Below are 52854 nucleotides of genomic sequence, written 5' to 3' on the forward strand. Positions count from 1 at the left end.
CGGTCGTGTGCTCGCCCGGCACGTTCGGCTTGCCCAGGCCGTGGTAGTCGCTCGATCCGGTCACGATGAGGTCGCGCTCAGCGACCAGCGGTTCCAGCTCACGGATGCCGGCAGCAGTGTTGTCGCGGTGGCCGAGCTCGAAGCCGGCGAGACCGGCGTCCAGCATCCGGGTCACCAGCGGCGCCGGGAAGGGGCCCGCGCGCCCGGCAGGGTGGGCGAGGATCGGCACTCCCCCGGCTGCCACGATGAGCCGGACAGCCGTCACCGGGTCGGGCGCGAAGAGGGCGACGTAGTAGGGGCTCCGGGGGCTGAGGATGCCGCGGAAGGCCTCATCACGATCGCGCACGTGCCCCCGAGCGACGAGCGCGTCGGCGATGTGAGGGCGACCAACGGTAGCTCCGTCGGAGGTCTGCTCGAGGATGTCCTCCCACTCGAGGTCGAAGTCTCGGGCGATCCGGTCCGAGATCATCCGGGCCCGGTCGAGGCGAGAGGTCCGCACCCGCTCGGTCATCGCCCGCAGGTTCTCGTCGTCGGGGTCGAACAGGTAGGCGAGCACATGAACGCTGCGCCAGTCATCGCGCGCCGACATCTCCATGCCCGGCACGAACATCATGCCGAGGGACGCGGCTGCCTCGGCGGCCTCACCCCAACCCGCGGCGGTGTCGTGATCGGTCAGGGCGGCGATGCGCAGGCCGTGACGATGCGCTGCCCGCATGACGTCAGCTGGCGCGTCTGTCCCGTCTGACTGCGTCGAATGCAGATGCAGGTCGGCGGGTCCCTCGAAGAGCCGCTCGTCGTCCATCGTTTGAGCCTAGCGCCGCGTGCACAGCTCACCGCGGCGCGGCTCGTACCCTTCTCTCAGAACGCTGTCATAGGCTCGCGGACGTGCGTCGAGCTCTGGGGATCCTCGTTGCGGTGATCTGGGTCGCCGTGGTCGCGGTGCTCACCGCTCCCGACTTCTTCCGGGTGGAACGCCTGGCACCGATCGCCCAGATCATCGCTTTCCGCGGGGTGATCCTCCTCGCCATCGCGGCGGTCGGCATCCTCGCCCTGTTCGCGTCGTTCGCTCGGTCGATTCGACCGCTCGCGATCACCGTCGTGATCGTTGCAGTGATCGGTGTTCTCGCGAACGGGGCTATCGTCCTGGGCCGCGGTATCGGCACCGAGAGCCTTCCCGCAAAGACCGACACCGCCATCCGCGTCATGACCTGGAACACCGCGGGACCGGCGACCTCCGCCGATGAGATCGCGCGCCTGGCCGTCGCGATGGATGCCGACATCGTCGCTCTTCCCGAAACGACCATCGAGACCGGCGAACAGGTCGCGATCGAGATGAGGGAGCTCGGCCATCCGATGTGGGCACACCACGCGAAAGACCCCTCGACGCCCTGGGATGCCGGATCGACGACCCTGCTCATCACCCCCGATCTCGGCGATTATGCGGTGATCGAATCGTCGGTGGAGGGCACGAGCACGACATCCACGGTGCCAAGCGCCGTAGCGATGCCCGTTTCGGGGGTCGGCCCGATCGTCGTGGCAGCTCACGCCGTCGCACCCCGCTCCGGCTACATGGAGGATTGGCGCGCCGATCTGCGTTGGCTCGGCGACCAGTGCGCTGCCGACAACGTCATCATGGCCGGCGACTTCAACGCGACGCTCGACCATTTCGGCGGACTCGGCGTCGATGGGGGCGAACTCGGGCGGTGCGTGGATGCGGCGGCAGCCAGCGGCACGGGATCCGTGGGCACCTGGAGCACGGCCTGGCCCTCGCTACTGGGCACCGCCATCGACCACGTCATGACAACCGACGCGTGGACGGTGACGGGTTCACTCGTTCTGTCATCGGTCGACGGCAGCGGAAGCGATCACCGACCGCTCGTGGTGCAACTGGAACCAGCCCAACCCTGACCCACGAGAACCTCGCGTGCGAGACTGGATGAATGAGCACGACCGGCGACAGCGAAGCCACGACGACGACTGCGGCGACCGAAACCAGCACGACGAACCGCAAGCAGCCGTTCCCGCAGGGCTTCCTCGACACGATCTCGACGGGCTGGGCTGAGCGCCCCGAAACGTTCCCCCCCGCCCGGTCGCGGGCCGCCTTCGCGGCGCGACGCCGCCACGCGCTCTCGGCGGCCTTCCCCGGCGAGCGCCTGGTCTTTCCCGCGGGTGAGCTCAAGCAGCGCTCCAACGACACCGACTACCGGTTCCGGGCTCATTCGGCCTTCGCACACCTGACCGGGTGGGGGTCGGATGCCGAACCCGGCGCGATCCTCGTGATGGACCCGCTTCCCGACGGCGGACACGAGGCAGTCCTGTACTTCCGCGAGCGCGCTGACCGTACGACGGCAGAGTTCTACGCCGATGCGTCCATCGGGGAGTTCTGGATCGGGCCGCGTCCGGCCCTGGCGGGTGTTGCTGCCGACCTCGGCATCCGTACCGACCACATCGCCGCCTTCGCACCAGCCGACGGCGAGCGCGTCGTGGACGTTGACGCCGACCTCACCCGCGCGGTTTCGGAGATGCGACTGATCAAGGATGAGGATGAGATCGCGCAGATGCGCGAAGCCGTCGCCGTGACCGCAGCGGGGTTCGATGACATCGTCGCCGACCTCCCCCGAATCGCCCGACACCCCCGCGGGGAACGGATTGTCGAGGGAGTGTTCCACTTGCGCGCGCGCAGCGACGGCAACGGCGAGGGATACGACACGATTGCCGCATCCGGACCCCACGCCTGCTACCTGCACTGGACCCGCAACGACGGCGCGGTGCTGCCGGGAGATCTCATCCTGATCGATGCCGGCGTCGAGCTCGACAGTCTCTACACCGCCGACATCACCCGAACCCTGCCGGTCAGCGGGACGTTCACCGACGTGCAGCGACGCGTCTACGAGACGGTACGCGAGGCCGCGGATGCCGCGTTCGCTGCAGCCCGCCCCGGGGTGACCTTCCGCTCGATCCACGAAGCCGCCATGCAGGTCATCGCTGCGCGCACTGCGGAGTGGGGCCTTCTGCCGGTGACCGCTGAGGAGGCGCTTGCTGCGGACACCGGTGGCCAGCATCGCCGGTACATGGTCCACGGCACCAGCCACCACCTCGGCATCGACGTTCACGACTGCGCTCAGGCGCGCAGGGAGATGTACTACGACGGCATCCTGCAGCCCGGGATGGTGTTCACGATCGAGCCGGGCCTGTACTTCCAGATCGACGACCTCACGGTTCCCGAAGAACTGCGCGGAATCGGCGTTCGCATCGAGGACGACGTATTGATGACCGTCGAGGGCCCCGTGAACCTGTCAGCAGGCATCCCCCGCACAGCCGACGAGGTCGAAGCCTGGATCGCGCGGCTCGCGCGCTAGCGCACCGAGCGGGCGACTATGCCTTGTCGTCGCCCCGCGGCGCCGCATCCTGGCCGGCTCCGGTGTCGGGAGTGCCCGGCGCAGATGAGGCATCAGTGCCGGATTCCGCCGGCTCCGGCGGCGTCACGTCTTCGATCCGCTGGCCGTAGCGCGGCGGCTCCAGGGGCGCGGCCGGGCGCTCGGGCGGCGGGGTGACCACCTGCGTACGCTGCGGCGCTGGCGCTGCAGCCTGCGGTCCCAGCACCTGGCGTGCCCTTCCCGCGCTGCTGCCGGCAACGGCGATGTCGTAGTGGTCGGCGACGAACTGCATGACCGACGCGAAGTCGCGGCGGCGGCGCACGATGGCGAAGGTCAGCAAGCTGGCGAGCATGCCGATCGCGATACCGACGAACAGCACCCCGACGAAGGCCTGGATCGGCACGTTCGGCATCCCGAGTACGAAGACGGCAGAAAACAGCATGCCCAGGAGTAGTCCGTTGATCGCGCCTGATCGCGCTGCCGTGGCGTAGCCGAGGCGACCGGTGACCCGCTCCATCGAACGCAACCCCTGACCGACGATCGTGATCTCGCGGGCGGGAATGTCTTCGGCGATGAGCTTGGACACCGCCTTCTGGGCGGCTTCGTACTTGTCGAAGGTCGCGACGGTCTGTCCGACGTCCTCGAGGTTGCGGGCGAACTGCCCCCCCATCATGCTCATTCGTCCATCCTCCCATGCCGGGTCTCGCCGTCCGCTGAGTCGACATGAATCGCCGCACGTAACCGCAGGAGGCCATGCCCGGGCGCCGGGCTACGCTGGACGGGTGAACACGCAGCGGGTCTTCGTCGCGCGCCTCTCTGGCTGCGCAGTCTTCGACCCTGCCGGCGATCGGCTCGGACGCGTCCGCGATGTCGTGGTCGTCTACCGTGCCGATGACCCGCCCCGCGTCGTCGGACTCGTGGTCGAGATCCCCGGTCGGCGAAACGTCTTCGTCTCTATCGGGCGTGTCACCTCGATCGCGCCGGGACAGGTCATCACCACCGGCCTCATCAATGTCCGCCGGTTCCAGCAGCGCGGCGGCGAGGTCCGGGTCCTCGCCGAACTTCTCGGTCGTCGGGTCTACTTCCGCGACGGATCAGGGGAAGCGGTCATCGAGGATGCCGCCATCGAGCGCGACCGGCTGGGCGCCTGGGACATCGGACAGCTGTTCCTGCGCCGTCCCCGCACGAGCGCTTCTCCGTTCACGAAGGGCCCGACAACGCTCGCCGGCTGGGATGAGGTCACCGAGCAACTCGATTCGACGCAGGAGCCGTCGGCGGAACAGCTCGTTGCGACCCTCAGCGAGCTGAAACCCGCCGACCTCGCCAATACGCTGCTCGACCTTCCTGACGCACGCCTGCTCGAGGTCGCTGAAGAGCTCCCCGACGACCGCCTCGCCGACGCACTCGAAGAGATGCCCGAGGACGACCAGGCGCACATCCTCGAGCAGCTGGGCGACGAGCGCGCCGCCGACATCCTCGACGCCATGGAACCGGATGACGCGGCCGATCTTCTGGGGCAGCTTCCCGCCCTTCGCTCCGAGCAGCTCCTGGACCTCATGGAGCCCGAGGAAGCTGAGGACGTTCGCGAGCTCCTCAAGTACGGCCCTGACACTGCCGGTGGTCTCATGACGAGCGAGCCGATTGTGCTCTCGGCCGAAGCGACGGTCGCCGAAGCGCTCGCGCTCATCCGCCGCCATGAACTGCATCCGGCACTCGCGGCGTCAGTGTTCATCACCCTTCCCCCGTACGAGACTCCCACGGGGCGGTTCTTGGGTACCGTGCACTTCCAACGGATGCTGCGCTACCCGCCGCACGAGCGGCTCGGTTCCCTCATCGACGACACCATCGAGCCGCTCGCGGCTACCGCGACGGCAGCCGAGGTCGCCCGCATCCTCGCCTCGTACAACCTCGTGTCGGTGCCCGTCGTCGATCAGGTCCACCGCCTCGTCGGTGTTGTCAGCGTCGACGACGTCCTGGACTACCTCCTCCCCGAGGACTGGCGCTCGCACTCCACCGACCAGCGACCGGTGTCCTTTCCCTGGACAGGGCCGGTGAAGCTGTGATGGCGCGCTCGCCTCGGGGGTTGGATGCCCCCCGCGGTCGGTCGAGCATGCCGATTCGCGGGCGCACACCTCAGCCCTCGCGGGATCGGTTCGGCAGGGCCACGGAATGGATCGCCCGAAACATGGGGACCCCGTGGTTCCTCGTGGCCCTCACGCTGTTCTGCGTCGCGTGGATCGCGTGGAACACTGCTGCCCCCGAGAATCTGCGGTTCGATTCCGCGGCCAACGGCTTCACGGCCCTGACGCTCATGCTCTCGCTGCAGGCTTCCTACGCCGCTCCCCTCATCCTGCTCGCCCAGAACCGCCAGGATGACCGCGACCGCGTGCAGATCGAGCAGGACCGCCAGCGCGCGGAACGAAACCTGGCCGACACCGAGTACCTCGCGCGCGAGATCGTGGCCCTCCGCATCGCCCTCACCGAAGTCACCTCCGAGGTCGTCACCCGTGACACGCTGCGCGCCGAGCTGAAATCGCTGCTGAGAAAGCTCGACGAACGCGCGGAGCCGCAGCACACCGAGGGCGCGCCCGCCACGAACGCGTCTCCGGTCCGCGAGGACGGCTCGGCGTGATGAGCGGGGGCGTGCGGTGACAGCCGCAGACGAGGTCACGCGCGCCGTCGGCGCCGTGATGGATCCGGAGTTGCGCCGCCCGATCGGCGAGCTCGGCATGGTTCGCGGCGCTCGCGTCGATGGCGGCACGGCATGGGTCGACATTGCGCTCACCGTCGCCGGATGCCCCGCTGCAGCTCGAATCGAATCCGATGTTCGTGCCGCCGCACTGTCGGTACCGGGCGTGGCTTCCGCCGAGATCGCAGTGGGGGTCATGGATGCACAGGAGCGCGCTCGCCTCACCGAGATGCTGCGCGCCGGGCGCCCGGCCAGGTCGATGCCGTTCGGGCCCGATTCCCTGACCCGCGTGATCGCCGTCACGAGCGGCAAAGGCGGGGTCGGCAAGTCGACACTGACCGCGCTGCTGGCGACGAGCCTGGCAGCGCGGGGCCTGCGCGTCGGGCTCATCGACGCCGACGTCCACGGGTTCTCGATTCCCGGCATCCTGGGTCTTGTCGGACCGGACGGCACGCCCCCGCAACCGACGCGGATCGATGACCTCATGCTGCCTCCCGTCGCGCACGGGGTGAAGGTGATCTCGATCGGAATGTTCCTGCGACGTGGTTCGGGAGAGGAGCCGCTCGGCGCCGTGGCGTGGCGTGGCCCGATGCTCCACCGCACCGTGCAGCAGTTCCTCACCGACGTCCACTTCGGTGACCTCGACATTCTGCTGCTAGACATGCCACCGGGAACCGGCGATGTCGCGATCTCCGTCGGACAACTCCTGCCCCACGCCGAGGTCATCGTGGTGACCACGCCCCAGCGCGCGGCCGCCGACGTCGCGATCCGCTCGGGTCTCGTGGCCCGGCAGACCGGTCAGCGCGTGCTGGGAGTCGTCGAGAACATGGCGCCGCTGACCCTTCCCGACGGCACAGTGCTCGATCTGTTCGGCTCCGGCGGCGGGGAGCTTGTCGCCACCGCGCTGCAGACGGATGCCGAACCCGTCCCGCTCCTCGGCTCCATCCCGCTCAGTCAGGGCGTGCGGGCATCAGGCGACGCCGGCGACGTGCACCTCGTGACGGATGCCGGCGACCCCGCCGCGGCGGCAATCGAGGCCGTCGCGGATGCGGTTCTGGGCTCCGGCCGCGGACTGTCGGGCCGCTCCCTGCCGATGCGCGTCAGGTAGCTTCCGCATCGAACGGCGGAGTCTCGCCGGCGGCCAGCGGCGGTGCCTTCGTCGACGTTGCGCTCTCTGCCGCGGCAGCAGCTGTGCCGGCGGCCGCCATCGTTGCGGATTGCGGCTTGACGGGCGGTGTCGGCGGGTCATCGAGGAGGGCCTCACGGATGATGCGACGGGGGTCGTACTGGCGCGGATCGAGCGTGCGCCAATCCACGTCGTCGAAGTCCTCGCCCATCTCCTCTTTCACGCGCGAGCCTGCGGAGCGGGCGAAGTCGCGAGCTCGACGCACGAACTGTCCGAGTGCTGCCGCATAGCGCGGAAGACGCTGGGGGCCGATGATCATCCCGGCGATCAGACCGATCAGCAAAAGCTTCTCGATCGTGATCCCGTTGAACATGGCTCAAGATTACCCCTCGCGCCTCAGCGAGAATCCGGGCGCGCGCACGTAGGCTTGCCCCTCAGGGAAAGGGCAGTGCATGGGAGATCACGCGGTCAATCGATTCGTCGAAGAGGTCACGGTCGAACCCGACGCGATCGCCCGCGCTCGCGAGGCTGCGCTGGAGTTGGGCGCCGAACCGATCAGCGCGGCAGTCGGCGTGCAGTGTGCGACCATCGCCGCCGTCGGGCGCGCGCTGAACATCGTCGAGATCGGCACGGGCGGCGGAGTCTCCGGCCTGTGGCTGCTGCGCGGTGCGCCGCAGGCGACTCTCACCACGATCGATGTCGAGCCCGAGCATCTCGGGGCAGCGCGTCAGGCTTTCGCGCAGGCGAAGGTGCCGCCCGCTCGCGCCCGGTTCATCACGGGCCGCGCAGCCGAGGTGCTTCCGCGCATGAACGAGGCATCGTACGACATCGTGTTGGTCGACGCCGAGCCCGAGGGCGTCATCGAATACGTCGAACACGGACTGCGACTGGTACGCCCCGGCGGTACCGTCCTCATCCCCCGAGTCCTCGCCGGAGGTGCCGTCGCCGATCCGGTCAAGCGCGACGAGGTGACGACCGCGTACCGCTCGCTCATTCAAGAGGTTGCACAGTCCCCCGCTGTCCTGGGTGCGCTCAACACTGCGCGCGAAGGACTCCTGCAGCTCACGACGCTCCCGTCGGTCTAAAGCGCCACACCGACAACGCGAAAGCGGCCGGTCTACCGACCGGCCGCTTTCGCGTTGAGATGATCGCGTGTTACGCGGCTCCGACAACTCCGCCGAGCACGTCGTACAGTTCCTTGGCCTCGGCGTCGTTCACCGAGACGACAAGGCGGCCACCGCCTTCGAGAGGTACTCGCACGATGATGAGGCGGCCTTCCTTCACGGCCTCCATCGGTCCGTCTCCGGTTCGCGGCTTCATGGCTGCCATGGCGGCTCCCTTTCGTCGTGGTCTACCAATCAAGCTTAGGGGATTTGCCAGAACCGATTGCCGAGGGCATACATGTTGTAGATCCACCACCACTGCCCGGCCAGGCACGCGATGAGGACGCCGACGCGCCACACGAGGGACCGCGGCACCGCAAAGGCGCCCCAGAGGGGCGACAGCGGAACAAGGAGGCGAAAGATGCTCGACTGGGGGAAGAACACCGCCAGCAGGTAGACGAGGTAGCTGACAGCCCAGAGGCGGATCTCGGGTCCCAGCGCCCGAACCTGCGGCGCCCAGAGCAGCGCCGCGGCCGCGCCGGCCAGAATCACCGAGAGCAGGATGACTCCGCCGGCGGCCCCCCACCCCCAGACCTCCCCCCAGAACGCAGCACCGCGCACGAAGGCGTCGAACGGCAGGAAGTGCCCCGCATCGTCCGGGAGCCAGTTGCGCCGCCATGCGAGTTCAGTGGCAAGGTAGGCGCCCGGATCCCCCGTGACGATAGCCGCGATGATCTGCCAGGAAAACCCCACAGCGGTGGCGAGCGCGCCCAGGGCGACGATGTGGATGACCTCGCGCACACGAAGCGGTTCGGCGCGGCGTGAGAAGAAGCGCCAGATTCCGAAGAGCCCGATGAACAGTGCGAACGCGAGAACGCCGGGCCGCGTGTAGCCCATCAGGACCACCAGCGGATACACCCACACGAAGCGGCGGGCGGTGACAGCCCACAGCGCCAAGAAGAGCCACAGCAGGAAGAGCGCCTCCGCGTAGCCCACCTGGAACAGTGCAGCCAACGGACCGGCAGCAAAGAAGGCGGACGCCCAGATGGCAGCCGATCCCCCGATCCGACCCCGCAGCATCCGGTACAGCACGTAGGTTGCGCCGTACCCGGCTGCCAGAGATATCAGAACGGCAGCGACTCCCCACCAACCGCCCACGAGCGGCGCGATGGCGGCAGCGAGGTATGCGTAGATCGGCATGAACGCCCACTGATTTTCGGCGACAGCGCCCGCGTCAGTGAGAGGAAGGTCGGCGGGGTAACCGTTGACCGCCAGGAACCAATACCACTGGGCATCCCACCCCACGACGAGATCCTGGACACTCGCCCCCGCACCGAAGCGTGTTCCCTCGGCCGATAACGCGGCAGCCAGGATCAGGAAGCCGAACGTGACGGCACGCGCAGCGAGATAGATGAGCGCGATCGTCAGCGCCGGCGGTAGCGACCGCCGGGATGGCGGCGCCGGTGCCGTCAGGTCAGCCACGCGCGCAGCCCGCGCTCGACATCCAGAATCTGGGCAACGGCAACGCGCTCTTCGTCGTGATGAGCGAGTTGCGGGTCTCCCGGGCCGTAGTTGACAGCGGGGATGCCGAGAGCCGAGAACCGTGCCACATCCGTCCAGCCGTACTTGGGTTGCGCGGTACCGCCAACGGCAGTGACGAACTCCTGCGCCAGCGGGTCATCGAGCCCCGGCCGCGCGCCCTCGGCCATATCGATGACCTCGACCTCGAACCCGTCGAAGACCTCTCGCACGTGCGCCTCGGCCTCGGCGCCACTGCGTGAGGGAGCAAAGCGGTAGTTCACCTCGACCTCACAGACGTCGGGGATGACGTTTCCTGCCACACCGCCCGTGATGCGAACAGCGTTCAGACCTTCCCGGTAGACGAGCCCGTCAACGGGAACCTCCCGCGCCGTGTAGGCGGCGAGCCGCTCGAGAATTGGTGCCGCCTTGTGGATGGCGTTCTCGCCGATCCATGACCGTGCACTGTGCGAACGCACACCGTGCGTTCTGACGATCGCCCGCATGTGGCCGTTGCAGCCGCCCTCCACCTGGCCGTTGGAGGGCTCCCCGAGAATAGCGAAGTCGGCGGCCAACAGGTCGGCCCGGGTCGCTGCGATGCGGGTGAGCGCGTTGAGGGCAGCAGCCACCTCCTCGTGGTCATACCAGATCCACGTGATGTCAGCCTTCGGCGCGACGAGGTCGGCGGCAAGCTTGAGCTGCACCGCTACTCCGGCCTTCATGTCAACGGTGCCGCGGCCCCAGATGAACTCTTCGCCGTCGATGTCGACCGTTCGCGTGGGAACGTTGCGGTTGATGGGGACGGTGTCGATGTGGCCGGCGATGGCAACCCGGCGATCTCTCCCGAGATTCGTGCGAGCGATGATCGTGTCGCCGTCTCGGATGACCTCGAGGTGTGGCAGGTCGCCCACTGCCTGCTCGATCAGGTCCGCGAGATGTCCTTCGTCTCCCGAGACGCTGGGGATATCGCAGATCGCGCGGGTGAGATCGACAGCATTCGAGGTCAGGTCCAGCACTCCTCGAGTCTAGCCAGGGGTCGAAGCTGTGCGATGGGCGGGGCGTGACAGGCGCAGCGCCCGGGGCGCGACTCGATACCCTGGAACGATGACGGCACAGCGGAAGATCAGCGGTATCGGGGCGGCAACTGTCGCGGCAGACGGCACGGTTCTGGACACCTGGTACCCGTCGCCTCAGGCGGGGGCACTGTCTGATCACCGGGACGCTCACGAGGCCGCACGAGCTCTGGTAGCCGAGGCTGTGGGCACGGATGACACGCGCGGCGTCAGCATCGAGCAGGTCGAGATCGAGATCGATCTCGACGCGGCACCCTCGGGCACACCGGATGCCTACCTCCGCCTCCACGCACTGTCACACCGACTCGTCGCTCCGAACAACCTGAACCTTGACGGCATCTTCGGTGCGCTCCCCAACGTCGCCTGGACCAACGCCGGACCCGTCGACCCGCGCGAGCTCGACCGGCGCCGCGCACGACTGCAACGCGCCGGCATCCAGGTACAGAGCCTCGATAAGTTCCCGCGCCTGACCGACTACGTCGTGCCCACGGGCGTCCGCATCGGCGACGCGTCTCGCGTGCGGCTGGGCGCGTACCTGTCCCCCGGAACCACCGTGATGCACGAAGGCTTCGTGAACTACAACGCCGGAACCCTCGGCCAGAGCATGGTGGAGGGCCGAATCTCACAGGGCGTCATCGTCGGTGACGGCAGCGACATCGGCGGCGGCTCCTCGATCATGGGCACACTCTCGGGAGGCGGCACGCACCGTGTCTCGATCGGGAGTCGTTCCCTCCTCGGCGCAAACGCGGGCATCGGCATCTCTCTGGGGGACGATTGCGTCGTCGAGGCAGGGTTGTACGTCACCGCAGGGTCGAAGATCGTGCTCGCCGACGAGCCTGTCGGCGCTGACGGTACGCGCACGACAGTCAAGGGTGCTGAGCTCTCGGGCCGGGACGGCATCCTGTTCCGCCGCAACTCGCTCACGGGAGCGATCGAGGCAGTCCGCCGCGCTGGCGTCGGGGTGACCCTCAACGAAGCGCTCCACGCCTGAGGCGAGGTCGAATCTGCGCGTCAGCGACGCACGCGCACTGAGAGGCACGTAACGCACCCCTCGAGTTTCTCGAACTCCGTCACGGGTGTCTGGATGACGGTGAGCCCGCGCGAGCGGAGAAGCGCAGCCGTTTGCGGTGCATCGGCCGACATCAGGACTGTCGCCTCGTCGAGGACGACAACGGCGGTGCCGTGCTCTTCGGGCACGGGGAGGAATCGGGGGAACACCGACGGGTCGTCGACGAGCGGCTCGTACCCGATGACGGTTCCATCAGGAAGCGCCGTCACCGCGCTCTTCAGATGCAGGACGCGTGTCACCGGCACCGCGACGACCTTCCATCCCCGAGGGCTCAGCAGGGCCTCCAGTTGGCGGATGCCGTCATCATTGGTCCGCGATGACGCCCCGACGTAGACGGTGCGCCCGATCTTGAGCACGTCGCCGCCGTCGAGGGTGCCCGGCGCTTCGATCTCGTGCACAGGAAAACCGAGCGTCTCTGCTACCGCGCGGGCCGTTGCGATTTCGCCGCGCCGGGATTCGGCGCCGGGCCGACCGATCACCACGATGTCGTCGAATATGACGAGGGCATCCTCGATGAAGACGCCGTCGGGCTGGTCCGGTGCCGCAGGAACATCGATGACCTGCCATCCCCTGTCGCGGTACACCGCGACGTAGTCCCGCCACTGCGACAGGGCGAGGTCCGGATCGGCTTCGACCCGGTCGAGGTGCGTCAGCTCGCCGTCGGCAAGCAGCGGGGAGGGAACGCGGACGAGGAGTTTCGGCATCCGTTCAGAATGCCAGAGTCCCGCCGCGACAGCTGACTCAGACGCCAGGGTAGGTGCGTTCGGGTGCGCCCGTGTACAGCTGCTGCGGGCGGCCGATCTTGGTCTGCGGGTCGGCGTTCATCTCACGCCAGTGCGCGAGCCATCCCGGAAGGCGGCCGATCGCGAACAGCACGGTGAACATGCGCGTGGGGAAGCCCATCGCCTTGTACATGACGCCGGTGTAGAAATCGACGTTCGGGTAAAGGCGACGCTCCTTGAAGTAGTCGTCGTTGAGGGCGATCTCTTCGAGCTGCTTGGCAAGATCCAGGAGCGGGTCATGCACACCGAGCTCCGAGAGCACCTCGTCGGCCGACTCCTTCACGAGCTTTGCGCGCGGGTCGTAGTTCTTGTAGACCCGGTGCCCGAAGCCCATGAGCTTGACGCCGTCCTCCTTGTTCTTGACCCGCTCGACGAAGCGTTCGACGCTCTCGCCCGAGTCTCGGATGCGGGCGAGCATCGAGAGAACCGCCTCGTTCGCACCGCCGTGCAGCGGGCCGTAAAGCGCGTTGATACCCGCCGAGATCGACGAGAACTGGTTGGCGCCGGTCGACCCGACCAGGCGCACCGTCGAGGTCGACGCGTTCTGCTCGTGGTCCTCGTGCAGGATCAGCAACCGTTCGAGCGCCCGGGATACGACGGGGTTGACGTCGTACAGCTCCGATAGGACACCGAAATTGAGCTTGAGGAAGTTGTCGACGAAGCTCATCGAGTTGTCGGGGTACAGGAAAGCCTGGCCGATGCTCTTCTTGTGGGCGTAGGCCGCAATGACCGGGAGCTTCGCGAGAAGCCGGATCGTGTTGACCTCGACGTGCTCGGGATTGTGGGGGTCGGACTCGTCTTCGTAGTAGGTCGACAGAGTGGCCGTCGCCGCCGACAGCACCGACATCGGATGCGCGGTCGGCGGCAGCGAGCCGAAAAAGCGCTTGAGGTCCTCGTGCAGCAGTGTGTGGCGACGGATGCGGTTGTCGAACTCCGCGAGTTCGTCGGCCGTGGGCAGCTCGCCGTAGATGAGCAGCCACGCGACCTCGAGGTACGTGCTGTGAGTCGCGAGCTGCTCGATCGGATAACCGCGGTAGCGCAGGATGCCGGCATCCCCGTCGATATAGGTAATCGCCGACTTGGTGGAGGCGGTGTTGACGAATCCGTAGTCCAGGGCCGTGTACCCCGTCTGCCGCGTAAAGGTTGCGACATCGATGCTCGGTACTCCGTCGGTGCCGTGGAGCACGGGGAACTCCGCGGTCCGATCGCCGACGGTCAGGATGGCCTTTTGCTGCGGGGTCTGCGCGTCGTCCACGGCGCCTCCTTGCATTGTCTGGGGCTGTCGTCGGCACCGGGACGGGTTCGCCGCCTCGCGGAGCCGTCCAAGCACGCGTCGGTGCCCGGGCTGCCTTTACAGCCTAGTAGTCGGCCCGGCCTACTGTGCGCACAGCCAAAGCGGGTGCTCTTTCGATGGAGGAAACCTCGCAGCGCGGTGCCCGAGCGGGCGTGGGGGGGGGTGTCTAGCCCGCGCGGAGGCGATCCGCCGCAGCGGCGATACGTTCATCGGTTGCCGTCAACGAGAGCCGGACGTGGTGCGAGTGCTGCGCGCCATAGAAGACGCCAGGTCCGACCAGGATGCCGCGCTGCGCGAACCACTCCACGGAGGTCCAGGCGTCCTCACCGCGCGTAAGCCACAGGTACAGGCCGGCCTCGCTCCGATCGACCCGGAATCCCGCTTCCTGCACGGCGGGAAGCAGGATCCCGCGCCGGTGCCGGTACAGCTCCCGCTGCTCGGCGACGTGCGTGTCATCGCGCAGGGCGGCAGCCATCGCCGCCTGAACGGGCGCCGGCGGCATCAGCCCCAGGTGCTTACGGGCTGTCAGCATCCGCTGGATGATCGCGGTGTCGCCCGCGACGAAGGCTGCGCGGTAGCCCGCGAGGTTCGACTGCTTGCTCAGCGAGTACACCGACAGGACTCCGGTGTTGTTCCCTCCGGTGACGCGGGGGTCCAGAGCTGACGGAATCTGCTCGCGGTCCCACGGCGCTTCCCACCCGAGCTCGGCGTAGCACTCGTCGCTCGCGAACACCGCTCCGAGCTCGCTCGCGCGTTCCCGGGCGGTACGCAGCGCCGCAGCATCCAGCACGGCGCCGTCGGGGTTGCCCGGCGAGTTCACCCAGACCAGCCGAGTGTTCTCGGGCCACTGCTCCGGATCGTCGGCCGCGATCGGGGTCGCCCCCACGACTCGTGCACCGACCTCGTAGGTCGGGTATGCCGCCACCGGATGGACGACGACATCTCCGGGCCCGAGGCCGAGGAGCAGCGGCAAGAGGGCGACGAGTTCCTTCGACCCGATCGTCGGGACCACATCGTCGATCGTGAGCCCCGGAACCCCTCGACGGCGGGCATACCAGTCGACGATCGCCTCTCGCAAGAGGGGCGTTCCAACCGTCTGCGGGTAGGCGTGAGCGTCGGTCGCTGCGGCAAGAGCTCTCGCAATCACCTCGGGAGTCGGATCGACCGGCGAACCTATCGAAAGATCGACCATCCCGTCGGGGTGGGAGCGCGCCTGCGCAGCGTGGGGCACCATCGCGTCCCACGGGTAATCGGCCAGATCGGCGACGCCCATCCGTCGAAATCCGGGATCAGTGGTTCTGCGGAGGCAGCTCAGCGATGACCGGGTGATCCTTGGGAATCACACCGACCTTTGCTGCTCCCCCGGGCGAGCCGAGGTCATCGAAGAACTCGACATTCGCCTTGTAGTAGTCCTGCCATTCCTCGGGCAGATCGTCTTCGTAATAGATCGCCTCGACGGGGCACACGGGCTCGCAGGCGCCGCAGTCGACACACTCGTCAGGGTGGATGTAGAGGCTACGTTCCCCCTCATAGATGCAGTCGACGGGGCACTCGTCGATGCAGGCGCGATCCTTGACATCGACGCAGGGAAGGGCGATCACATACGTCACGAATGCAAGTCTAGTCGGCTGCCTCGACCGCCCGGCCGCGATCGACCCGCTCGGGCCAGGCGACCACGAAAGCGGTGACAAGGGGAAGCCACAAGGTCCATACGACGCCCAGTACCGACTGCGGCACGATCACTGAACCGCCGGCTCCGGTGCCCGACAGGACGATCGTCACACCCATGGCGCCAAGCCCGGTGGCAAGCGCAGCCCACCGGTCAGCCGTGAGCAGGCGCACCGCGATGATGACTGCCGCGCCGGCGACCATGGCTAGGACGAGTCCCACCGGGATGCCGAATACGCGATATGCGTGACTGACGGTACCTGCGGCCCCATAGATCGCCCCGACAACCAGCGCAACAACCCACGCGGCAAGCCGAAGGAACGAGAAGCGCTGCACCGCATCACTGTATCGCGGTGGCGCTGCACGAAACCTCAGACAGCCAGACCCCACCACCGCAGCGCTGCTGCTACCGCAGCTGCCGCGACCACCACGACAAGAAACGGCGCGCGCAGCAGGAGCAGGCCCGCCGCCACCAGGACGGCGGGGACCCGGGCATCCACCACAATCGCCTCGCCGACCCCGAGCGTCTGCACGGCAACCAGCGCGGCGAGCAACGCGACCGTCAACAGGTCGGCGATCCGCGCGGGCCGCGGCGCCTCGAGGAGGCGCGGCGGAACGAGGTATCCGGTCACCTTGAGAGCCAGACAGATCACCGATGCCAGCGCGATTGCGCTCCACAACGTCACGGCAGCCCCTCCCGCTCTGGAAGATCGTCGGGTTCGTCGAGCCCCTCGCCACCGGCGGTGCGCGTCGCGGCGGACCGCGAGCCCCAGTCGAACCAGCCGACCAGGATAGCGACCACAGCGGCGATCAGCACCGGGAGACCGGGCATGAGCGAAGGCGTCAGCACGGTAGCCACGACGGCGGCCGCAATCCCCACGACGATGGGCTGCCTTCCGCGCAGACGCGGCCACAGCAGGGCGAGGAAAGCGGCTGCGGCCGCGGCGTCGAGTCCGTACGCGCGCGGATCGCCGAGCACGTCGCCCAGGAGAGCACCAATAAGGGTCGAGAGGTTCCAGCCGACATAGATCCCGATGCCGGTGACCCAGAAGCCGACGGTTCGCGCGCGTGGCGTTCGCTGCGCGAGCGCGACTGCCGTGGACTCGTCGATTGTGAACTGCGGCGCGACGATGCGGGTCAAGCGCCCCGGGGGCAGCAGGGTCGACATCCGGATGCCGTACGCGACGTTTCGCACGCCCAAGAGCGCGGCAGACGCGACGGCTGCGGGGATCGCCGCGAGTCCGCCGGCGGAGATCACCCCGACGAAGGCGAACTGCGAACCTCCGGTAAACATGACGAGGCTCAGGATGCAGGTCTGCCAGACATCAAGTCCCGCCGCGACCGACAGCGCCCCGAACGAAACGCCGTACGCGCTTGTCGCCAGCGCGACACTCACGCCCTGGCGCCACGCTCCGCGTGCGGCATCCGTCTCGCCGCCTTCCGGCGGCACGTCGACCGGCTCCATGCTCGCCATCCTGCAGCAGCCATTTCGTTTGGTCAAATAGACAATCGTTCGGCATACTGAACCATATGAGCTTGGGGTCTCGCATCGCGACCGCCGTGCGCCGCGAACGCGAACGCGCGGGGGTCTCTGCCGCAGAGCTTGCTCGACGCTCGGGCGTGTCCAAGGCCACCATCTCGCAAATCGAAGCAGGTTCGGCCAATCCCAACGTCGAGACCCTGTGGGCGATCGCCACCGCTCTCGGCGCGCCCTTCGCCGCACTGGTGGAAGATCGCGAGAGCGAGCCGACGCTCATCCGAGCGCGCGATGGCCACGGAGTGCGAGCCGCGGGCTCTGCGTACGAGGCGCTGCTCCTGTCGGCTGCCGCACCGAACGTCAGGCGTGACCTGTACCTCCTCCGCGCCGAACCAGGCTCGCCGCGACTCTCGGACGCTCATCCGACGGGCACCACTGAGCATGTGGTCCTCCTCTCGGGCAGCGCACGCGTCGGTCCGCGCGACTCACCCTTCGACCTGGAGCCCGGCGATTACCTCTGCTATCCGGGCGATGCAGCGCACGTCTTCGAGGCCCTCGTCGCGGGCACGAGCGCCGTCCTGGTGTCCGAAATGCGCTGAACTCTCGTTCTAGGCTGGAACGATGACCCGCCACACCCGATATCGCGGGCGCATGCTCGCGGGAGCTATCACGGCCGCCACCGTCACAGCACTCGTGTCCGGATGCAGCGCCGCAGCGCCCTCGAACCCGGTAAGCGAGGCTTTCGCCGCAGCGCTCGAATCGGCATCCGTCCCCGGCGGCGCGATCGCTATCCGCCGCGACGGGGCGACCACGGTTTACCCTGCCGGAGTTGCGGATGCCAGTGGCGCGCCAGTGACCGATAACACCCTGTTTGCCTACCGCAGCGTGACCAAGTCGTTCGTCGCGACCGTCGTGCTGCAGCTAGCCGACGACGGCATCCTGGATCTCGATGCGCCGGCGCCCACTGCCGGAACCGGGATCGAGACGGCCGCCACGATCGATGAGCTTGCCACGATGACCTCGGGGGTGCCCAGCTATTCGACGCAAGCGGGCCTTGTCGACCTGCTGGTCGAGGACTGGACGCGTAGCTGGACCGACACGACCCTGTACGGGCTCACGGACGGCGTTCCCGAGGAGTTCGTTCCCGGGACGAGCTACGAGTACTCCAATACCAACACGGTCCTACTCGGGCAGATCATCGACACCTCTTCGGGGCTCAGCTGGCCCGAGGCGGTCGCGTCACGCATCCTGGAGCCGCTCCAGCTCGCGTCAGTCGTGTATCCGGGAAACGTTCTGCCACCGGAGGGGACCGCAGCCCCTTTCCAGGTGGATGCTGACGGCACCGTGGAGGAGCTTCCCGCCGTCCGCGCGAGCGCGTTCTCTGCCGCCGGCGGCCTGTTCGGTACGGCGGGAGACCTTGCCGCGTGGGCCGAGGCGCTGGGCGCGGGAACGCTCGTGTCGGACGCTTCGCAGGAGCGTCGGCTCTCGGAGTGGCGCGACACCTCCCCCGACCCCGCGAGCCCGTTCTACGACGAGTACGGTTTCGGCATCGGTCGCATCGGCGACTGGATCGGGCACACCGGCAATGGCCTCGGCTACCAGGCCCTCGCGATGTACCACCCGGAGTCCCAGACGGCTGTCGCGATCGTACTCAACGCGACAGGACCGGACTCGGACTTGCCCGCGCACATGCTCGAGCAGTTGGAGGAGCTGATCCTCAACGGCTGATCCGTCCGCGGTCGAGTCGACCCGTGGGCGACGCCGGTCAGGCGTTGGCGTCCTGCCGCTTCAGGCGCGATGCAGCGCGACCACGCTCGGTCTGGTCGAGGATCACCTTGCGGATCCGCACCTTTTCGGGGGTCACCTCAACGCACTCGTCTTCGCGCGCGAACTCCAGGCTCTCCTCCAGGGAGAGCAGGCGCGGCGGAGTCATGGACTCGAACGTGTCGGCCGTGGAGGAGCGCATGTTGGTGAGCTTCTTCTCCTTGGTGATGTTGACGTCCATGTCATCGCTTCGTGAGTTCTCACCGATGACCATGCCCTCGTAGACCTCTTCTGTGGGCTGCACGAAGAAGCTCATGCGCTCCTGGAGCGCGATGATCGCGAAGGGGGTCACGACGCCGGAGCGGTCGGCGACGATCGACCCGTTCTGGCGCGTTACGATCTGACCCGCCCACGGTTCGTAGCCGTGCGAGATCGCGTTGGCGATGCCGGTCCCGCGCGTGGTGGTGAGGAATTCGGTACGGAAGCCGATGAGCCCGCGTGAGGGCACGATGAACTCCATGCGCACCCAACCCGTGCCGTGGTTGGTCATGTTGTCCATGCGGCCCTTGCGGGCAGCCAGAAGCTGCGTGATCGCACCGAGGTACTCCTCGGGGGCGTCGATGGTCAGGTGCTCGAAGGGCTCCTGCGTCTGCCCGTTCGGCCCCTTCCGGGTGACGACCTGGGGCTTGCCGACGGTCAGCTCGAAGCCCTCGCGGCGCATGTTCTCGACGAGGATGGCAAGCGCCAGTTCACCGCGTCCCTGCACCTCCCAGGCATCCGGCCGCCCGATGTCGACGACCTTGATGGAGACGTTGCCGATGAGCTCGCGGTCCAGGCGGTCCTTCACCATGCGTGCCGTGACCTTGTGGCCCTTGACCTTGCCGACAAGCGGCGAGGTGTTCGTGCCGATCGTCATCGAGATAGCGGGGTCGTCGACGGTGATCGCCGGCAGCGGTCGGACGTCCTCGGGGTCGGCGATCGTCTCGCCGATCGTGATCTCTTCGATCCCCGCGATCGCGACGATGTCACCGGGTCCTGCTGACTCGGCGGGATAGCGCTCGAGCGCACGGGTCTTGAGCAGCTCGGTGATGCGCGCGTTCGAGTGGGAACCGTCGTGACGCACCCAGGCGACGGTCTGGCCCTTCTTGAGGGTCCCGTTGAAGACCCGCAGCAGCGCCAGACGACCGAGGAACGGGCTCGAGTCGAGGTTCGTCACCCATGCCTGCAGCGGCGCTTCGTCGTCGTACGACGGCGCCGGAACATGCTCGAGGATCGCCTCGAACAGCGGCTCGAGGTCGTCGTTGTCGGGGAGCGACCCGTTCTCGGGGCGGTTCCGCGAGGCAGCGCCGGCGCGACCTGAGGCGTAGACGACCGGCACGTCCAAGAGAGCGTCGACGTCGAGGTCCGGGACGTCCTCGTGCATGTCAGACGCGAGGCCCAGCAGCAGGTCGTGCGACTCTTCCTCGACCTCGGCGATGCGAGCATCCGGCCTATCCGTCTTGTTGACGAGCAGGATGACGGGGAGCTTCGCCTCCAGCGCCTTGCGCAGCACGAACCTCGTCTGCGGAAGCGGCCCCTCGGACGCATCCACCAGCAACACGACGCCGTCGACCATCGACAGCCCGCGCTCGACCTCTCCCCCGAAGTCGGCGTGCCCTGGCGTGTCGATCACGTTGATCGTCACGGGGACCTCGGTGTGGACGCCGTTGTAGGTGATCGCGGTGTTCTTCGCGAGGATCGTGATGCCCTTTTCGCGCTCGAGGTCGTTCGAGTCCATCGCGCGCTCTTCCACGTGCGCGTGCTCGCCGAACGAGCCGGTCTGGCGCAGCATCGCATCCACCAGCGTGGTCTTGCCGTGGTCGACGTGCGCGACGATCGCGACGTTTCGGAGGTCCGAACGGAGGGCATGCGCCATGAGGGAATCCTTGCGGGTGGGGAGGCGGCCGGGATGCCGGCGCATCCCAGGATATCTCAGGAGCGCTTGCGGGCAGCTGAGCGCGGAGTCGTCCTCGTCTCAGGCCGACTTCTGCTCGGCCAGGAGCGCTGCCCGCGCCTCGCGGCGCTGCCGCTGCTCGGCAGGATCCGGAACCGGAACAGCAGCGATGAGGCGCTTGGTGTAGTCATCCTGCGGGTTGCGCAGAATCTGCTCCTTCGTGCCCTGCTCCACGATGCGTCCGTGCTGCATGACGGCGATGCGATCGGCCAGAAGATCGACGACCGCGAGGTCGTGGGTCACGAACAGCGTCGCGAACTGCTTCTCCTTCTGGATGGCCTGCAGCAGCTCGAGCACGCGCGCCTGAACCGAGACATCCAGCGCGCTCGTGGGCTCGTCGGCCACCAGCACAGTGGGGTCGAGGGCCAGAGCGCGGGCGATACCGATGCGCTGACGCTGCCCACCCGAGAGCTCGTGCGGGTACCGGTTGCGGAAATCGCGCGGCAGTTCGACGAGGTCCAGCAGATCCTCGACACGCTTGGAGATCTCTTTGCGCTCACGACCGGCGAGCTCCAGCGGCTCCCCGATCGACTCTCCGACGGGCCAGCGGGGGTTCAGCGAAGAACCGGGGTCCTGGAACACGATCCCGAGCTTGCGGCGCACCGCGCGCAACTCCTTGGGGCCTACCCCGACCATGTCCTGGCCTGCAACGCGAAGGCTTCCCTCCGCGATCGGTACGAGGCCCACGATGGCGCGCGCAATGGTCGTCTTGCCTGACCCTGACTCACCCACGAGGCCCAGCACCTCGCCCGGCTGAATCGACAGCGTGGCATCCGATACGGCCCGGAAGGCGGGTACCCGACCGCGCTTGGGGTACTCGATCGAGACGTTCTCCAGGCGCAGCGCCGCCGTCGAGTCATCCCGATGAGTGGCCTCTTCGGTGCGCGCCTCCCCCAGGCCCAGGTGGGGCACCGAAGCCATCAGCGCCCGCGTGTACGGATGCTCCGCTTCGCCGAACACCTGCGATGCCGGGCCGTACTCGACGACGTCGCCGTCTTTCATCACCATGACGTCGTCGGCCATGTCGGCCACGACGCCCATGTCGTGCGTGATGAGGATGATCGCCGAGTCGAGCTTGGTGTGGAGGTTGCGCAGCAGGTCGAGGATCTCGGCCTGCACTGTCACATCGAGCGCCGTCGTGGGCTCATCGGCGACGAGCACACGCGGCTCCAGGGAGATGGACTGGGCGATCATCGCACGCTGTCGCTGTCCACCGGAGAGCTGGTGAGGGTAGGAGTCGAACGCCTTGAGCGGATCGGGCATCTCGACCAGGCGCAGGAGCTCGAGGGCCCGCTCCTTCGCCTGCTTCCGGGTCATCCCCGGCCGGTGCGTCATGAGCGCCTCGGAGATCTGGAAGCCGACGGTGTAGACGGGGTTCAGGGCGGTCATCGGCTCCTGGAAGATCGCAGCGATCCCCTCACCGCGGACCTTGCGCAGCGCCTCGGGCCGCGCACCGATCAGCTCCTTCCCGGCGAGCTTCGCGCTCCCGGTCACCCGCGCGTTCTTGGGGAGAAGCCCCATGACGGCCATGCTGCTCGTGCTCTTGCCCGAGCCGGACTCCCCGACGATCGCGAGGACCTTGCCGGGCATGAGGTCATAGCTGACGTGCTTGGCGGCCGCGACCCAGGCGCCACCTACGAAGAACTCGACGCCGAGATTCGACACCGACAGCGCCGGGCCGCCGGTGGGGGTGGCGGCGGTGTCGGTACTGCGCGAGCGGCGGCCGAACCCGCCTCGAGCGCGGGACTGGTCAGAGGTCATCGTTCGTTCTCCCGTGTCAGGATGGGCGCATGCCCGAACCGGTCACCTTGCGCCCGCGCGGCGGCATGATCATCGCCGTGGCGGCCCTCGTGATCGCGGTGGCGGCCCTGGTCTTCATCGCCGTGGACGGCGGTCTTCTCGAGCTCGTGCGCTGGGCGTGGCCCGTCGTTCTCCTGGGCTGGGGTGCGTGGCTGGTCTACCTGCGCCCGTTCGTCCGCGTGTCCGAGGGCTTCGTCGAAGTGAGCAACATCGTGCGCACCTACCGCGTGCCGTGGGGGGACATCGCCGAGGTCGATTCGCGCTACGCGCTGACCCTCCGCACGAACGGCGGCCGGGTCATCCGTGCCTGGGCAGCTCCGGCGCCCGGCGCGCGCCAAGCCCTCTCCACCCAGCGCGTGGACGTGGCCCACACGCCCGGGGAGGGCGAAACGCGCCGCCCGTCGGATGCGGAGGGAACCGCCTCGGGAGACGCCGCGGGCCTGGTACGACGCGAGCTCGATCGCCACCGCCGCGAGGGCCTGACGAGCGTCAGCGGCACCGCCGTGACGTGGCATCCGCTGCTGATCGCCGGCACCGCCGCGCTGACGGTCGCCGCGGTGCTGAGCCTCGCGCTGCCTCACGGCTGATCACCCGGCCTGTCGCCGGTGTCTCCCCGGGCATCCGGCGGGGCCGACCGCTCCCCCAGATCGCTGAACTCGTCGATGTAGGGGAGATCGGAATCCGAGGTCGGCGCCTCGACCATCGTCACCGCCTGCACGGAAGGGATCGCGGCGACCGCGCGCGACGCCTTGCGGCGGCTGACCTTGGCCTGCTGACGCGGGTCGAACGCGTCGCGCAGGCCATCTCCGATGAAGTTGATGCACAGCGCAAGCAGGATGATGAACAGGCCCGGCCACCAGAAGAGCCACGGGCGTGTCCGGAACGCCTCGCGGTACTCGGAGATGATCTGTCCGAGGGAGACATCCGGGTAGCTGATGCCGAATCCGAGGAAGCTCAGCGCGGCCTCGGTCAGCACTGCTGCACTCATCAGGAGCGTCGTGTTGACGATGATGACACCCACGGCGTTCGGGAGGATATGGCGGAAGATGATCCGCGCGTTGCTCGCGCCCGCCACGCGTGCGGCATCCACGAACTCGCGTTCTCGCAGCGACAGGAAATCGCCGCGCACCAGCCGTGCGAGACCTGTCCAGCTCAGGATGCCGAGGAAGACGCCGAAGACGATCGCGTTGTTGCCGCCCAGGAGCTTTCCGATGATCGAGCCGAGCACGATGATCGGGATGATGATCACGACGTCGGTGAAGCGCATGATCAGCGAGTCGGACCAGCCCCGGAAGTAACCGGAGATCGCGCCGAGGCTCACGCCGACGATCAGCGACACGATGCCGACGAGGAACATGACGGTGATCGACTGCTGGGTGCCGCGCATCACCTGCGCGAAGATGTCCTTGCCCAGCGTGTCCTGACCGAACGGATGCTCGCCGAAACTGAGTGGCCACAGCGAAAGCGTCGGCTGACCGGCGTTGACCAGCGGGTAGGCGGTCCACCAGTTCAGCGGCCACCACCCCTCGATCCGCCATCCGTTGATGGTGAGCGTCCCGGACGCGTCGGCCTGCAGCGAGCCGGTGCCGCCGATGACCGTTCCAACAGAGGTGAAGGCGAGCAGGATGATGAACACGAGCACCACGAGCGCGGTCATCGCGAGCTTGTGCCGGAAGAACCTGCGGCGCACGAGCGCACCCTGGCTCAGGCCGGCGACCGCCTTCTGCTCGATCGTCTGCTCGGACCCGCGGTCCTCGGGAGCGTCGGTGGGAATCGGAGTCGCCATGGTCAGTTCACCCGGATCCGTGGGTCGAGAGCGGAGTAGAGCAGGTCGGCGATCAAGTTGAAGACCACCGCCAGAAGACCTGTCACGAGGAAGAAGCCCATGACGAGGTTCACGTCGCCGGCGTTGAGGCCGTCGACGAAGAGCGACCCCATACCCTTCCAGGCGAAGATCGTCTCGGTGATGACGGCACCGCCGATGAGCGCGCCGATGTCGAAGGCAATGATCGTCGCGATCGGGATGAGCGCGTTGCGCATCGCGTGGCGGACGACGACGGTGCGCTCGGTGAGGCCCTTGGCCCGTGCGGTGCGCACATAGTCCTGGTTCATGACCTCGAGGAGGCTCGACCGGGTGTAGCGCGTGTACGCGGCGATCGAGACGAGCGCCAACGCGATCGTCGGGAGGATGAGGTGCGAGAAGGCATCCAGCATCTGGAACCACATGTCGCCTTGCAGACCCGGAGTGCGCGAGCCGATCGTCGCGATGACACCGCTCTGCGGGATCCGCTGCACGTAGTCCGGGTAGACGAGCATGACGCGGTCGATCACGACAATGAGGAACAGGATGAAGCTGACGATCGCGGCCGTGCGGGCCGCCTCACGTTTGCCGTCGCCGCCGACGATGACCCCGACCAGGATGCCGATGCCGATCGCCGCGATACCGAGCAGCACCAGCATCCAGCCCTCGGCGACATAGAAGAACAGGTACTGCAACGGGTAGTAGACCGCCGCCCAGATCGCGACCGTGATCAGCGACGCGAGAAGTGAGCGGCGATTGGCCAGCCCCGTGGAGATGGCGGTCACCCCGACGGCGGCGCCGATGCCGGTGATGATCACACCGATTAGTCCAATCGTGGGGGTCGTGAACCATCCGGTGACCCCGAGGAACCAGAGCAGGCCGCCGGCGGCGACGAACGCGGAGCCGAACGTGATGAGCCGGGTCTTCCAGCTGCCACCGAGCAGGCTCATGAACAGGATGCCCGATATGAGGCCGGTGATGAGGATCGCCAGCCACGTGACGTTGGGATCGGCGAGGAACTCGTTGAAGCGGATCGCGCCGTACTCCTTGAGGAGCACCGCGACCCAGAAGATGGGGAGGGAGTACACGATGAAGGTGAGGAAGGTCACCGTGTAGTCGAAGCCGCTGTACTGGCGCAGGGCGGTCAGGATGCCGATCGTGATGCCCACGAGGATCGCGATGATCGTCGCGGCGGTCACCAGCTGGATCGTGGAGCCCGCGGCCGTGGCCAGCGCATCGGTGACCGGCTGGTTGGAGCGGCTGTAGGCGACGCCGAGGTCGCACTGGAAGATGAAGCACTGGGCGGCGCCGCCCAGCCAGGTGAAGTATCGGAGGACCGGCGGCAGGTCGAGGTTCAGGACCTCGATGCGGTAGGCGATCTGCTCGTCGCGGTTGGGGGCGCTGCTGCCGCGCAGGTCGCGGAGCGGATCGCTGCCGATCGCGGTGAGGGTGTAGACGATGAACGATGCGACAAGGAGCACGAGCAGGATCGCGCCCAGTCGCCTGAGCAGGAAGGTCAGCACGTTCGGCCTCGCGGGTTCGCGGACTCAGGTGTCATGGGTGTTCCGTTCGGGGCAGAGCTTTGCCCAAAGGTACTACGGCATGCGGTGTCGCGGCCGGTCGCCGCGACACAGCTGTGGGCGCCGAGGGGTCACCTCGGCGCCCACGCTATTGGTGTCGACGTCAGGGAAGCGGCCGGGCCGCTTCCCTGACGGAGGGATCAACCCTCAGCGTCGACCGGGGCCCACTCCCAGAAGTTCCAGAAGTAGTCCGGGCTCAGCGGCATGGCCTTCACTCCGGTCACGCGGTCGCTCGAGACGAGCAGGCCGGGGAACTGGAAGATCGGGATGGTGACGGCATCCGACCAGATACCCATTTCGGCCTCGTTGAGGAGGTCGGTCTGAGCGTCGTAGTCCGAGGTGACGTTCAGGGTCTGCAGTGCAGCCGTCACGTCCTCGTTGCAGTAACCGTTGTAGTTGCCACCCTTTGCCTCAGGCGTCTCGTAGCACGCGTAGATCTGGTCCGAGCCACCCACCGCGAGGCTGGTCTGCGACCAGGCGAAGATCACGGCGTCGTGGGGGTTGATCGGGTTGATCGACGGGTCGGTGAACTCCCAGTTCGGCTCGCTCTGGTCGACGAGCTGGAAGCCCGCCTGAGCAGCCGACGAAGAGATGAGCTCGAACTCCTGGCCACGACGGACGTTGCCCTCGGGGTACCAGAAGCCGACCTCGATCGGCGTGGTCACTCCCGCGTCGGCGAGGAGCTGGATGGCGCCCTCGATGTCGACGTCGGCGTAGTCGGCCGAACCATTGTCACCGGTGAGGATCGGGTAGCGCACCGTGTCCGCCGGGCCAACGAGGTTGGCGTTGCGCACCTCGGCGTCGGGGTTGAGCGGGACGATGATCTTGTCGACGATCTCCTGGCGCGGGATCGTCTTCAGGAACGCCTGGCGAACCGCGAGCGCGGTCGCCTCGTCGCCACCGTAGGTGGCCGGGTCGAACGGGCCGCCGTTGTTGACGGTGAGGTCGACGTGCTCGTGCGATGCCTGCGTGCCGGTCTGCACCTCGGCGGTCGCGATACCCTCGGCCAGCTGGAGGATGTCAGCGGTGGGCTGACCGGTCCAGATGTCGAGCTCGCCGGCCTCGAGAGCCTGGAGCGCGGTGGTGGAGTCGGCGATCGTGCGAACGGTGATCCGCTCGAACTTCGGCGACGGGCCCCACGTGTAGAGCGGGTTCGCGACGAGGGTCGTGTACTGGTCCTCGACGGTCTCCTCGATCGTGTAGGCACCGCTGGTCAGCGCCGCAGCCGGGCTGTCGGGCAGCGAGGTGTAGGCGTAGCCGTTGCTCCACGCGTCGCCGAGGGCAGCGAGGACTTCCTCGTCACCGTTGGTGATCGCGTCGACGACAGCCTGCTTCGCGGTCTCGGCGAAGGACTTGGCGGCGCTGCTGTAGGCATCCCAGTCACCCTGCTCACCCGAGGCGGCGTAGGTGTCCCAGGCGGCCTGCACGTCCGCGTACTCGTCGGGGAACGCGAGGGCGTAGGTGCCGTGTGCCGAGACACCGATCGGGCCGACCAGCTCCCAGTCCACGTAGGGCTCGTCGTAGACGAACGTGATCTTCTTGTCCTCGGTAGCGGGGATCTGCGTCACCAGGTTGTAGCCGGTGGTGGCAGCGGGTGAGAACGCGTCGTTGACATTGCCCGAGATCGCAGCCCACTGCAGGAGCATGTCCGCCTCATCGACCGGCACTCCGTCAGACCACACCGCGTCGGCGGTGATCGTGTACTCTACGGTCAGCGGGTCGTCGCTGGTCTTCTCGTAGGTTCCGAAGTCCGTGTTACGCACGAGCTCCGGGGTGTTGTTGTAGTACGAGAACGACGTGTCGGTCATGTACTTGATGTTGCCGTTGGCGGTGTTGTTGCCGGCAGAGCTGTCGTCGTTGAAGTGGAAGAAGCCCGAGTTGTACGCAACCGTAATCTCAGAGTTCTCCACGACATCCGACTGGTAGGGGTTGCTGCAACCGGCGAGCACGAGTGCTCCGACAGCGACAACTCCCACGCCCGCCGCAAGACGTGCGATCTTCACATTTCCTCCTGTGCAAGGGGTTATTGCGCTGAGACATCAGGTGCCTCGGCGCGGATGGAAAAACCCTAAGCGGGGCATATGAGTTGTTCAAAACCTGAGGCCGAAAAGTTACATACCCTTAACTCGATGGGAGTTGCATGTGGCAATCTGACAAGATGCACCCCCCGAAGCGCCCGCCTGTTGTGAGCGAAGTGCTGAACCTCCCCCGGGTTGAGGGCGCAACACGCACACGTCTGACGTGGGAAGTGTGGATCGTGCTGGCCATCACGGTCGGGCAGGCCGCCGTGTACAGCATCCTGTCGTTCGTCCGATCGCTCATCCGTGCGGCGCAGCAGAACCAGTCTCTCTCCCAGCAGCAGACCCAGCTCAATCCCAACCGCGATGCCGAGGCGATCTGGAACGCCGTCTACCAGCTGCTGAGTGTGTTCTTCGCGCTGTCGCTGGTCGCCCTGGTGGTCTATCTGCTGTGGGAACCCGGAAAAAACGCCCTGCGTCGGATCGGCCTGGACTTCTCGCGCTTCGGTGGTGACCTCGGCCGGGCACTGCTGCTGGGCCTTGTGATCGGCATCCCGGGCCTTGCCCTCTACGTCGCGGGCCGGGCGCTCGGGATCACGCTGCAGGTGAGCGCGTCGCCGCTGGATGCCGCGTGGTGGACCGTGCCGTTACTGATGCTGGCGGCGCTACGGGCGGGGCTGACCGAGGAGGTCATCTTTCTGGGCTACCTGTTCGATCGCCTCCGCCGGTTCGGCTGGAACTGGTGGGCGATCATCCTGACGACCGCCGGTCTTCGCGCCGCCTATCACGCGTACCAGGGCTTCGGTGCGATCGTCGGCAACTTCGCGATGGGTGTCGTCTTCGGCTGGTGCTACCGCCGGTGGGGCCGGGTCATGCCCCTCGTGATCGCCCACACCCTCATCGACATCGTCGCCTTCATCGGCTACCCCCTCGCGGTAACCCTCTTCCCCGGCGTCTTTTAGCCTCGCCCGCCGCTGATGCCGTGAGACACAGCCTGGCGCGACGCACGGGGGCACGTCCCTCGCGCGAGTGCACGTCTCACGGAGCGGGGTGGCCGGGAGCGGGGATCCTCCACGGGAAGAGGGGCGTGAGGGTTGTCCACCGATGGGGGCGTTGCCCGGAATGGGTAGGTGGGGAACTGCCGACGATGAAGGATGCCACCCAAGCTCGCGATTGCTCCGAGTCCCGTTGTCCTTCACGTTGCATCGGATGCCGCGCCAACAGCTCGACCGCGTGATGACCGCACGCTGGTGCCCGTACGACACGGCGTATGGGCGGATGCGGCGGCCTGGCGCGCTCTCGCGCCGTGGGATCGCTACCTCGCACGCGTCCACGCCGTCGCGCTGCTCCGACCGGACGCGTTGTTCTGCCGTGAGTCTGCCGCTGCCCTCTGGGGTCAGCCGATATTCGGTGAACCTCGCGACATCCATCTCTTGGATGGCCAGGCGACGCGCTCGCACCGGGTAGGCGATGTCGTTCGACACGCGAGCCTCACGACGTCGCGTTTCGTGGAGACAGGGGGCCTCCTGCTTACTGCTCCGGCTGACACCGCGGTCGCCCTGGCCCGCGCCCTTCCGCCCGCGTGGGGCTTGGCGGCCGTGGACGCGACGATCGGCAAGCGTCAACTCGGTCTGTGCACCATCGCGGAGATTCGTGACGCCTTCTTGCTGCAGGTGGATCGCCGTCACCGCCGCCGATGCGCATGGGCCATTGAACACGCCGATCCACGCTCCGAGAGCGTCGGCGAATCGGTCAGCCGCGCGGTCATCGGCTGGCTGGGGTACGAGGAACCTGAGCTCCAGCACCCGTTCCACTTCGAAGGGCAGAACGACCGTTGCGACTTCTATTGGCCGCGCTCCGACATCGCCGGAGAGTCCGACGGATACGGCAAGTACCGCACCCCCGCGGACCTTGCCGCTGAGAAGCGCCGCGAAGACCGCCTACGTCGCCACCTGCGCGGCTTCGCGCGCTGGGACTGGAACGACGCCATGCGCGCCGAGCCCCTGCGACGAACGCTCGAGGCAAGCGGCGTGCGCCGCATCCGGCCACCCGTACCCGCCATGCTCGCCACCCTCACGTCTCACTCACACCGCCCGAGACGGAACCTCGCGCGTGAGGCGGGCTGACGTTTCCCGCGCCAGGTTACGTCTCACGGCGAAGGGCGCGGGGCTAGGCGAACGCGGAGGGGGGTGGGCAGGCGCAGACGAGGTTGCGGTCGCCGTAGGCCTGGTCGATCCGGCGGACCGGCGGCCAGTACTTCGAACGCACCAAGGAACGAACTGGATACACCGCTCGCTCGCGCGAATACGGATGCTGCCAGTCGCCGACCGCGATGGCCTCGGCTGTGTGCGGAGCATTCACGAGCGGATTGTCGCCAGCAGGCCACTCCCCCGCAGCGACAGCATCGGCCTCGGCCTTGATCGCGATCATCGCCTCGATGAACCGCTCGAGCTCACCGAGATCCTCGGACTCGGTCGGCTCGACCATGAGCGTCCCCGCAACGGGAAACGACATCGTCGGCGCGTGGAATCCGTAGTCGATGAGGCGCTTGGCCACGTCATCCACGGTGACTCCGGTGGCGTCCCGCAGGGGCCGCAGGTCGAGGATGCACTCGTGTGCGACGAGTCCGTTCTCCCCCGCGTACAGCACCGGGTAGTGCTCACGCAGGCGGGCCGCGATGTAGTTCGCCGCCAAGACCGCACTGCCTGTCGCCTGACGCAGGCCGTCAGCGCCCATCATCCGGACGTACGCCCACGAGATCGGCAGGATGGACGCCGAACCGTACGGCGCACCCGAGATCGGACCCCCGGCGAACACCGCGCCGTCGGCATCCGCGAGTGACGGATGCCGGTCCTGCTGTGCCATCGGATGTGAGGGCAGGAACGGCGCGAGGTGCGCCTTGGCGGCCACCGGGCCGACCCCCGGCCCGCCGCCGCCGTGGGGGATCGCGAACGTTTTGTGCAGGTTCAGGTGCGACACATCGCCACCGAGATCGCCGAGGCGCGCGTACCCGACAAGCGCATTGAGGTTCGCCCCGTCGACGTAGACCTGGCCGCCGGCCTCGTGCACGGCCGCGGTGATCGCCAACACCTCGTGCTCGTACACGCCGTGCGTCGAGGGATACGTGATCATGAGGGCGGCGAGCGTCTCGGTGTGCTCGGCGATCTTGGCGCGCAGATCGTCGAGGTCGACGTTTCCTGCCTCATCGCACGCGACGACCACGACGCGCATCCCGGCGAGCACCGCGGATGCCGCGTTCGTGCCGTGCGCGGACGACGGAATGAGGCATACCGTGCGCTGTTCGTCGCCCCGCGAGCGGTGGTACCCGCGGATCGCGAGCAGGCCCGCGAGCTCGCCCTGGGACCCCGCGTTCGGCTGCATCGAGACGGCGTCGTAGCCGGTGACCTCAGCCAGCCACACTTCGAGCTGATCGATCAGCTCGAGATATCCCTCGACATCGGATGCCGGAGCAAACGGATGCATCCGCGCGAACTCCGGCCACGAGACTGCCGCCATCTCGGTAGCGGCGTTGAGCTTCATCGTGCACGAACCCAGCGGAATCATGCCGCGATCAAGCGCGTAGTCGCGGTCGGCGAGCGTCTTCAGGTATCGCATCATGGCTGTCTCAGACCGGTGCGCGTGGAACACCTCGTGAGCGAGGTAGGCGTCAGTGCGGCGGAGCGGCTCGGGGTACATGCGCACCCCGGCCAGCGAAGTGAAGGCCGAGCCGGCGAGAGAGTCCGCCGCTGTCTCTACCCCGTGGACCTCGCCCGCAGCACCGAACGCCGCGAGCAGATCCGCCTCGATCGACGGATCGGCAGCGCTGACCTCATCGATCGAGATCCCGACCGTGGTCTCATCCACGCGTCGCAGCAGGATGCCGAGCCCCGCCGCCGCTGAGGCAACGGCGGCGGCATCCGCGACCCGCACCTGGATCGTGTCGAAGAAGTGTTCCGTCAGCACCTCGACGCCGCGCGCACGAAGCGATCCGGCGACCAGGGCCGTCTTCGCGTGCACGCCCTGAGCGATCCGCTTCAGCCCCTCGGGCCCGTGATAAACGGCATACATCGCCGCCATGACGGCCAACAGCACCTGGGCGGTGCAGATGTTCGAGGTCGCCTTCTCGCGACGGATGTGCTGCTCACGCGTCTGCAGCGACAGCCGGTACGCGGGGCGACCGTCGGCATCCACCGACACGCCGACCAGGCGCCCCGGCAGCTGCCGTTCGAGCCCTGCCCGGACCGCGAGGTATCCGGCGTGGGGTCCGCCGAAGCCCATCGGCACACCGAAACGCTGTGTCGTCCCGACAGCCACGTCGGCGCCGAGTGAGCCGGGCGAGCGCAGCAGCGTGAGGGCGAGAAGGTCGGCGGCGACCACGGCAAGTCCGCCGTGGTCGTGGATCGCCGCGATGACCTCGCTCGGATCCCAGACTCGGCCCGCCGCCCCGGGGAACTGGATGAAGCCACCGAAAGCCTCGGGAACGGCCTCGGGCTCATCGAAGGACACGACCCGGACCTCGATCCCCAGCGCCTCGGCCCGGTGGCGCAGCAGCGCGATCGTCTGCGGCAGGGCGTCAGCGTCGACGAGAAACACGCTCGACGCGCTCTTCGAGGCGCGGCGAGCCAGCAGCATCCCCTCGACGACGGCCGTCGATTCGTCCAGCATCGACGCGCCGGCTGTCGCCATCCCGGTGAGATCGGTCACCATCGTTTGGAAGGTGATGAGCGCCTCGAGCCTGCCCTGCGAGATCTCGGGCTGGTAGGGCGTGTAGGCGGTGTACCAGGACGGATTCTCGAAGACATTGCGCGCGATCACAGCGGGCGTGAGCGTGTCGTAGTAGCCGAGGCCGATCAGCGACCGCGACACGCGATTGCGCGAGGCGAGTTCCCGAAGTTCTCCGAGCGCCTCGGCCTCGGTCGCGGCGAGCGGAATCCGTGATCCCTCCCGCGGCGCGGCATGAATGGATGCCGGAACCGCCGCCTCGACGAGAGCATCGACGCTCTCGTAGCCGAGCGCGTCGAGCATGGCGCGCTGGGCAGTGGCGTCGGTTCCGATGTGGCGCTCGGCGAAAGATCCGACGGTCATGCAGCGCCGCCGGTGAGGGCGACGTACGCGTCACGGTCCAGGAGCGCGTCGATGTCGGCGGGCGTGACCTTGAGCTTCATGAGCCAGCCGGCCCCGAACGGGTCGGAGTTCACGACCGACGGGTCATCGATCGCCTCGTGATTGACGGCGAGCACCTCCCCGTCGACGGGCGCGAACAGCTCACCGACCGACTTGGTCGACTCGATTTCGCCGCAGACCTGACCGGCCGATACGCCGTCGCCGACACCAGGGAGCTCGAGGAAGACGACATCGCCGAGCTTGTCGGCGGCGTAGTCGGTGATCCCGATCACGGCTTCGTCGCCCTCCAGGCGCAGCCATTCGTGTTCGGCGGTGTACTTCAGGGTCGTCAGGTCGGTCATGTCGTCCTCCGGTAAAAGGGCAGGGTCGTTACGGATGCAGGAATGAGCGTGCCGCGCACATCGATCGCCAGCTCGGTGCCAGGCGCGGCGAGCGCGGGCTCGACGTAGGCCAGGGCGATCGGATGCCCGAGAGTGGGGCTCAGCGCTCCCGAGGTCACTTCGCCGACAACGGGGGCACCGTCGACCGCCGGGTCGACGACCGCATACCCGGCGCGGCCGGCGCGACGGCCCTCAGAAACCAGCCCGACGAGCACGCGACTGTCGGCATCCGAGGCCTGCGGGGCCCGCTTGCCCACGAAGTCGGGTTTGCCGTGGGCGACGCTGCGGCCTAGCCCCGCCTGGGCGGGAGTCGTCCGGAGCGAGAGCTCGTGACCGTAGAGAGGCATTCCCGCCTCAAGCCTCAGGGTGTCGCGCGCCGCCAGCCCCGCCGGAACGAGCCCCAGCGGCGTTCCCGCCGCCAGCAGAGCGTCCCAGAGGGCACCCGCCGCGCGATGGGGCACGAGCAGTTCGAAGCCGTCCTCGCCGGTGTAGCCGGTGCGGGCGATGAAGAGGGGCTCTCCGCTGAAGGATCCGGCAGCCCAGGCGTAGTACCCGAGCTCAGAGAACGTAGGAGCGACCTCACCGATCTCGGGAGTCGCCTCGAGGACCTCCCGCGCGGCTGGCCCTTGGACCGCCACAAGCGCCAACTGGTCGGTCACATCCTCGATCTGGGCGGTGTCAGACACACCCGGAACGAAAAGGAAGAACGCGTTGCCCTCACGACGCTCGCGCGGAGCGAGGAAGGATGCCGCCACTGGCGCGCGAGCGGCCCGAAGCCGGAGCGCCTCGGCCACGGCATCCCGGTTGCCTGCGTTGGCGATGACGAGGTACCGATCCTCAGCGGTGCGGTAGACAATGACGTCGTCGACGATGCCGCCGTCTTCGGTGAGGACGAGCGAGTACTTGGCCTTCCCCACCCGCATGCCCGAGTGATCGCCCGAGAGGGCGTAGTCGAGGAACGCGCCGCTGGGCTCTCCCGTGACCAGGAACTCGGCCATGTGCGAGATGTCGAACAGGCCTGCTGCCTGCCGCACCGCGTGGTGCTCGGCGAGGTCGGATGCGTAGCGCACCGGCATCTGCCAGCCGCCGAAGTCCGTGAAGGCGGCGCCGAGCGCGACGTGTCGATCCTGGAGCGGCGAGCGTTTCGGTTCCGTGTCCGCGTGCGCGGTATCTGGTGGTGCGGGGTGTGACATGAGTTCTCCCGGTCGTCGGACGGGGGACGCCGTACGACGCCCGTGAACTCCCCCTCTGTCTGTGGCCTGAGAGTTTCGCGCGGCACCCGAGCGAACCGGATGCTGTGCTTTCACCGTCGGCGGCCGTCACCCGATGCGCGGGTGATGACGCTTTCCAGAGTGGCCGGACGTGCGCGGTACGCGGACCTGAGAGATTGGCGGGGAGGCTTGCTCCTTCGGTGCCCGGTGTAACCCGGGGCTCTCCCGCACCCGTCATGTGGCCGGATCTTCAGTTGCGCGGCCAGCATATCCCAGCGCCGGGTTCCCGCCAGCAGACGCGCGTGAGGGCGTGCAGGATCCCGTCGAAACCGGCTCCACGAGAGCGCTCGCTTGCTCCGCCAACGGCGCGAGGACTCCCGAGGTCACCGCATAGCCGACATCCGTCCCGTCGTCGGCGCGAGCGAACACGACACCCGCAGCGTCGCCGCCGGCGGTGAGCACCGGACCGCCGGAGTTGCCTGGAGCGACCCGAGCATCGAGCGCGTAGATCTCGCGACTCACCGACCCGCTGTCGTAGATGTCAGGCACCTGCGCGGTTCCCACCGACCGCACTGACGCCTGCCCCAGCGTGAACGGGCCGCCATAGGGGTATCCGGCCACCGCCGCGGTGTCCCCGGCACGCAGCGTCGGCACCACCTGTAGCGCTGCGGCATCTTCGGTTTCCACGGCGATGACGGCGAGATCCTGGTCGGGGTCGAACCAGACCACCAGGCCCGTCTGCGCGATGCGTCCCGGCAGTTCGACCACGATCTGCTCCATCCCGGCGACGACGTGCGCGTTGGTCACCACGCGGTCATCGGCGATGACGAAACCCGACCCTGTCATGCCGCGCGCGCACGAGAACGCGGTTCCCGAAATCCGGGCGACCGACTGCGCGGCAGCGCTCAGGGCTGGGTCATCGAGCGCGACCGGCGGGGCTGTCGGTGCGGTGGCGGGAAGGTCGAGCAGCGTTCCCATCCGAGGCAAAGCGTCGACGAAGACCGCCTGCCGCAGCTGCGCGAGGGCCGCGCTCACGGGTGCCGGGGTCAGCGCATCGATCGTGGCGAGGACGCGCGACGACGAGGTGGCTGCCGACACCAGCGGAACGCCGGAGACCGCGGCGCTCTGGGCCACCAGCGACAGCGAGAGCGCGGTGGCGACGACCGCGACTGCCCCACCCAGCAGGCGGTCGATCACGTGGAGGCGCAGCTTCTCGGCTCCGCGCCGCAGGACGCTGCCAATCGCGCCGCCAGCTATTGCACCGCCCACGAGCAGGGCGACAACGCCGGCGATCAGCACCGGCCCGCGCCAATCCGACCCGGGCAGCAGCGGCGCGACGATCGGCAGGAGCCACCAGACCGCCACGCCGCCAACGGCGAGGCCAACCGCCGATCCGAGGATCGCGAGGACGCCGCTCCCGATCCCCCACGCGAGCGCGCCGAGCAGCAGGATCACGACGAGAACGTCGGTGAGGATGCCGAGGACCACGCATCCAGTCTGTCGACCAACCTGGGGGTTTTCTTCCAACCCGACCGAGTTGCGGTTCTGGTCACTCTGACTCTAAGATCGAACCCGTAGTTAGAGTCACCATGACACAAACCAGTCTCGCTCCCGATATCTCACGCGCCGCATCCACCGATGCCATCCGCGTCGCGGTGTCGACCGTCATTTTCACGGTGCGCCGCGACCCCGGCGATGGGTCGGGACGCCTCATGATGCCGCTCGTGCGTCGCACCCGCGAACCCTATGAATGCCTGTGGGCCTTGCCCGGTGGATGGCTGGATGCCGGAGAGGGCCTGGATGCCGCGGCATCACGTACCCTCGCCGAGACAACGGGCCTGACGCCGAGCTATCTGGAGCAGCTCTACGCGTTCGGAGACGTCGATCGCTCCCCCACGCGCGTCGTGTCGATCGTCTATTGGGCACTCCTGCGGGCCGACGACGTGGACGCCCAGCGCGCTGCCCATGAGGCAGCCGGTGATGCGCCCGAGAACGTCGCCTGGTTCGACGCGAACGCGCCTGGCACGCTCGCCTTCGATCACAACGAGATCGTGTCGTATGCCCTGTGGCGGCTGCGTAACAAGGTCGGCTACAGCCGCATCGCGCACGGCCTGCTCTCGGACCTGTTCACACTGGCCGACCTTCGCGAGGTCTACGAGGCGATCCTCGATCGGCGTCTCGATCCCGCGAACTTCCGACGTCAGGTCGAGAACTCCGGGAACCTCATCCCCACCGACCGGTTCCGCACCGGCAGCCATCGTCCCGCCCGCCTGTACCGCTACAACCAGGATGTCGAACTTGCCGATCGGGGCCCGCTGAGCGCCGCCCGGCCCGGTGGCATCCACCCCTCCTCGCCCGAATCGAGCACCTCATGACAGCTGTCAACATCGCCCTGACGCCGCGCCGCATCGACCCGTCCGTCGACCACGAGATCCACGGCATCGTCTCGGGGTCGCTGCAGGGCGAGACCTGCAACACCGACCTCGTCGAGGCTCCCTGGCTCTTCGACACGGTTCCGGGCTATGGACCCGGAGCGTCGGAGGGCGATGTCATCCCGACCGGCGCACCGCGCCAGGGTGAGCTGCCGCGGGAATACCGCGAGGCCACGGAGGCCGAGCTCGACGCACGGATCATTGCCGCCAAGCAGACCCTCGGCGAGCGCGTCGTCGTGCTCGGGCACTTCTACCAGCGCGAAGAGGTCGTGCGACACGCCGACTACGTGGGCGACTCGTTCCAGCTCGCCAATGCTGCCAAAGCGCGAACGGATGCCGAGGCCATCGTGTTCTGCGGCGTGCACTTCATGGCCGAGACCGCAGACCTGCTCTCCGGACCCGAGCAGGCGGTCATCCTGCCGAACCTCGCTGCCGGATGCTCGATGGCCGACATGGCCTCGATCGACGAGGTCGAGCAGGCGTGGGAGGAGCTCGCCGACATCTACGGCGATCTCGATACACCGGACGCCGAGGGCCTGCTCCCGGTGATCCCGGTGACCTATATGAACTCCTCGGCAGCGATCAAGGGGTTCGTCGGGCGGCACCACGGCATCGTGTGCACGTCCTCGAACGCCCGGACCGTGCTGGAGTGGGCCTTCGAGCGGGGCCGCCGCGTGCTGTTCTTCCCCGACCAGCACCTCGGGCGCAACACCGCGAAGGCGATGGGAGTGCCGCTCGAGCAGATGCCGATGTGGAACCCCCGCAAGCCCCTGGGCGGCAACGACGACACGACCCTGGATGCCGCGCGCGTCATCCTGTGGCACGGGTTCTGCTCGGTCCACCGTCGGTTCTCGGTCTCCCAGATCGACAAGGCCCGCGCCGAGCACCCTGGCGTCCGTGTCATCGTGCACCCGGAGTGCCCGATGGAGGTCGTCGACGCCGCCGATGAGGCGGGCTCGACCGACTACATCCGTAAGGCCATCGAGGCGGCGACCGAACCGACGACGTTCGCGATCGGCACCGAGGTCAACCTCGTTCAACGCCTCGCGGCCGAGCATCCTCAGCACGAGATCTTCTGCCTCGACCCCGTCGTGTGCCCCTGCTCGACGATGTACCGCATCCATCCCGGCTACCTCGCGTGGGTGCTGGAGTCGCTCGTCGCCGGCGAGGTCGTCAACCGCATCACGGTTCCGACCGACGTCGCAGACCCCGCGCGGGTCGCCCTGGAACGGATGCTGGCAGCCAAGCCCCCGGCAGCCCCGGCTGCAGCCTGGGAGCAGGCATCATGACATCCGCGCCGCGGGTGATCGTCGTCGGCAGCGGCATCGCAGGCTTGACCGTCGCCCTCCACGCGGCGGCGAGCGGCTGCCGCGTGACAGTCGTCACCAAAGACGTTCTGGAGCACGCCAACACGCGCTACGCGCAGGGCGGGATCGCGGGAGTCATGTTCGCCGATGACCGCGTCGAAGACCACATCCACGACACGCTCGTCGCCGGGGCGGGGCTCGGCGACGAGGCAGCGGTGCGGGTACTTGCGACGGAGGGCCCGGAGCGGATCCGGGAGCTTGTCGCGCTCGGGGTCGCGTTCGATCGCGACGAACACGGTGAGTTCCGCAAGGGTCTCGAGGCAGCACACTCCTACCCCCGCATCCTGCACTCGGGCGGCGACGCGACCGGAACCGAGATCGAGCGCGCTCTGGTCGCCGCCGTGCGCGCGACCGCTGCGACGGTTATCGAGCACGCGTTCCTGGTCGATCTTGTGGTCGAGGTGGGGCGGGTGTGCGGCATCCGGATTCTGCGCGACGCCCGCGACGGTCACGCCGGAACGCCCGACGAGCTGCGGGCCGATGCCGTCGTCTTGGCCACCGGGGGCATCGGCGAGCTGTTCGCACACTCGACCAATCCCGCTGTGGCCACCGGAGACGGGATCGCTGCGGCGATTCGGGCAGGAGCCGCTGTTGCTGACCTCGAGTTCGTGCAGTTCCACCCGACGGTGCTCGCAGCCGGTGACGCCTTCCTCGTCTCCGAGGCGGTGCGCGGCGAGGGCGCCACACTCATCGATGAGGACGGCCACCGGTTCGTCTTCGACGATCACCCCGACGGTGAGCTCGCGCCGCGCGATGTCGTCGCCCGCGCGATAGCCCGCGTCATGCGGCAGCAGGACGGACGCCCCGTGCTGCTGGATGCCACGGCCATCCCCGCGACGGATGCCGATGCCCGCGCCGCCTGGCTGCGCGAGCGATTCCCCACGATTGACAACGCCATGCGCGAGCGGGGCCTGGATTGGGCGCGCGTTCCCGTGCCGGTCACCCCGGCGGCCCACTACCTCATGGGTGGAATCGTGACCGACCTCGAGGGCCGCTCCTCGCTTCCCGGACTCTATGCGGTCGGAGAGACCGCCCGCACCGGCGTCCACGGGGCGAACCGGCTCGCGTCGAACTCGCTCCTGGAGGGCGCTGTGTTCGGCGCGCGCGCCGGGGATGCGATCGCGACGGATGCCGCATCCGGCCTGTGGCCCGCCGAAGCCCGCGACGGCATCAGCCCCGTTCCCTCCGGGGGCGTGACGGGAAGCCCGGTAGCCCCGGCGCTAACCTTCTCTCGCGCTGCCCTGCAGGACCTGATGTGGGAGAACGCGTCGCTGGTGCGAGACGAAGAGGGCCTCACGCACGCCGCAAGCGTGCTCGCGAGCTGGAGAGCGCAGGCACGCTCCCCAAGGACCGAACGCGAGTACGAGGACGAGAACCTGCTGCTGGTTGCCCAGCACGTCGTCGCCGCCGCCCGCGCGCGGCGGGCCTCGGCCGGTGCCCACTTCCGGCGCGACGCCGAGCTCGCGGTGGTGCGCTGATGCTGGCCCGTGCCGAGATCGACCGGGTAGTGTCGGCGGCGCTGGCCGAAGACGCGCCGTGGGGGGATGTGACTGCCGAGGCCTTCGTCCCGGCATCCGCCCGCGCCCGCGCCGAGCTCGTCGCGAGGGAGCCCGGGACCTTCAGCGGCGGAGCGGTGTTCGCGGCAGCCTTCGCGCTGACGGATACCGCGATCTCTGTGGCGCTTCATCGAGCTGACGGCGAGGCGTTCACGGCCGGCGACGTGCTCGCGACCGTCGAGGGTCCCGCCCGCGCCGTTCTCACCGCCGAGCGCGTCGCCCTCAACTTCACGCAGCGGATGTCGGGAATCGCCACTCTCACGTCTCGCTACGTCGAGGCTGTCGCGGGAACTGGCGCTCGGATCGCCGACACCCGCAAGACGACACCCGGCCTGCGCGCATTCGAGCGCCACGCGGTGCGCAGCGGCGGCGGCCACAACCATCGGCACTCCCTATCCGACGCCGTGATGGTCAAAGACAACCACCTCGCGGTCCTGGCAGCTTCGGGCGCCTCCACCACCGAGGCGCTCCGCGCCGGAAAGTCGAGCCTTCCCCACACCATGCGCGTCGAGGTGGAGGTCGACCGTGTCGAGCAGATCCCCTCGGTTCTTGCGGCCGGGATCGACATCATCATGCTCGACAACTTCTCGCTCGATGAGCTTCGGGCGGGAGTCGAGCTGATCGCAGGCCGGGCCGTCGTGGAGGCATCCGGCGGTGTCTCCCTCGAGACTGTCGGGGCGATCGCAGCGACGGGGGTCGATGTGGTCTCGGTCGGAGCCCTGACGCACTCGGCCCCCGCGGTCGATCTGGGCCTGGACATCAGTATCGAGTCGGGCGCCGGCGGGTCGTGAGCGTCAGCTATCTCGACAACGCCGCGACCACACCGGTGCGCCGCGAGGTGCTGGAGGCGATGACTCCGTACCTCACGTCGCGCTTCGGCAATCCGTCGAGCCACCACACCATCGGCGAGCAGGCAGCTGGCGCACTCGCCGATGCCCGAAAACGGGTCGCCGCCATCCTCGGCATGCGGCCCACCGACGTGATCTTCACCTCGGGTGCGACCGAGGCGAACAATCTTGCGCTCAAGGGCGTTGCGATAGCCGCGCAGCAGCGACGCGGCGCCCGGCACGTGGTGACTACCCCGATCGAGCATGAATCGGTGCTCGGATCCGTCGACTACCTGACGCGCATCCACGGGTTCGATGCGACTCTCGTGCCGGTTGACACGACGGGGCTCGTTGACCCGGATGCCGTCGCCGCTGCCATCCGCGATGACACCGCGATCGTCAGCGTCGGCTACGCCAATAATGAGATCGGCACGGTTCAGGATGTCGCCGGTCTGGTCGCCGCCGTCGCCGGGCGAGTGCCCCTGCACCTGGATGCCGTGCAGGCGGCGGGATGGCTGCCGCTGGCCGGCCTCGGTGCCGACGCGCTCTCGATCGCCGGCCACAAGATCGGCGCCCCCAAGGGCATCGGTGCGCTCGGCATCCGGTCCCGCATACCCCTCGAGCCGGTGCTGCACGGCGGCGGGCAGGAGCGGGACCGGCGCAGCGGCACCGAGAACGTCGCCGGGGCTGTCGGCCTTGCCCGCGCGCTCGAACTTGCTGAGGCCGAGCGCGCCGACGCTGCCGAGCGCGTGAGCGGGATGCGCGACGACCTGATCTCCGGCGTGCTCGAGCGGGTGCCGAACGCGCGGCTCACCGGGCATCCCGAGCACCGTCTTCCTGGGACGGCGAGTTTCACCTTCTCGGGTGTGAACGGCGAGACCGTGCTCCTGGAGCTCGAGCGGCGCGGCATCGTCACCTCCAGCGGCTCTGCCTGCGCGGCAGGCAGCGAGGAGGCCTCACACGTCTTGCTCGCTCTCGGCATCGACCACGACGAGGCCCGCACCGCCGTGCGCGTGACACTCGGGCAGGGCGCCACCGGCTCGGTCGCCCCGGTCGTTGACGCCATCGAGGCAGCTGTTGCCGCCGTAGGATCCGGGGTATGACCGACCCGGCGATCACCGTCATCGTTCCGGGTCTGGATGTCGCACCCTACGTGCCCGCGGCGCTCGATTCTCTCCGAAACCAGACCCGGGGCGACTGGCGTGCGATCCTCATCGACGACGGCTCGACCGATCAGACGGGCCATCTCTTCGAGCGCGCAGCAGCGCGCGATGAGCGGTTCCGCGCCCTGCTGCTGCCGCGCACGCGGGGCCTCGGGGCAGCGAGAAACGCCGGACTGGAACTGGTCACCACTCCGTTCGTGGGGTTCTTGGACGCTGACGACGAGTTCACACCGTCAGCGCTCGAGCGCATGATCGGCACCCTCGAGCACACCGGAAGCGACTTCGTGATCGGCGCCTACACGCGGCTGCGACCGCAGCCCGACGGCACCTATCTCGATGGGCCGGTTCAGCCGTGGGTTGCCGCGGCGACATCACCCGAGCGACACCGCGTGACGCTGGACGAGCATCCGGCGGCGACGGGGAGCATCGTGGCGTGGGCGAAGGTGAGTCGGGCCCGCGTGTGGGACGAGCTCCGCTTCCCTGAGGGTCGGCTGTACGAGGATCAGGTCGTCGCGCAGCGGATGCTCGTGTGGGCGTCAGCCTTCGACACGATCCCCGACGTCGTCGTGCGGTGGCGAATGCGCCCGGACGGATCCTCGATCACGCAGCGCGAGTCCGAGCTCGGTGTGCTGCGGGACTGCCTCGAGGCGATGAGCGAAGGACTCAACGTTCTCCGCGGTCACTCCGAGGCTCGGCAGGCCCGCGTTGATCTCATCAAAGAAATGGACGTGCCACGTCTACGCACAATCGCTGACAGTCACCCCGACCTTCGCTATCGCGAAGCGTTAGACGCCTTCGAGGGCCGCTTGGACGGCGGCCGCGACAGCTGACGCATAGCACCGCGAGGAGGGTGTCCAGCTGCCGTCATCGGGCTTCGGGGTCTGTCGCGATATTCGCGTGCAACCAGTCGCACCACACTGACACGACGTGCCAGGCTGCACGGATCTCGTCGAGAGCACCAGGCGTCCACATCCAGTCGTCGGGCGGCTCTTCTCGCCCGACCGCCAGGTGGCGAAGGCGGAGGAGGTCGACGCGGGGATGGTCGGTGGGAAACCCTCGAGGCGCCGTGCGGAGCGCGTCATCTCGCATCGGCTCGAAGCCGCCAGCGCTGACCTCGGCGAGGGTGGCCTGGAGGTTTGGCGCTGTCCGGGCATCGTCCACGAGCGACCGGAACGCCGCCAGCTGCGCAGGGGACGGCTGGTACATCCCGCCGCCGATCAGCAGCCCGGATGCCGAGAGCTGGAGGTAATGGGCGGCTGAAGCGCGGGTAACCAGGCCGATCTGGAGCTTGTAGGGCGACTTGTCGGCGCTGAAGCGCACATCACGGTGCGGGCGGAAGATCTTCACCGGTCCGAACTCCGGTTCGAGTTCGGCGGCCAGCGCCTCGAAGGGCCCCGCGACGTGCTCGGCGAAGCGCGCCTTCTGGCTCTGCCACCACTCCTTCGTGTTGTTGACCGCCAACTCGTCGAAGAAGGCCAGGGCATCGGGATTCAGGCCATCAAACCTCACGCCTGGAGCATAACGCCGGGTGGCGACACCGGTAGGCTGTGACCATGACTGCGAACGATGGCGCCGGCACCGGACACGAAGACCTGGACGCGCTTCGCAAGGAAATCGACGACCTGAAGTCGATCCCGGAGGAGCAGCTCATCTCGCCGGCACCGGCCGATCTTCTCGAGGAAGAGCCCACGCCGCATCCGACGAACGCGATCGGGTCCGAGCAGTGGGACAAGTCGGTGGACGAAGAGACCCTCGACGACTGAGCCCAGCCGCTCCCGGAAGCACGAGCTTCCACCCCTCGGGAATCGAATGTCGGTTCCCGCCGTTATCGTGAACGTCGCCACCACGCGTGGCTCCCGTGCGCCCGTTCTCGGCGTCCCCTCCCCTTCGACTCCGACGACATGCGCCCTGATAGTGAGGACCCGCCCGTGGCAGCGATCAACGCGAACCCGCAGACCGGCTCGATCCCGGTCGTCCCTGCCGGCCCCGATTCCGCAACGCCGGTCCCGGGGCTGAACCTTCGCCCCGAAGAGAGCCGGATCATCTGGCTCCTCCTGTCTGCGGCTTTCGTCGCGATCCTCAACGAGACGACGATGGGCGTCGCGATCCCCCACCTCATCGTCGACCTCGGCATCACCGCGGTCGCCGCCCAGTGGCTGACGACGGCGTTCATACTCACGATGGCCGTCGTGATCCCGATCAGCGGCTTCCTTCTGCAGCGCTTCACGACCCGGCAGGTGTTCCTGGCGGCGATGACTCTCTTCTCGACCGGCACGGCTGTCGCTTTCATTGCGCCCGGCTTCGAGATCCTTCTCGTCGCGCGCGTCATTCAGGCATCGGGCACCGCGATCATGATGCCGCTGCTCATGACGACGCTCATGACCATCGTGCCGCCGCACGCGCGCGGTCGGATGATGGGGCGAGTCAGCATCGTCATCGCGCTCGCTCCGGCGATCGGCCCGTCCCTGTCGGGACTCATCCTCGACTCCCTGGGGTGGCACTGGATCTTCGGTATCGTCCTGCCGATTGCGATCGCCGCACTCGTTGCCGGCGCAATTTGGATTCGCAATCTCGGGGAAACCACCCGTGCACCGATTGACGTGCTGTCGGTGATCCTGTCGGCGTTCGGGTTCGGCGGACTCGTCTACGGGCTCAGCCAGATCGGCGGCGCCGCAAGTCACGGCGGGTCGCAGACTGACGCCGCGGCCGAAGCCGGCTCCACGATGACCCTCGTGATCGCGATCGCCGTCGGCGTCGTCGCCCTCGCGCTGTTCGTGTGGCGCCAGCTTGTGCTGCAACGCAAGGATGACGCGCTCATGGACCTGCGCGTGTTCCGGTCACTCAACTTTTCCCTGTCGATCGCTCAGATGGGCGTCCTCTCGATGGCGTTCTTCGGTGCCATCACGGTCCTCCCCCTCTACCTCAGTCAGGCGGTGGGTGCGACGGCGCTCGAAAGTGGCCTCCTGCTGCTGCCGGGTTCGCTCGCCATGGGTTTTGCCGGTCCGATCGTGGGCCGCATTTACGACACGTCAGGAACCCGCGTGCTGTTGGTTCCCGGTGCGGTACTCGCGGTCGCGGCGCTGTGGGCCTACGCAACCTACGGGGCTGACACCTCTATCTGGGTCATTCTCGTCACGCAGATCGTGCTGTCGCTGGGTCTCGCGCTCTCGTTCACGCCGCTGTTCACGGCCTCTCTCGCCTCGCTGCAGCCTCGGTTCTACTCGTACGGATCAGCGGTCCTTGGAACCGTGCAGCAGGTGGCGGGAGCCGCGGGCGTGGCCGTCATGGTCACGACGATGTCGGCAATCGCCGCCTCCGCCGTCGAAGCGGGTCTCCCGGCCAACGAGGCAGCAGCGGCTGGGGCACGAGGAGCCTTCCTGGTCTCGGCTATCGTTGCGCTGCCGATCCTCGTCGGGGCCTTCATCATCCGTAAACCCGCTGACCAGCCCGAGGGTGCCATTCCCGCGCACTGATCCCTAGCGAGCGAGTCTCCCAGGTGCAAGCCCCTGCCCCTGCGGGCAGGGGCCTCGTACCGTCTCTGTACGCACACAGACAAGGGAGGATCACTATGTCGCATCTCACGGGCAAGACCGTCGCATTCCTGGTCACGGATGGCTTCGAAGACAGCGAGCTGACCTCGCCCTGGGAGGCCGTGACCTCGCACGGGGCCCAGGCTCGTCTCGTCTCTCCCGCAGGTGACAGCGTCACGGGCAAGAACGGTCACCAGCAGAGCGTGGACATCGATAGCTCCGTCGCCGACGCTGCCGAGTTCGACGCGCTCGTCCTGCCCGGGGGCGTCGTCAACGCCGACCATCTGCGCATGGATGCCGCATCGTGCGGTTTCGCGCGCGACTTCTTCGAGCAGCACAAGCCTGTCGGCGTGATCTGCCACGGCGCATGGACGCTGATCGAGGCGAACGTCGTCGAAGGACGCACCCTGACCAGCTACCCGAGCCTGCAAACCGACCTGCGAAACGCGGGAGCGAACTGGGTCGACGAAGAAGTCGTCGTCGATCAGGGACTCGTCTCCAGCCGCACCCCCGATGACCTTCCCGCCTTCAACGACAAGCTCGTCGAGGAGATCGGCGAGGGCCAGCACGAGGGCCAGACGGCCTGAGGAGCGCCTCGGTGAACAGCGCGACGGTGTTCGCACCGTCCCCGACTCTGACGGTCACGATTGAGAGTCATCCCTCCGGCGACGATGTCCACCTGCATGCCGGCGGTCAAGGGGTCTGGCAGGCACGGATGCTCACACTGCTCGGAGTCGATGTGACACTGTGCGCGCTGCTGAGCGGCGAGAGCGGCCTCGTCATCCGGACTCTCCTTGAACGGGAGGGAATCACGATCGACGCCATCGAACGCGGTGACCGCGGCTCCGCCTACATTCACGATCGCCGGGATGGGGAACGTCGCACGATCGCTGAGCAGCGGGCGACGACCCCGGGCCGGCACGAAATGGACGAGCTGTACTCGCTCGCCCTCAGCCGGGGAATCGACACGGGCCTCGTGGTTCTCAGCGGTCCGCCCCACGACGAGATTCCCGTCGAGATCTACCATCGTCTGGCTTCGGACCTGCGTCGCGGCGGAGCGACGGTTGTGGTGGATCTCGCCGGTGAACGCCTGGATGCCGCGCTGCGCGGTGGCGTGAGCGTTTTGAAGCTCAGCGATGAGGAGCTTGCCGCCGATGAGGGCGACGGATCGACTGCTGATCTAGCGGAGCGGATGAGTGAGTTGCGCTCGCGAGGGGCGGAGACGGTGATTCTCACGCGGGCAAGTCAGCCGGCGTTGCTCCTGGATGCCGAGGGCCTCGCCGAGATCGCGGTGCCGCGGTTCGAGATCGCCGACCATCGCGGTGCCGGCGACTCTCTGACGGCCGGAGTCGTCGCGGGGATCGCGCGCGGCGAGACTGTTCGCGAAGCCGTGACGCTGGGCGCCGCGGCGGGAGCGCTGAACGTCACGAGGCACGGATTGGGCACGGGCCACCGTGATGCGATTGAGGGACTCCGTGACCAGGTGAGCGTTCGTGTCGTGGAGTCGGCTGCAACTCCTGCCGATGGCCGCGTCACACCCGATGACCTGGCCGCCATGACAACTCCGGAGCAGACCGGAAGGGGCCAGGAAGCCCCATGACCCGAATCCTCATCACCAACGACGACGGAATCGACGCCGACGGTCTCGCTCCGCTGGCGCGGCGGTTTCATCGAGCGGGATTCGACCCGGTGATCGCCGCGCCCGCAGCGCAGTCCAGCGGGTCGAGCGCCTCCATCATGGCGACGCAGTCTGACGGGCGGATCCGCGTGGAGCGACGTGAGCTCGCTGGCGCGGCGGGCGTGCCTGCGCACGCGGTGCACGCTGGACCGGGCTTGATCGCGCTCATCGCAGCGCGTGGCGCCTTCGGCGAGCCACCGAACGTCGTCATCTCAGGTATCAACCACGGCGCCAACGTCGGTCGCGCGATTGTGCACTCGGGAACAGTGGGTGCGGCGCTCACGGGGGGCCTGCACGGCGCGCGCGCGATCGCTGTGTCACTCGATGTCGGCTTCGCGCCGGAGACGTTCTGGTGGGAGAGCGCCGTCGAGGTGGTCGATCAGCTGCTGCCGTACCTCATGGACGAGCCGGCGGGCACGATCTTGAACGTCAACGTCCCGAATACCGAGCTTCCTCGTGGGATCGTGGAGGCAGAGCTTGCTCCGTTCGGCATCGTTCAGACGACGCTGGCCGAGCGGGATGAGCACCACATCAGTCTTGCCGTCGAGGACCTGCCGAACCGGCCAGAGCCCGGCACCGACGCGGCGCTTCTGGCAGACGGCTGGGCGACGGTCACCAGTATCGCCTCGGTCTCGGGCATGCCTCTGAGCCGCGCGCTAGCCTGATCGCCTCTGATCCGTCCCGCTCATGCAAGCGCGGGGTCGTCGACACCGAAGCGCCGCAGGTGGTCTGCCGCATGCTCCCGCCGACGTGCCAGGACCGCGAGCGCCTCGGCTCGTTCGCCCTCACCCATGCGGCACCGCTCGAGGACGTCGGCAGCGAGGGTGAATCGATCGATCTCATTCTGAAGCAGCATGTCGAAGGGCGTCGTGGTCGATCCCCGCTCCTGATAGCCACGCACCGACACACCAGCTGTCAGCGGTCGATCGAACAGCAACTCCTTGATGAGGTGCGGATACCCGTGGAACGCGAAGACGATCGGCACTCCGTCGCCGAACAGGGTGGTGAAGGCCTCATCGTCAAGGCTCTGCGGCTCCCCCGCCCGTAGGCGCAGCAGATCAATGATGGTGACCACACGGACGCGCGCGGATGGCACCAGCTCGCTCAGCAACTCACGGGCGGCATCCGCTTCCTGGGTGGGTACGTCCCCTGAGCAGGCCAGAACGACGTCCGGCTCGCCTCCGTTCTGACCGGCTCCGCTCTGTGCGTTACCCGCCCGGGGCAGGATGCCGACGCCATCCGCGACGAGCCGGCGGGCGGCGTCGAGGGAGAACCACTGGTTCTCAGGCTGCTTGCCCGCCACCACGACGTTGATCCGGCCGGGTTCGGTGAAGGCGCGCTCCATCGTGACCAGAAGCGTGTTCGCGTCGGGGGGAAGCGAGAGTCTCACGATGTCGGAGCTCTTGCGGGCAGCGAGGTCGAGGAAGCCCGGGTCCTGATGGGTGAAGCCGTTGTGATCCTGGCGCCAGACATGGCTGGAGAGCAGATAAGTGAAGCTTGCCAGCTCGGCACGCCATGGATAGGTGGCAGCGGCTTCCAACCACTTCGCATACTGATTGAACATCGAGTCGACGACGTGGACGAACGCCTCGTACGAGGTGAACAGCCCATGGCGCCCGGTGAGCACGTATCCCTCGAGCCATCCCTGGCACAGGTGCTCGCTGAGGATCTCCATGACCCGGCCCTCGGCCGCCAGATCTTTGTCGACACCGCGCTCTTGCTCGTTCCACTGCTTAGCGGTGGCGGGGAGCACGCCGTGCGCGAGCCGATTCGACCGCAACTCGTCGGCGGCGAAGATCCGAAAGTCGCGGGGGTTCAGCCGCACCAGTTCGCCGAGCCACTCGCCGAACACCGTCGTCGCCGACGCGCCACCCTCACGGTCTGCGCTCTGGAGAGCCTCGTCCGCCAGTTTCGGCATCCGAAGAACTCGTCGGCGCAGGCCGCCGTTCGCGCGCGGTGAGCCGCTCATCGTGGCCTCGATCGGCTCCGGGACCAGTTCCCGTACCTCTCGTGTGGGAACTCCGCGCTCATCGAAGAGCTCGTCGGGGCGGTAGGAGCGAAGCCATCGCTCCAGCTGTGCAAGACGGTCCGGTGACGACGCGACATCCTCAAGCGGGACCTGGTGCGACCGCCAGGTTCCCTCGACAGGCTCACCGTCCACCTCCTCGGGGCCGGTCCAGCCCTTGCGGCTGCGGAGCACGATCATGGGCCATCGCGGGGCCCGTGCGGACTCTGGCCCTCCCGCGCTGCGCGCACGACGCTGGATCTGCGCGATCAGATCGAACGCACGGTCCATCGCGTGGGCCATGACACTGTGAATCTCGACAGGATCGGTGGCGTCGCGAAGATCGACGATGATCGGCTCGTGACCGTGGCCACTCATGAGGTCACGCAGCTGATGCTCCGGCATCCGATCCATGACCGTGGGATTGTCGATCTTCCAGCCGTTCAGGTGCAGAATCGGCAGTACTGCACCGTCGGTCCGAGGGTCGAGGAAGCCGGCCGACTGCCAGGATGCCGACAGCGCTGCGGTCTCTGCCTCACCGTCGCCGATGACGCAGGCAACGACCAGGTCCGGGTCATCGAGAGCTGCGCCGTACGCGTGCACCAGCGAGTAGCCCAGTTCACCGCCCTCCTGGATCGATCCCGGGACGTGGGGAGATGTATGGCTTGGGATGCCTCCGGGCGCCGAGAATCGCGAGAAGAGCTCGCGCATGCCGTGCTCGCTCCGTGGCATGTCGGGGTAGGTCGCGCTCCAGGTCCCCTCCAGCCAGCTGACGGCGTTCATGGCGGGTCCGCCGTGGCCGGGACCGGCCACGAAGAGCATCTCTGTGCCGCGCTCGGCGATGATCCGGTTCAGGTGCGCGTAGACGAGCGTCAGGCCCGGAACGGTGCCGAAGTGACCCAGCAGTCGGGGCTTGATGTCCTCAGGCTCGAGTGGTCGCCGCAGCAGGGCGTTGTCGCACAGATAGATCTGTCCGACGCTCAGGTAGGTGGCTGCTCGCCACCACGCGTCGACGCGTGCGGCAGCATCCGTACGGGCGAACTCAGTGATCGCCGTCAGAGCTCCACTGTCCGTCACCGGCGATCTCGACGTCGTCGTCAGGCACCGGCACAAGCGCGATAGGAACGCCCGGAGAGAGCAACAGGTAGGCCTCGCGGCGCATGCCTTCGCCGTCGTTCACGCGAAGCCAACTCGGTCCATCCGCCGTCCCATCGACGACCTCTTGACGCACCTCCTCGAACTCACGGCCACCGACGCTGTAGAGCTCGCCGCCGTACACGATGTCAATGCGCTTCATTGTTCCCTCCGGGCACCGGGTCGCCTTCCTTGGGTTCGGGCACCACGTACAGGCCGGATGGGGAGTTCGCGGTGTAGGCGAGTGCTTCGACCCACGCCATGTTCAGTTGCGGGCGCCTGCCCCCGTAGAACTTGTAGACCAGTGAGCAGCGAGGATGGACCCACACGGTGGTGCGCCCGTCTCCGATGCTCGCGTCGTCCTTCCACGTGAAGTGGAAGGCCTCGTTACGCCTCAATTTCGTGCCGATGACCACCTGAAGGTGAGCCAACGTGCGGTCGTCGAAATCGACTTTGACGTTTCCGTCGTAGATGAACTTTCCCATTCCGCTCTTTCTCCCATGTGCGGATGTACCCGAATCATCGGGGCATCCCGTGGTGCGGATCGTGTGAACCTTCGCACGCCGAGCCCGAAAGCGCGAGGGTATTGACCAGGACCCCTCGTACCCCCTAAGGCACGTTCGACCACATCTTTCCCGCGGACGATGGCACGCTCCTGGCCAGCGCGCAACCCCCGACTCACTTCATCGACCCCGGCGTACCGTCGCGTCACGACGCGGGGAGGTCTCATGGTCGATTCTAGCGGCGCAGCATCGCCAGCACAGGTGGTATGGGCTATCCACCGCGCCGTCGCGATAGCCGTTCTGGCGCTGCTGACCTCCGCAGCATTCGCTGGCATCCTGCCCGGCTCGACGGTCTTCCTCGGCCTCCTGAGCGCAGACCCTCCCCTGACGTTGGCTCGCATCGTCCTCGTCGCCGTCCTGCTGACTGGCCTGCGTCATCCGGCGTCCTCGCTGCGAATACGCCTGCGGCTCGTCGGCATCGTGTTCGGCGTCATTGCCGCGATCGCCGTGATCGACCCACACGGGTTCGGGCTGCTCGCGCACGGGGTCCACCCGCCCGAGATCGCCGTTTCCGTTGCGCTGTGCGGGGTGACCCTGACCACGTCCTTCGTCGTCGAAAGGAAACGAAACACATGGTGATTCACGCCGCCGATCTCGGCATCCATCTCGACCGCGGCACCGGGCAGGCCATGTATCGCTGGCTCGTTGCAAGCATGCTCTTCGGCCGGCCGGTGCAGCAGTCCGTCGGCGCTGACGCGTACCGCGCCCTGATCGATCGCGGACTGACCAGCCCCCCGAAGTACGCCGAGCTCGAGCGCGAAGAGCTACGCGCCATCCTCGATGACGCCCATTACGCGCGGATCGACTACATCATGACCGATGAGTTGCACGAGGTCATGGCAACGATCGTCGACGAGTACGGAACAGTGTCGAAAATGGTGCGCACCAGCGGCGACCGCAAGGAACTGACTCGTCGGCTCACGGCGATGAAGGGCATCGGGCCGAAGACCGCCGAGATCTTCCTTCGCGATCTGCCGGAGCACGTGCTGCCCCGGTAGAGCCCTAGCGCCGCCGGGGCGGATGGTCAAGTCCCTCGGGGGCCCGCGGGTGTCCGCTTTATCGTCGCCGCATGACTTCGCACGACGCATCCCAGGATCCGCGGACCGCACACACCACCGACGATTTCCCCGAGCAGGAACAGCAGCAGCCGGGGCTCGAGACTGCGATGACTCCGACGCCGGACAATGGCGAGGATTCGTATGTGGGGCACGGCCGACTCGCCGGGCGGCGGGCGCTGATCACCGGCGGCGACTCGGGAATCGGTCGGGCGGTCGCGATCGCCTTCGCCCGTGAGGGCGCGGATGTCGCCATCGCGTCGCTGCCGGAAGAACACGAGGACGCCGAGAAGACAGTCGCGCTCGTTCGCGACGCGGGCGTCCGCGCTGCCTCGTTCAGCGGTGACGTTCGCGACGAGGGGTTCGCCGAGAAGATCGTCGCCGACACGGTAGCCGAGTTCGGCGGGATCGACATCCTGGTCCTGAACGCCGCTTACCAGCGCGACCGCGACAGTCTTGCCGAGCTCGAAACCGCCGAATTCGATCGGACGTTCCGCACGAACTTGTATGGCTTGCTCTTCTCGGCGCGCGCCGCCATGGAGCACCTGGATGCCGGTTCGGCAATCATCGTGACGTCGTCGATCCAGGCTTTCGACCCCTCGCCGGGCCTGCTCGACTACGCGATGACGAAGGCGGCGCAGGTTGCTTTTGTGCGCGCCATGGCGCAGGACCTCGGTCCCCGCGGCATCCGGGTCAA

The 52854-nt window shown here is 67.7% G+C and carries 52 protein-coding genes and 2 riboswitches; of the genes, 26 read left to right on the plus strand and 26 right to left on the minus strand.

Features of this window, described 5'->3' with window-relative positions; all coding sequences use genetic code 11:
* Positions 1-802, minus strand: an 802-nt coding sequence (locus B4F19_RS14420; RefSeq protein ID WP_292735858.1) for a PHP domain-containing protein, incomplete at its 3' end; no start/stop codon positions are given.
* A gap of 83 nt (positions 803-885) precedes the next feature.
* On the opposite strand from B4F19_RS14420, the gene B4F19_RS14425 reads away from it, so the two are divergent.
* Both B4F19_RS14425 and B4F19_RS14430 read left to right on the plus strand, forming a co-directional pair.
* The gene (locus B4F19_RS14425; protein ID WP_228177112.1) at positions 886-1908 is read left to right on the plus strand and encodes an endonuclease/exonuclease/phosphatase family protein; all 1023 of its coding nucleotides are present in this window, start codon (positions 886-888) and stop codon (positions 1906-1908) included.
* Positions 1909-1940: 32 nt separating this feature from the next.
* Positions 1941-3359 carry an aminopeptidase P family protein gene (locus tag B4F19_RS14430; protein WP_292735861.1) on the plus strand — a complete coding sequence of 473 codons (1419 nt, stop codon included), beginning with the start codon at positions 1941-1943 and terminating at the stop codon, positions 3357-3359.
* Positions 3360-3375: 16 nt separating this feature from the next.
* Here the strand turns inward: B4F19_RS14430 and B4F19_RS14435 are convergent, their stop codons facing one another.
* Positions 3376-4056, minus strand: a complete 681-nt coding sequence (locus B4F19_RS14435) for a general stress protein (RefSeq protein WP_228177110.1) — start codon at positions 4054-4056, stop codon at positions 3376-3378.
* 103 nt (positions 4057-4159) lie between these two features.
* Here B4F19_RS14435 and B4F19_RS14440 point away from each other — a divergent pair, with 103 nt between their 5' ends.
* The 3 genes from B4F19_RS14440 to B4F19_RS14450 are packed head-to-tail and all read left to right on the plus strand — an operon-like array spanning position 4160 to position 7174.
* On the plus strand, positions 4160-5440 hold the full coding sequence (locus tag B4F19_RS14440; protein WP_228177109.1) for a magnesium transporter MgtE N-terminal domain-containing protein: 1281 nt from the start codon (positions 4160-4162) through the stop codon (positions 5438-5440).
* Positions 5440-6009: a DUF1003 domain-containing protein gene (locus B4F19_RS14445; protein WP_228177108.1), complete on the plus strand. Its 570-nt coding sequence runs from the start codon at positions 5440-5442 to the stop codon at positions 6007-6009. The genes B4F19_RS14440 and B4F19_RS14445 overlap by 1 nt, the downstream gene beginning before the upstream one ends.
* Positions 6010-6067: 58 nt before the next feature.
* Positions 6068-7174 carry an Mrp/NBP35 family ATP-binding protein gene (locus B4F19_RS14450; RefSeq protein WP_414683166.1) on the plus strand — a complete coding sequence of 369 codons (1107 nt, stop codon included), beginning with the start codon at positions 6068-6070 and terminating at the stop codon, positions 7172-7174.
* Here B4F19_RS14450 and B4F19_RS14455 read toward each other — a convergent pair.
* Complete coding sequence (locus tag B4F19_RS14455; protein ID WP_228177106.1) at positions 7167-7565, minus strand: Sec-independent protein translocase TatB; 399 nt, start codon at positions 7563-7565, stop codon at positions 7167-7169. The two genes, B4F19_RS14450 and B4F19_RS14455, sit on opposite strands and share 8 nt — an antisense overlap.
* 79 nt (positions 7566-7644) lie before the next feature.
* Between B4F19_RS14455 and B4F19_RS14460 the strand changes: the two genes are divergently transcribed.
* Complete coding sequence (locus B4F19_RS14460) at positions 7645-8277, plus strand: O-methyltransferase (protein WP_292727213.1); 633 nt, start codon at positions 7645-7647, stop codon at positions 8275-8277.
* Between the two features lie 70 nt (positions 8278-8347).
* Here the strand turns inward: B4F19_RS14460 and B4F19_RS14465 are convergent, their stop codons facing one another.
* From B4F19_RS14465 to dapE, 3 genes are read right to left on the minus strand one after another with little or no spacing between them, the layout of a single operon-like run.
* Complete coding sequence (locus B4F19_RS14465; RefSeq protein ID WP_076490128.1) at positions 8348-8521, minus strand: DUF3117 domain-containing protein; 174 nt, start codon at positions 8519-8521, stop codon at positions 8348-8350.
* Between the two features lie 35 nt (positions 8522-8556).
* Positions 8557-9777 carry a hypothetical protein gene (locus tag B4F19_RS14470; protein ID WP_292735868.1) on the minus strand — a complete coding sequence of 407 codons (1221 nt, stop codon included), beginning with the start codon at positions 9775-9777 and terminating at the stop codon, positions 8557-8559.
* On the minus strand, positions 9765-10829 hold the full coding sequence (dapE, locus tag B4F19_RS14475; RefSeq protein ID WP_228177103.1) for a succinyl-diaminopimelate desuccinylase: 1065 nt from the start codon (positions 10827-10829) through the stop codon (positions 9765-9767). Before dapE ends, B4F19_RS14470 begins: the two co-directional genes overlap by 13 nt.
* Before the next feature lie 88 nt (positions 10830-10917).
* Between dapE and dapD the strand changes: the two genes are divergently transcribed.
* Positions 10918-11877 (plus strand): 2,3,4,5-tetrahydropyridine-2,6-dicarboxylate N-succinyltransferase, encoded by a 960-nt coding sequence (dapD, locus tag B4F19_RS14480; protein ID WP_292735870.1) that lies wholly within the window; start codon positions 10918-10920, stop codon positions 11875-11877.
* Positions 11878-11897: 20 nt separating this feature from the next.
* Here the strand turns inward: dapD and ddaH are convergent, their stop codons facing one another.
* The 7 genes from ddaH to B4F19_RS14515 form a co-directional block, all read right to left on the minus strand.
* Positions 11898-12659 carry a dimethylargininase gene (gene ddaH, locus B4F19_RS14485; protein ID WP_228177101.1) on the minus strand — a complete coding sequence of 254 codons (762 nt, stop codon included), beginning with the start codon at positions 12657-12659 and terminating at the stop codon, positions 11898-11900.
* A 37-nt stretch (positions 12660-12696) separates the two neighbouring features.
* Positions 12697-13992 (minus strand): citrate synthase, encoded by a 1296-nt coding sequence (locus B4F19_RS14490; protein ID WP_228177100.1) that lies wholly within the window; start codon positions 13990-13992, stop codon positions 12697-12699.
* 205 nt (positions 13993-14197) lie between these two features.
* Positions 14198-15304: a succinyldiaminopimelate transaminase gene (gene dapC / locus B4F19_RS14495; RefSeq protein ID WP_292727218.1), complete on the minus strand. Its 1107-nt coding sequence runs from the start codon at positions 15302-15304 to the stop codon at positions 14198-14200.
* 16 nt (positions 15305-15320) lie between these two features.
* Complete coding sequence (fdxA, locus tag B4F19_RS14500; protein ID WP_195691809.1) at positions 15321-15641, minus strand: ferredoxin; 321 nt, start codon at positions 15639-15641, stop codon at positions 15321-15323.
* A 10-nt stretch (positions 15642-15651) separates the two neighbouring features.
* On the minus strand, positions 15652-16035 hold the full coding sequence (locus tag B4F19_RS14505) for a histidinol dehydrogenase (protein WP_292727221.1): 384 nt from the start codon (positions 16033-16035) through the stop codon (positions 15652-15654).
* 35 nt (positions 16036-16070) lie between these two features.
* Complete coding sequence (locus B4F19_RS14510) at positions 16071-16385, minus strand: AzlD domain-containing protein (protein WP_228177097.1); 315 nt, start codon at positions 16383-16385, stop codon at positions 16071-16073.
* Positions 16382-17164: an AzlC family ABC transporter permease gene (locus B4F19_RS14515; protein WP_292735873.1), complete on the minus strand. Its 783-nt coding sequence runs from the start codon at positions 17162-17164 to the stop codon at positions 16382-16384. Before B4F19_RS14515 ends, B4F19_RS14510 begins: the two co-directional genes overlap by 4 nt.
* Before the next feature lie 65 nt (positions 17165-17229).
* Here B4F19_RS14515 and B4F19_RS14520 point away from each other — a divergent pair, with 65 nt between their 5' ends.
* Together B4F19_RS14520 and B4F19_RS14525 are read left to right on the plus strand one after the other, a co-directional pair.
* Positions 17230-17775, plus strand: a complete 546-nt coding sequence (locus tag B4F19_RS14520) for a helix-turn-helix domain-containing protein (protein WP_292727225.1) — start codon at positions 17230-17232, stop codon at positions 17773-17775.
* A 22-nt stretch (positions 17776-17797) separates the two neighbouring features.
* On the plus strand, positions 17798-18904 hold the full coding sequence (locus B4F19_RS14525) for a serine hydrolase domain-containing protein (protein WP_292735876.1): 1107 nt from the start codon (positions 17798-17800) through the stop codon (positions 18902-18904).
* A gap of 37 nt (positions 18905-18941) precedes the next feature.
* Here the strand turns inward: B4F19_RS14525 and typA are convergent, their stop codons facing one another.
* Together typA and B4F19_RS14535 are read right to left on the minus strand one after the other, a co-directional pair.
* Positions 18942-20855 carry a translational GTPase TypA gene (typA, locus tag B4F19_RS14530; protein ID WP_292735878.1) on the minus strand — a complete coding sequence of 638 codons (1914 nt, stop codon included), beginning with the start codon at positions 20853-20855 and terminating at the stop codon, positions 18942-18944.
* A gap of 99 nt (positions 20856-20954) precedes the next feature.
* Entirely contained in the window at positions 20955-22694 is a 1740-nt protein-coding gene (locus B4F19_RS14535) for a dipeptide ABC transporter ATP-binding protein (RefSeq protein ID WP_292727229.1), read from the minus strand.
* A gap of 29 nt (positions 22695-22723) precedes the next feature.
* Here B4F19_RS14535 and B4F19_RS14540 point away from each other — a divergent pair, with 29 nt between their 5' ends.
* Complete coding sequence (locus B4F19_RS14540; protein WP_292727231.1) at positions 22724-23320, plus strand: PH domain-containing protein; 597 nt, start codon at positions 22724-22726, stop codon at positions 23318-23320.
* Here B4F19_RS14540 and B4F19_RS14545 read toward each other — a convergent pair.
* The 3 genes from B4F19_RS14545 to B4F19_RS14555 all read right to left on the minus strand — a co-directional run bounded on the left by B4F19_RS14545 (position 23311) and on the right by B4F19_RS14555 (position 28117).
* Entirely contained in the window at positions 23311-24519 is a 1209-nt protein-coding gene (locus B4F19_RS14545; protein ID WP_292727232.1) for an ABC transporter permease, read from the minus strand. The genes B4F19_RS14540 and B4F19_RS14545 overlap by 10 nt on opposite strands.
* 2 nt (positions 24520-24521) lie before the next feature.
* A complete protein-coding gene (locus B4F19_RS14550) occupies positions 24522-26057 on the minus strand; it encodes an ABC transporter permease (RefSeq protein WP_292727234.1) in 1536 nt (511 codons plus the stop codon).
* 197 nt (positions 26058-26254) lie between these two features.
* Positions 26255-28117: an ABC transporter family substrate-binding protein gene (locus B4F19_RS14555; protein ID WP_292727236.1), complete on the minus strand. Its 1863-nt coding sequence runs from the start codon at positions 28115-28117 to the stop codon at positions 26255-26257.
* 155 nt (positions 28118-28272) lie between these two features.
* Here B4F19_RS14555 and B4F19_RS14560 point away from each other — a divergent pair, with 155 nt between their 5' ends.
* On the plus strand, positions 28273-29094 hold the full coding sequence (locus B4F19_RS14560) for a CPBP family intramembrane glutamic endopeptidase (RefSeq protein WP_292735881.1): 822 nt from the start codon (positions 28273-28275) through the stop codon (positions 29092-29094).
* A 192-nt stretch (positions 29095-29286) separates the two neighbouring features.
* On the plus strand, positions 29287-30258 hold the full coding sequence (locus B4F19_RS14565; RefSeq protein ID WP_292727241.1) for a hypothetical protein: 972 nt from the start codon (positions 29287-29289) through the stop codon (positions 30256-30258).
* A gap of 43 nt (positions 30259-30301) precedes the next feature.
* On the opposite strand, the gene gcvP is transcribed toward B4F19_RS14565, so the two are convergent.
* The 4 genes from gcvP to B4F19_RS14585 all read right to left on the minus strand — a co-directional run bounded on the left by gcvP (position 30302) and on the right by B4F19_RS14585 (position 36335).
* Positions 30302-33217 (minus strand): aminomethyl-transferring glycine dehydrogenase, encoded by a 2916-nt coding sequence (gcvP, locus tag B4F19_RS14570; protein ID WP_292735884.1) that lies wholly within the window; start codon positions 33215-33217, stop codon positions 30302-30304.
* On the minus strand, positions 33214-33597 hold the full coding sequence (gene gcvH / locus B4F19_RS14575) for a glycine cleavage system protein GcvH (protein ID WP_228177085.1): 384 nt from the start codon (positions 33595-33597) through the stop codon (positions 33214-33216). Before gcvH ends, gcvP begins: the two co-directional genes overlap by 4 nt.
* Positions 33594-34829 carry a glycine cleavage system aminomethyltransferase GcvT gene (locus tag B4F19_RS14580; RefSeq protein WP_292735887.1) on the minus strand — a complete coding sequence of 412 codons (1236 nt, stop codon included), beginning with the start codon at positions 34827-34829 and terminating at the stop codon, positions 33594-33596. The genes gcvH and B4F19_RS14580 overlap by 4 nt, the downstream gene beginning before the upstream one ends.
* 48 nt (positions 34830-34877) lie before the next feature.
* A riboswitch (glycine riboswitch) is annotated at positions 34878-34992 on the minus strand.
* 1 nt (position 34993) lies between these two features.
* Positions 34994-35085: riboswitch (glycine riboswitch) on the minus strand.
* Complete coding sequence (locus B4F19_RS14585) at positions 35082-36335, minus strand: MarP family serine protease (protein WP_292735890.1); 1254 nt, start codon at positions 36333-36335, stop codon at positions 35082-35084. (Overlaps the previous riboswitch by 4 nt.)
* 101 nt (positions 36336-36436) lie before the next feature.
* On the opposite strand from B4F19_RS14585, the gene B4F19_RS14590 reads away from it, so the two are divergent.
* The 6 genes from B4F19_RS14590 to B4F19_RS14615 are packed head-to-tail and all read left to right on the plus strand — an operon-like array spanning position 36437 to position 43022.
* Positions 36437-37222 (plus strand): NUDIX hydrolase, encoded by a 786-nt coding sequence (locus B4F19_RS14590; RefSeq protein WP_292728550.1) that lies wholly within the window; start codon positions 36437-36439, stop codon positions 37220-37222.
* On the plus strand, positions 37219-38568 hold the full coding sequence (gene nadA, locus B4F19_RS14595) for a quinolinate synthase NadA (protein ID WP_228177081.1): 1350 nt from the start codon (positions 37219-37221) through the stop codon (positions 38566-38568). Before B4F19_RS14590 ends, nadA begins: the two co-directional genes overlap by 4 nt.
* The gene (nadB, locus tag B4F19_RS14600) at positions 38565-40124 is read left to right on the plus strand and encodes an L-aspartate oxidase (RefSeq protein WP_292728548.1); all 1560 of its coding nucleotides are present in this window, start codon (positions 38565-38567) and stop codon (positions 40122-40124) included. Before nadA ends, nadB begins: the two co-directional genes overlap by 4 nt.
* Positions 40124-40993, plus strand: a complete 870-nt coding sequence (gene nadC, locus B4F19_RS14605) for a carboxylating nicotinate-nucleotide diphosphorylase (RefSeq protein WP_292735893.1) — start codon at positions 40124-40126, stop codon at positions 40991-40993. The genes nadB and nadC overlap by 1 nt, the downstream gene beginning before the upstream one ends.
* Before the next feature lie 59 nt (positions 40994-41052).
* Entirely contained in the window at positions 41053-42132 is a 1080-nt protein-coding gene (locus tag B4F19_RS14610) for a cysteine desulfurase family protein (RefSeq protein ID WP_414683167.1), read from the plus strand.
* On the plus strand, positions 42129-43022 hold the full coding sequence (locus tag B4F19_RS14615) for a glycosyltransferase family 2 protein (protein ID WP_292735899.1): 894 nt from the start codon (positions 42129-42131) through the stop codon (positions 43020-43022). Before B4F19_RS14610 ends, B4F19_RS14615 begins: the two co-directional genes overlap by 4 nt.
* Before the next feature lie 34 nt (positions 43023-43056).
* Here the strand turns inward: B4F19_RS14615 and B4F19_RS14620 are convergent, their stop codons facing one another.
* Positions 43057-43701, minus strand: coding sequence for a DUF2461 domain-containing protein (locus B4F19_RS14620; protein WP_292735902.1), 645 nt, complete (start codon positions 43699-43701; stop codon positions 43057-43059).
* 44 nt (positions 43702-43745) lie between these two features.
* On the opposite strand from B4F19_RS14620, the gene B4F19_RS14625 reads away from it, so the two are divergent.
* The 5 genes from B4F19_RS14625 (at position 43746) to surE (ending at position 48065) form a co-directional block, all read left to right on the plus strand.
* Positions 43746-43955 (plus strand): hypothetical protein, encoded by a 210-nt coding sequence (locus B4F19_RS14625; RefSeq protein WP_292735904.1) that lies wholly within the window; start codon positions 43746-43748, stop codon positions 43953-43955.
* Positions 43956-44093: 138 nt separating this feature from the next.
* Positions 44094-45665, plus strand: a complete 1572-nt coding sequence (locus B4F19_RS14630; RefSeq protein WP_292735907.1) for a DHA2 family efflux MFS transporter permease subunit — start codon at positions 44094-44096, stop codon at positions 45663-45665.
* Positions 45666-45760: 95 nt separating this feature from the next.
* Complete coding sequence (locus tag B4F19_RS14635) at positions 45761-46309, plus strand: type 1 glutamine amidotransferase domain-containing protein (RefSeq protein ID WP_292735909.1); 549 nt, start codon at positions 45761-45763, stop codon at positions 46307-46309.
* Between the two features lie 11 nt (positions 46310-46320).
* The gene (locus B4F19_RS14640; protein ID WP_292735912.1) at positions 46321-47322 is read left to right on the plus strand and encodes a 1-phosphofructokinase family hexose kinase; all 1002 of its coding nucleotides are present in this window, start codon (positions 46321-46323) and stop codon (positions 47320-47322) included.
* A complete protein-coding gene (gene surE, locus B4F19_RS14645; protein WP_292735915.1) occupies positions 47319-48065 on the plus strand; it encodes a 5'/3'-nucleotidase SurE in 747 nt (248 codons plus the stop codon). The genes B4F19_RS14640 and surE overlap by 4 nt, the downstream gene beginning before the upstream one ends.
* A gap of 20 nt (positions 48066-48085) precedes the next feature.
* Here surE and B4F19_RS14650 read toward each other — a convergent pair whose 3' ends face one another.
* From B4F19_RS14650 to B4F19_RS14660, 3 genes are read right to left on the minus strand one after another with little or no spacing between them, the layout of a single operon-like run.
* The gene (locus B4F19_RS14650; protein WP_292735918.1) at positions 48086-50482 is read right to left on the minus strand and encodes a phosphoketolase family protein; all 2397 of its coding nucleotides are present in this window, start codon (positions 50480-50482) and stop codon (positions 48086-48088) included.
* Positions 50448-50702: a hypothetical protein gene (locus tag B4F19_RS14655; protein ID WP_292735922.1), complete on the minus strand. Its 255-nt coding sequence runs from the start codon at positions 50700-50702 to the stop codon at positions 50448-50450. Before B4F19_RS14655 ends, B4F19_RS14650 begins: the two co-directional genes overlap by 35 nt.
* Positions 50689-51024, minus strand: a complete 336-nt coding sequence (locus tag B4F19_RS14660; protein ID WP_292735925.1) for an ATP-dependent DNA ligase — start codon at positions 51022-51024, stop codon at positions 50689-50691. Before B4F19_RS14660 ends, B4F19_RS14655 begins: the two co-directional genes overlap by 14 nt.
* A gap of 243 nt (positions 51025-51267) precedes the next feature.
* Between B4F19_RS14660 and B4F19_RS14665 the strand changes: the two genes are divergently transcribed.
* The 3 genes from B4F19_RS14665 to B4F19_RS14675 form a co-directional block, all read left to right on the plus strand.
* The gene (locus B4F19_RS14665; RefSeq protein WP_292728528.1) at positions 51268-51681 is read left to right on the plus strand and encodes a hypothetical protein; all 414 of its coding nucleotides are present in this window, start codon (positions 51268-51270) and stop codon (positions 51679-51681) included.
* Positions 51675-52100, plus strand: a complete 426-nt coding sequence (locus tag B4F19_RS14670; protein ID WP_292735927.1) for a hypothetical protein — start codon at positions 51675-51677, stop codon at positions 52098-52100. The genes B4F19_RS14665 and B4F19_RS14670 overlap by 7 nt, the downstream gene beginning before the upstream one ends.
* 71 nt (positions 52101-52171) lie before the next feature.
* The coding region (locus B4F19_RS14675) for an SDR family oxidoreductase (RefSeq protein WP_292735930.1) at positions 52172-52854 on the plus strand (683 nt) is incomplete at its 3' end.

It is taken from the genome of Microbacterium sp. UBA1097 (genome assembly GCF_002313585.1).
Taxonomy (GTDB): domain Bacteria; phylum Actinomycetota; class Actinomycetes; order Actinomycetales; family Microbacteriaceae; genus Microbacterium.

Excerpts from the sequence above, each read along its gene's own strand:
- B4F19_RS14430 (WP_292735861.1), top strand. The coding sequence starts at position 1,941 with ATGAGCACGACCGGCGACAGCGAAGCCACGACGACGACTGCGGCGACC.
- B4F19_RS14435 (WP_228177110.1), bottom strand. The coding sequence starts at position 4,056 with ATGAGCATGATGGGGGGGCAGTTCGCCCGCAACCTCGAGGACGTCGGA.
- B4F19_RS14445 (WP_228177108.1), top strand. The coding sequence starts at position 5,440 with ATGGCGCGCTCGCCTCGGGGGTTGGATGCCCCCCGCGGTCGGTCGAGC.
- B4F19_RS14450 (WP_414683166.1), top strand. The coding sequence starts at position 6,068 with ATGGATCCGGAGTTGCGCCGCCCGATCGGCGAGCTCGGCATGGTTCGC.
- B4F19_RS14455 (WP_228177106.1), bottom strand. The coding sequence starts at position 7,565 with ATGTTCAACGGGATCACGATCGAGAAGCTTTTGCTGATCGGTCTGATC.
- B4F19_RS14460 (WP_292727213.1), top strand. The coding sequence starts at position 7,645 with ATGGGAGATCACGCGGTCAATCGATTCGTCGAAGAGGTCACGGTCGAA.
- B4F19_RS14465 (WP_076490128.1), bottom strand. The coding sequence starts at position 8,521 with ATGGCAGCCATGAAGCCGCGAACCGGAGACGGACCGATGGAGGCCGTG.
- dapD (WP_292735870.1), top strand. The coding sequence starts at position 10,918 with ATGACGGCACAGCGGAAGATCAGCGGTATCGGGGCGGCAACTGTCGCG.
- ddaH (WP_228177101.1), bottom strand. The coding sequence starts at position 12,659 with ATGCCGAAACTCCTCGTCCGCGTTCCCTCCCCGCTGCTTGCCGACGGC.
- dapC (WP_292727218.1), bottom strand. The coding sequence starts at position 15,304 with ATGGGCGTCGCCGATCTGGCCGATTACCCGTGGGACGCGATGGTGCCC.
- B4F19_RS14515 (WP_292735873.1), bottom strand. The coding sequence starts at position 17,164 with ATGGAGCCGGTCGACGTGCCGCCGGAAGGCGGCGAGACGGATGCCGCA.
- B4F19_RS14520 (WP_292727225.1), top strand. The coding sequence starts at position 17,230 with ATGAGCTTGGGGTCTCGCATCGCGACCGCCGTGCGCCGCGAACGCGAA.
- B4F19_RS14525 (WP_292735876.1), top strand. The coding sequence starts at position 17,798 with ATGACCCGCCACACCCGATATCGCGGGCGCATGCTCGCGGGAGCTATC.
- typA (WP_292735878.1), bottom strand. The coding sequence starts at position 20,855 with ATGGCGCATGCCCTCCGTTCGGACCTCCGAAACGTCGCGATCGTCGCG.
- B4F19_RS14535 (WP_292727229.1), bottom strand. The coding sequence starts at position 22,694 with ATGACCTCTGACCAGTCCCGCGCTCGAGGCGGGTTCGGCCGCCGCTCG.
- B4F19_RS14540 (WP_292727231.1), top strand. The coding sequence starts at position 22,724 with ATGCCCGAACCGGTCACCTTGCGCCCGCGCGGCGGCATGATCATCGCC.
- B4F19_RS14545 (WP_292727232.1), bottom strand. The coding sequence starts at position 24,519 with ATGGCGACTCCGATTCCCACCGACGCTCCCGAGGACCGCGGGTCCGAG.
- B4F19_RS14560 (WP_292735881.1), top strand. The coding sequence starts at position 28,273 with ATGCACCCCCCGAAGCGCCCGCCTGTTGTGAGCGAAGTGCTGAACCTC.
- B4F19_RS14565 (WP_292727241.1), top strand. The coding sequence starts at position 29,287 with ATGCCACCCAAGCTCGCGATTGCTCCGAGTCCCGTTGTCCTTCACGTT.
- gcvP (WP_292735884.1), bottom strand. The coding sequence starts at position 33,217 with ATGACCGTCGGATCTTTCGCCGAGCGCCACATCGGAACCGACGCCACT.
- gcvH (WP_228177085.1), bottom strand. The coding sequence starts at position 33,597 with ATGACCGACCTGACGACCCTGAAGTACACCGCCGAACACGAATGGCTG.
- B4F19_RS14580 (WP_292735887.1), bottom strand. The coding sequence starts at position 34,829 with ATGTCACACCCCGCACCACCAGATACCGCGCACGCGGACACGGAACCG.
- B4F19_RS14590 (WP_292728550.1), top strand. The coding sequence starts at position 36,437 with ATGACACAAACCAGTCTCGCTCCCGATATCTCACGCGCCGCATCCACC.
- nadA (WP_228177081.1), top strand. The coding sequence starts at position 37,219 with ATGACAGCTGTCAACATCGCCCTGACGCCGCGCCGCATCGACCCGTCC.
- nadB (WP_292728548.1), top strand. The coding sequence starts at position 38,565 with ATGACATCCGCGCCGCGGGTGATCGTCGTCGGCAGCGGCATCGCAGGC.
- nadC (WP_292735893.1), top strand. The coding sequence starts at position 40,124 with ATGCTGGCCCGTGCCGAGATCGACCGGGTAGTGTCGGCGGCGCTGGCC.
- B4F19_RS14610 (WP_414683167.1), top strand. The coding sequence starts at position 41,053 with ATGACTCCGTACCTCACGTCGCGCTTCGGCAATCCGTCGAGCCACCAC.
- B4F19_RS14615 (WP_292735899.1), top strand. The coding sequence starts at position 42,129 with ATGACCGACCCGGCGATCACCGTCATCGTTCCGGGTCTGGATGTCGCA.
- B4F19_RS14625 (WP_292735904.1), top strand. The coding sequence starts at position 43,746 with ATGACTGCGAACGATGGCGCCGGCACCGGACACGAAGACCTGGACGCG.
- B4F19_RS14630 (WP_292735907.1), top strand. The coding sequence starts at position 44,094 with ATGCGCCCTGATAGTGAGGACCCGCCCGTGGCAGCGATCAACGCGAAC.
- B4F19_RS14635 (WP_292735909.1), top strand. The coding sequence starts at position 45,761 with ATGTCGCATCTCACGGGCAAGACCGTCGCATTCCTGGTCACGGATGGC.
- surE (WP_292735915.1), top strand. The coding sequence starts at position 47,319 with ATGACCCGAATCCTCATCACCAACGACGACGGAATCGACGCCGACGGT.
- B4F19_RS14655 (WP_292735922.1), bottom strand. The coding sequence starts at position 50,702 with ATGAAGCGCATTGACATCGTGTACGGCGGCGAGCTCTACAGCGTCGGT.
- B4F19_RS14660 (WP_292735925.1), bottom strand. The coding sequence starts at position 51,024 with ATGGGAAAGTTCATCTACGACGGAAACGTCAAAGTCGATTTCGACGAC.
- B4F19_RS14665 (WP_292728528.1), top strand. The coding sequence starts at position 51,268 with ATGGTCGATTCTAGCGGCGCAGCATCGCCAGCACAGGTGGTATGGGCT.
- B4F19_RS14670 (WP_292735927.1), top strand. The coding sequence starts at position 51,675 with ATGGTGATTCACGCCGCCGATCTCGGCATCCATCTCGACCGCGGCACC.